The following is a 57,671-nucleotide window of genomic DNA, read 5'->3' on the forward strand; positions in this document are numbered from 1 at the left end:
AGTGGCAGATGCGGCTGGTGTACAAGACCACGAACTCCCGCGTCTTCGGCTCCAACGCGAGCTGGGACATCTGCACCGTAGCGAGCTGCATGAACTCCGTGGCCCACGCGGGAGAGTGAAAGATAATACGTAACAGATTTGCGATCATTTCCGATCGGGGTAGTTGTTGGAAGACGCTATCGTCAACCTCGCTTACGAGTGCCACAGATTTTCCTTTCCATTCAACTCATCAAAAAAAAGACATGCGTAACGGCGTCAGTCAAAGAGTCCCTGACGATGCGAAGTTCCTATCCGCCTAAGCTGCTTTTGAGGGCGGCCTGGGCGCGGCGGTTCTCTTCCGGCAGACCGATGGTGATGCGTGCCCAGTTGGTATAGGGCGGGTGGGCTCGGCCGATGTCTACGCCCTGGGCGAGCATCGCAGCCGCAAGCTTCGGCTGTGGCTGCCCTGCGTTGAAGAAGACGAAGTTCGCGCTCGTCTGGGTGTGTTCGAGCTTCAGATCGCGCAGCACCGAGAGCCATGTCTCGCGCTCGTGTGCGACGGTCTTGCGGGTGCGCTCTACTTGGGCGGTATCCCGCAGTGCGGCAGAGGCGGCGACGATGTTCATGCGGCCCAGGGACTCCGCATCGCCTGCTCCCTGCTTGCGCAAGGCATCGGCGAGGGCGCGAGGTGCGAGCACGTAGCCGATGGGCATTCCCGCAAGGGCGTGGATCTTGTCGAAGGTGCGGAAGACCATCACGTTGGCTCCATCGCGCACCAGTGAGACGGCGGAGCGGGAGGCGAAGTCCGGAGTGTACTCGAGGTACGCCTCGTCCACGATGGCGACGGCGTGCTGCGAGCTCTCCAGCAGGAAGCGCTTGAAGTCCTTGTCGTCGTTGACGGTGCCGGTGGGGTTGTGAGGATTGACGAGATAGATCGCGCGCGTTCGCTCGGTCAGCTTCGCTTTGAGCGCGGGCAGATCGTTGCAGTACTGTGCGTTCAAGGGAACGGGCACGCCTACTCCGCCTACTCGCGCTGCTGCGTCGATGAGGGCGAGATAGCCTGGCGTCGAGTAGAGGAACTCACCGCCCGGTCCGCCCTGGCTGCCAAGGTAGAGGCCCAGAAAGCCAAGGATCTCGCCGAGGACGACCTGTTCCACGGGAACACGCTCGTAGGCTGCGATCTCTTCCGCGAGGTGTTTGCCTGCCGCGTTGTCCGCGTAGCGATTGAGCCGGGTCAGCTCGCGCTGAACTGCCGCGGCGACCTGGGGTGACGGACCGTAGGGATTTTCATTGAATGAGAGCCGGATCGTTCGCTCCGGCGAAGCTTGTTGATACAAGGGTCCCCCTGAAGCAAAGGCAGACCGGGAGGCGATGACGCTTGCGCCCAGTACGGCCCCGGAGCTTTTGAGTAGAGTGCGGCGGCTTAGATCGATCGACATAGATGCATTCGCTCCTCTCGAATGGGTAACACCTGCTCAGCATACAAAGCGTCACGAGCAGAGGCGAATTGCGGAGAGTAGCACGTCGTGACTTGTGGAGTTATCTGATGCGTTAGAACCGACGAAGATCGTGTGTGGTCCTCCGATCCTCTGATCTACGGATAATCCATAGATCAATAGACCAGAGGATCGACGCGTGGTGACATCCCTGCCGCCCTTCCACAGCCATCCGAACGATATGTTGTTGTATGCCCTCTGGTTCAGCGCACGCAAGGCACAATAAGAACCGATTGCGGAATTGAGTATTTACATGGCCATGGAGAACCATTTCTTAAGAGGTTAAACTCTTTCGCTGCTAGGTTAAACACGTTCTCAAAGGACGTATTCCCGCCACCTCCGAGAACGTGTTTCCCGGCTCGGAACAGTCTCTTGTCCAATGAAAACAATGTTGATGAATGAGAGGACAACTTTTCCGTTTGTCGTTCGGTCAAAGCTAATATGTAACGATGTCGATCCTGAGCCTGCGAACTTTTCCATTTTCAGTCATGCTAAGCGGTCTGGCTGTAGCCTCCTTGGGGCAATATGCGGTCTCTCAAGCCGCTCCAACACCATCTCCTCTTAGCTCCCTGATTCGCACCAATGCTCCGGTCGTCGCACTGACTCATGTCACGTTATTCGACGGCTCAGGAGAGCCACCGAAGCATGATCAAACGGTCCTCGTCGATCATGGCAAAATCGCGGCTGTGGGGCCAACCTCCTCCATTACGATCCCGCCTACGGCCAGCGTTCTGGATGGGCATGGAAAGACGCTCCTTCCAGGACTGATCGGTATGCACGAGCACCTGTTTTATATCTCCGCCGGAGGGGGAGTAGGGCATCCGCTTCTGGCCACCGAGCAGGCCGAGTCTGCGCCGCGACTCTACCTCGCCGCAGGGATTACGACAGCACGCACCACCGGCTCGATCGAGCCAGTAGCGGACCTGGCGCTGAAGAACGCGATCGAGCAGGGAACACAGGCGGGACCCGATCTCGATGTGACCGGGCCGTACCTTGATGGCAGGCCAAACATGATCTTGCAGAACCAGTCGCTGACGAGCCCAGAGGATGCGCGGGAGACGGTGGACTATTGGAGCAAGCGCGGCGCGACCTCGTTCAAGGCGTATATGTTCATCACGCCCGCGGAGCTCAAGTCGGCGATCGATGCAGCACATGCGCATGGCGCCAAGCTGACGGGGCATCTGTGTTCTGTGGGGTTCACAGAGGCGATCGAGATGGGAATCGACAATCTCGAACATGGGCTGTCGGCCGATACGGAGTTCGATCCGCGCAAGAAACCAGGGGTCTGCCTGCCGGCGGATGCGCAGGCCGCACGTTCCGTTACGCAGCTCGATGTTCACGGGCCTGAACTACAAGGACTGATCCACACGATGATCTCGCATCATGTCGCGCTCACCTCGACGCTGGCGATCTATGAGGACTTCGAACCGGATCAGCCGCCGCTCGAGAGTCTGCAGGCGACAAAGTCGGCTTTGAGTCCGACTTCGTGGAGCGATTTCCTGAACCTGCGAGGTGTAATCCGAGAGCATCCTCGCTATCAATCTCCGGAGGCGATGGCGCAGGTCCTCAAGAAGGAGATGGAGTTCGAGCGCGAGTTCCAGCGTCAGGGTGGGTTGCTGATGGCAGGCTGTGATCCTACCGGAATTGGCGGCGTTATCGCTGGATATGGCGATCAGCGCGAGATGGAGCTGTTGGTGAACGCAGGATTTTCGCAGGCTGAGGCAGTAGCGATCTACTCCAGCCATGCGGCGAAGTATCTGGGCCGTGAGAGCATCATCGGAACGGTAGCACCAGGGATGCAGGCTGATCTACTGCTCTTGAATGGAGACTTCGAACACGAGGTCTCGACGATCCGCAAGCCGGAGATTGTCTTCAAGAAGGGCATTGGATGGGACTCGGCGAAGCTGCAAGCCTCCGTGGCGGGCGTCGCGGGACAGCGCTAACGACATCAGGCCACAGGTTAGCCCTGTGGCCTGATGTCGTTTACTACTGATGCTCGGGAACGATGAGACGTTTTAGCTGGCCGTGGTGAGGGCCTTGCGTGCGTCGTCTCCGGTAGAGCCCTTGGGATCCAGGTCGGATGCCTTCTTGAGGTGGAGCAGGGCGTTGGGTTTGTCGGAGAGCTTGAGGTAGGTCATCCCAAGGTGGTACTGGAGCGAGGCGTTGGCCGGGGTGGTCTTCAGGTTCTCTTCGAGAAGATCCCGCGCGTTGAGGTAAGAGCCCTTGTGATAGTAGGCCCAGGCGAGAGTATCGGCGGAGCTGGGTGAGTCAGGCAGAACGCGGCGGGCCGTCTGGGCGAGCGAGAGGGCGACGTCGATGTTCTGTCCGGTCTCGATCATGATGTAGGCGAGGTTGTTGGCGGCGACGGGCTGGTCGGGCTGAATCTCCAGGGCCTTCTTGTAGTAGACGGCGGCCTTATCCCGGTCGCCCTTGGACTCTATGAGCGTGCCGAGCAGCGCGTTGGCCTGTGCGTCGCGGGGATGGTCGGTGGTCCATTGCTGCCAGGAGGCGATCGCCTTGTCTACGTTGCCGCCGGTGAGCAGAGCGCGAGTGTAGACGGTGATGGCCTCGCCGTCGTTGGGGTTCAGCTTCATGGCCTTTTCGCCTGAGGCGAGCGCGCCGGGCAGATCGCCGGTGGAGCGCTGAACCTCGGAGAGCTGGTCGTAGAGCTCGCTACGCTGGGGGAACTTGGTGATCAGGTCCTGGATACGACTGATCGCCTTGGCTGGCTGCTTCTGGTAGAGATCGAGCCGGGTCAGCAGGCTCAGGGCGGGGCCGGAGGTAGGGTTGCTGGCCAGTGTCTGCTCCAGCAGGGTACGGGCCTCGGGCAGCTTGTTCTCGGAGAGCGCGATCTGCGCCAATTGAAGCGAAGCCGTCGCCTCCTTGTCGTTGAGCTTCAGGGCCTGATGGAAGTCCGCCTTGGCCTTGTCGAGCTCCTTCTGGCTCATCTCGGCCAGGCCGCGCCAGACATAGGGATTGGAGAGCTGCGGAGCGATGGCCATGGTGGACTCGGCGACCTGAATCAGCAGCGAGTAGTCCTTCTTGAGGAGCGCGGTCTGGGCCAGTCCGCTGAGCGCTTCGACGCTCTTGGGGTTGATGCGGGTGGCGTCGCGGAAGCTCTGCTCTGCCGCCGCGGTGTCTCCCTTGGCGGCGGCAGCGCGGCCGAGCCAGATCTTGACCTGGAGGTTCTGAGGATTGTTCTTGGCCGCCTTCTGCAGGATGTCGAAGGCCTCGCCGGACTTGCCATCGTTGAGCAGGAAGGTGGCGTTGATCACGGCGACGTCAGGATCGTTGGGGTCGGATTTGACCAGCTCGGCGACGACGCCCCGCGCCTTCGGAACATCCTGTCGAGCCAGCAGAACGCGGGCATATTCGAGCCGGAGCGGGACGCTCTTGGGATGCTTGGCGACCAGGGCGGCGTAGGCGGGCTCAGACTTATCGGCTTGGCCGGTCTGCGCATAGTAGCCGCGCAGCATCGCGGCTGCGTCCTTGGAGTCGTTCAGTTCATCGGCGGCCAGGCGAAGGGTCTCTTCGGCGTTGGTCTTGTCTCCCGAGCGCAGATAGAGTCCGGCGAGATTGCCGCGGGCCTGCGCGTTCTTGGGATCGGCTGCGACGGCGGCCTTCATCTGCTCCAGCGCGCCGGGACGGTCGCCCTTGCGCTCCAGCAGCGAGGCGAGAACGAAGCGGGCGGTGGCGTTCTTGGGATCGAGCTCGACGGCCTTGCGGAGCTGGTCTTCGGCGGCGTTGCCGGAGGCAGGATCGGAGCTCTGAATCAGGCCCAGCGCGGCGTGATAGCTGGCCTTGTTGGGTTCGACCAGGAGCGCCTTCTGGATCTCGGCCATCGCGGTGGGACGGTCCGCCTTGCTGGCCGCGATGCTGGAGAGGAGCGCGTGGGCCTCGGCGTTGTTGCTGTCGACCGCGAGCACGGCGTTGGCCTGCTCGGCGGCACGTTGCGGCTGGTTGCCGGCGAGAAGCATGTTGCCGAGGTCGACGCGCGCCTGGAGATTGGCGGGCTGAAGATCGACGGTGCGGGCCAGCTCGGAGTAGCCCTGCATCATGGCGTTGCTCTTGATGTAGACCTTGGCGAGCTCATAGTGAGCCTCTGCGAAGTTCTTATCGACCTTCAAGGCGTTGGCAAACTGGATGGTCGCTTCCTTGTACTTGCCTTGCGCGGCGAAGCGTTTGCCGCTCTCAAAGTACTTCTGCTTTTGAACGTTCGGATCGCGATGGCAGCCCAGGGCAGAGATCAAGACAAGTGACGCGGCCAACGTCGCCGAGAACCGGAAGGGTGCAGGAATCAGTGTTTTTTTCATCGCGTTATTTTCCTCAACTCAAGACTGCAAACCAAGATTGTAGGGGACTGTGAATTGTATTTCCCTGCCGCGGCGAACCCGGACACGGAGCAGGAAGATCTCCCGAAGATGTTCTATTCGGGGATGAAGCGAGGCAGAGATGGAGCCATCTGCCCGGTAAAGCGAATCACCCGCTCGCGTGCGTCGGCGACGGCCTCGGTCGGGAGTACGGGAGAGATGACCCGAACGATGGCGCCGTCGGTTCGATTGAGACGAATTGCATCGGCAATCATATAGAACTTGGCGGTGTATTCGTTGGCAATACTGCGGCCGTGGGCCTGGTACCAGTAGAGGACGAACTGCCGGGAGGTGCCGTCGCTGATGACGTACTCGCCCACCCGGTACACCTTGCCGTCGTCGGCAGTGAGATTGGTGTAGCGGGAGGATTCAAAGGTCCAGCCGGCGCCGGGCAGGCAGTGCTGCGGAGAGTGGATGGACTGGCCAGTCCGCTGCGTGGGGAAGTAGCCGATAAAGAGGCTGACAGGCGCTGCGCCGTCACTCTGTGCGTCGGTCGAGGAGACCCGCTTCACAAAGGTGCGAGGCCCGGTATAGATGCGGTTGAGAAAGTCGCCCTTGCCAAGGATGGCGAGAACGGCATCGTCCATGGGCAGGTCGCGGGAGGTCCAGGGTCCGATGGTCTGGGGCAGCTGGCTTAGAGGCTGGCTGTAGGGCACCTTGTCGCTGTCTCCACGGCTGTGGAGGACGAGAGCGGTACAGAAGAGAAGAAGGACGACGGTCCAGAAGCGAGGAGATTTCATATTGCCTTTTTATCCAGCATTGACGAAGGTGCGACAAGATTCATCAAGCGGTGGACGAGATAGAGGAAGCAGAGAGAGATGACGAACATGACCCAGCCGGAGAACTCGTGAAAGAAGCCCATCGCCTTGTCGGGGTTCCAGTATTGGACGCACAAGCCCGTCCCAACGATACGCGCAGCGTTGGCAGCGACCGCGATGGGAACGCTGGCGAGGGCAAGAATGACGCGCCGCCAGACGGTCTTCTCGAGAAAGTAACCGTAGAAGATGGCCAGCGTGAAGAGGCTCATCAGGGAACGGATGCCACTGCAGGCCTCCGCGACCTCGAGCTTCATGACCGGAAGCTCGATCACATTGCCCTCATGGAGCACGGGAACTCCGAAGATGGGTAGTACAGAGCTGGCGAGATCGGAGGCCAGGAGTTGGAGGGGAAAGGTGATCTTGTTGAAGACGATCTCCGGAAACGGGATCGCTAAAAGCAGTGTAAGCAGCGGGAAACGCAGGGCCTTCAGCATCTCCATGCCAAGAAAGGTCCAGATAAGGCCGGCGGTCAAGATGAGGAAGGAGATGCGGGAGAGAAAGAGGTCCGCTCCAAAGACTCCCAGGATAACGATGGCAAGTCCGAGAAGGACCAGAGGAAGCCCAGACCAGGAGGGGCGAACGGAAGTGTTACGAAGGACCTCCCGGTTTTCCCACATAATGTAGATGGAGAAGAGCGGGACCAGAAAGCCGTGCGAGTAGTCCGGTATGTCGTACCAATCAAAGACAAGTTTGCCGGCGATGCGGAAGTAGACTGCGATCAGAAGCAGAACGAGAACCGCGACAGGAAGCCAGCGACGCATGGAAAGATCGGGAGTTCGAGCTTGTTCCGGTTGGATAACGTACGGTTCGGACTCTGAAGCTTCGGCTGCGGAGATAGGGGCGGTATACTTCACAAATCACCTGTATGCAATCTATTGGCCACATTTTTAGGGCCGTCATTCGATGAATCACAGACCTTTGCACGCTGCCGTTTTGCATCTCAACTGGCGAAAGTGGTAGTTCCGGTTGCACAAAAGAGGAAAATATTTTCCCACTCTGCTGATTTTCTGCACACGGATTGACTGTACAGGTAGTTTCTAACTGCGGGATTATACGTTTACCGATAGACGGAAGGTATATCACGTCTTATGACTGTCATTCCCGGGCCCGTATCTGATTTGTAGCCAGCAAGCTATATTTGGCATTCATCGTGCTAAGAGGGTAGTAAGACGCGTCCTATGGTGGGAGAGACTTTGTCACCCACGGTGTAGAGATGGATACGCATCACCGGGCTCTTACCAGAAACCCCGGTAAATGCTCCCGCAAGACAGGATAATAGGAACTAAACGAAATGAAGAAGAATAGTGTGATCCGATTCAACGGGCTACGAGGGATCTGTATGCCGCTCCTGTTGTTGGCGATGGCTCCGCTCAGTGCAATCTCGCAGAGCACCCCTACACCACCTGCAACCGCCCCGGCGGACGCGGCGCCGACCGAACAAGCTCCTTCGATCACCCAGCCCAAGTCGCTGGTCATGGTCGACAGCTCAAGCTACATCATTGGGGCGGAGGACTCGCTCCAGGTCACAGTGTGGAAGGAACCCACGATGACCGGGACCTTTCCGGTGCGTCCTGACGGGATGATCTCCATGGTCCTGGTGGGCGATGTTCCCGCCGCAGGTCTGACGCCGATGCAGTTGGGCAAGAATATCGAAGCCAAGCTCAAGAAGTACATCCAGGATCCGAGCGTCTCGGTCGTGGTCACCGCGGTGAACAGTCAGCGGATCTTCGTGATCGGCGAGGTGGGCAAGGTCGGACCGTTGATGTTGTCGCCAGGAATGACGCCGCTTCAGGCGATCAGCGCGGCTGGCGGTGTGACCGCCTTCGCGAACTCGAAGCATATCTACATTCTTCGCGGTGGCCAGGGCAAACAGGTGAAGATTCCGTTCAACTACAAACTCGCGCTCAAGGGTGATAACAAGCAACTAATCTCGCTACAGCCTGGCGATACAATCGTGGTCCCATGATGAGGTATTCGATGAAGGTATCAATGGCTGCGTTTGTAATTTTGATGGGCACGGGCAGGCTGCTGCGCGGCCAGGCTACACCTACGGCGGCGATCGCCGAACCACGGTTCAACCCAGGGCCGAATCTGCCGGCGATCGATGGAAGCTTTCAGTACTCCCTCACTGCCTCCGAGCTGATTCAGACGGGGCTCAACAGCACCTCCGGCACGACGGCTACGACGAACCTCTCCGGGAACGCCGAGTACATCTCGCCCAGCACCGTCCATCCGACGCTGCTGCTTTACTCCGGTGGCGTATTGTTCAACAGCTTCGCAGGGCAGGGAACTCAGACGTACCAGTCCCTAACGATCTCGCAGGGCCTAGTGGGTCATGGATGGGCGTTGGGAGCCTCGGATACGATCTCGTTTCTGCCCCAGTCCCCCACCACCGGCCTCTCCGGAATTCCCGGCGTCGGCGATCTCGGCCTGGTGCCTCTGCCTGACCCAACACTTCCGGCGCAGTCGGTGCTGACGAACTACGGCAAGAGAATCAGCAACGCGGCGAACGGAACTATCGAGCGACAGATCAACGGCCGCACCTCGGTCAGCGGCTCAGCAAGCTACGGCATCCTTCGGTTCATAGGAGATACCAGCAGCGGAACCCAGTCGCTCGACAGCAATCAGGTCAGCGGCCAGGTCAGTGTGAATCGAGTCCTGAACCATCGTAGCAGTATGAGTCTCAGCGCCCAATACTCGAACTTCTCGTATGTCGATAATCCGACCACCTTCACGACGCGTGGCCTGAGCCTGCAGTACTCGAGGCAGATCTCCAAGGCGGTCAGCTTTCAAGTCTCAGCCGGACCGCAATGGGTGAATAGCTTCACCGTCATATCGCCGAACTTAACCACAGGGACACAGGTTCCAGCCTTGTTGACGGTTCAGGCCGGCGCCAGCATCTCATACGTAAGGAAGACGACCACATTCAACCTGGCCTACAGCCGAGGCGTGAACAACGGCTCGGGTGTGCAGACCGGGTCGATTTCGGATACGGTCTCAGCCTCTGCGCAGCGAACGTTCGGACGGAACTGGTCGGGATCCCTTATGGGTGCCTACACGCGCACCTCGGGTTTGGCCATCAACGGAGCTGCATCCTCTCTCTTCGCCGGGACTCAGGTGAGCCGGCGACTTACCAACTCCCTGTCAGCCTTTGGCGCCTATACCGGGATTCACCAATCGATCGACAGCTCCCTTGCCGCCCGGAACGCCTTCAGCGGCTTCTCTCAGGTCTTTTCCATTGGAATCACATTTTCGCCGAGACAGACTCGTCTCGGTCAGTTTTAAGGAGTCACCATGCTTGGACATCGGGCGCTATCGGTCGACGATTACTTTACTATCCTGAAGAAACGCTGGTGGATCGTAATCGTACCGGCCATCATCTTCGCAATTGTGGGAGTGGGGCTGACGTTTTTCGTCCAGCCGGAGTACATCTCACAGACTTTGGTCTTGATTGAGCAGCAAAAGGTTCCGGATAACTACGTAAAGCCGATCGTCTCCGAAGATCTGAATGCGCGGCTAGCGTCGATGCAGGAGCAGATCCTCAGCCGGTCGCGGCTGCAGCCGATCATCGAGCGATTCAACCTCTACGGCACAAGTGGCATGGGGATGGATGGCCGAATCGACAAGGTGCGCAAGGACATCCAGATCAAGCCGATCGAATCTCAGATCGCACGCACGGGCGGGCTGCCGGGGTTCTTCATCTCGTTCAAGGCGGGGGATGCACATACGGCTCAGCAGGTCTGCGGCGAGATTACCTCTCTGTTCATCAGCGAAAATCTTCACGCCCGCGAACAGTCCGCGCAGGGTACAACCGAATTTCTGAAGCAGCAGTTGAGTGACGCCAAGCGGAACCTCGACGAACAGGACTCCAAGCTGGCCGCCTTCCAGCGCACCTATGCAGGCCGCCTGCCCGGGGAAGAGACCACCAACATGACCATGCTCACCAGCCTGAACACCCAGTTGGAAGCAGCGACCCAGGCACTCGCCCGCATGGAGAGCGACAAGACCTACGGCGAGACCATGCTGGCCTCGCAGACCCGCGACCTTCCAGCGTCCGATCAGCAGAAGGTGCAGCCGCAGACTCAGCAGGCAGAGCTCACGCAGCTCATCGCGCAGGAGGCGGATCTAACCTCGCGCTACACGGAAGACTATCCGGACGTCGTCTCGACACGCCGCAAGATCAGAGAGCTCCGCGCCCAGATGGCCAAGGCGCCCGCTCCCTCTTCCTCTCCAGCGCCCGTATCCAGCGCGCCGAAGGGACCGGAGCCAGCCAACATCGTCTCGATGCGAGCGCAGTTGCACTCGCTGGACATGGGAATCGCGCAGAAGAAGCGCGACCAGATGAACATTCAATCGCAACTTCGGCAGTATCAGGACAGGATCTCCTCCAGCCCGACCGTCCAGGCGGAGTACAAGCAGCTCACACGCGACTATCAGACGGCTCAGGGCTTCTACGACGATCTGTTGCAGAAGATGAACCAGTCCAAGATGGCGACCGATCTTGAACGCAGACAGCAAGGCGAGCAGTTCAAGCTAATGGATGAGCCGAACCTGCCTGAGGGACCCTCCTTTCCGAAGCGCGGCGCATTCCTTGGCGGCGGACTGGGAGCTGGGATGATGCTTGGCTTGCTCATCGTGGCCTGGATCGAGTATCGCGACACTGCGATCCGCAGCGAACGCGATCTCTGGGCCTTTACCAAGCTGCCCACGCTCGGCATGATCTCTCTTACAGCCGATGCCGCCCCGCAGGAGACGAAGAGTCGATTCAATCTACGCGGACGAAGAAACAAGGCCATACCAGCGAACACTCCGCTGATGAACGCAGGTAGATAGCCATGTATAAGTCCTTTTTCAAACTGCAAAGCAGTCCCTTCGGAACCAGCCCGGACCCGCGTTTTCTCTACATGATGCCCCACACCCGCGAGGCGCTGGCCTGCCTGGAGTACGGCATCTCCGCACGCAAGGGATTCACCGTCCTCACCGGGGAGGTAGGCACCGGCAAGACGACGCTGCTGCGACGGGCGCTCAGCTCGTTCAGCAACCGGCGCGTCTCCACCGCATTCGTCTTCAATCCACGTCTCGACGTGCTGGACTTCCTGGAGTTTGTCCTGACGGACTTCGGCCTCGTGCCGACTACCCGGACCAAGTCCGGAATGCTGCTTCAACTGAACCGCTGGTTGATCGAGCGATTCCGCATGGAAGAGACCTGCGTCGTCGTCGTCGACGAGGCGCAGAACCTCTCCTGGGACCTGCTGGAAGAGATCCGCCTCCTCACAAACTTGGAGACCTCCTCGGAGAAGCTGTTGCAGATCGTTCTCTCCGGCCAGCCCGAGCTCGAAGAGAAGCTGCGGCACCCCAGCGTCCGCCAGCTACGACAGCGCGTGTCGCTATGGTGCAGAACGCAGTCGCTAACCGAGGTTCAGACACAGGCCTACGTAGCCGAGCGGCTCAGAATCGCCGGCGCCTCCTGGCAGATCTTTCCGCCTGAGACCCTCGAGCTGATCCATCGTTACAGCCGCGGAATTCCGCGCATCATCAACCTCATATGCGAGCACGCGTTGATCAACGCCTACGTCGAACAGATTCAGCAGGTGACAGTACCCATCATCGAAAGCGTGGCAGCCGAGTTAGAGTTGGAGACCCAGCCCTTTCTACTCTCTACCGCGGGTCTAGGGGCAGGCGGGCACGGAACCCGCAATGCATCGAGAGACTCATCAGGCTTTATGCCTGCTTTCAATGACGAACAGAACGGGAGACAGGACCGATGAGCCGGATCTACGAAGCGCTACAAAAAGCCGAGTCGGAACGAAAGGCAACCCAAGGCAGCCAGCAGACCATACCCAACGGTCTGCGCTCCGAGGCCGCCGTTGCGGAGTACGAGATTCCCGTAGGACAGCGCCCTGACCTGACCCGCGAACGCGAGTTTGAGGTAGAGGCGCCCGAGATTCTATCCCCGTATGCCGCGCCCGCGCTGGATCTCAACAACGTCCCGAGGCACACCTGGACCCCCAACTACACGCAGCTTCCATCACTGCAGGAACGTGGTCCGGCGGTGGAGCAGTTCCGCAGCCTGCGCTCCCGCATCCACGAGCTGCGCGACATCCATCCCCTCAAGTCGATCCTCGTCAGCAGTGGACTTCCGCAGGAGGGAAAGAGCTTCGTCGCAGCCAATCTGGCGGTCAGCCTGGCGCGGCACAAGAACAGCAAGGTTCTGCTCATCGATGGTGATATGCGCCGCTACACCTTGCATCAGTTGCTCGGCTGTCAGCCGCATCCAGGATTGGCCGATTATCTCGCGGGTAAAGCAGAGATGATAGAAGTGATGCAGCGAGCGGAGGACGCTCCCGCGCTGGGCAAGCAGGGAGCAGCCATTCTGCCGAACCTGACCTTTATCGCTGGAGGCAACGGAGGCGACAAGGCTGCCGATCTTTCTGGCAATCCAAGATTTGGAGAACTCATACGAGCCGCCTCTCCGTACTTCGACTGGATCATCGTGGACTCGTCGCCGGTGCTTCCCGTCTCGGACGCGGTCAACCTGGCGAGGTCGTGCGATGGAGTGCTGCTGGTTGCGCGTGGAGGAGTCACGAAGTTCCCCGTGGCGCAGAGAGCGCAGAGTGAGCTTAAGGCCTCGAACATCCTCGGCTTTGTACTGAATGCGATCGAACAGGCGCCCCAGGTCGGAACCTACTACGGCTACGACGCGGAAAAAGAAGAGTAACAACAGGATGGAGCACGCGACACAATGATACGGCTGTTCAATGTGTACTACCCAACCCGCACCATTGTTCTTCTGCTTTGCGAAACCCTGATCGTAACTGGCTCCTTTCTGCTGGCGACGGTGCTGCTGACAGGGCCGGATACCTATCTGGTGCTGAACTACGAGTACGGTGGCCTCAAGATTCTGGGTCTCACCGTGCTCACGCTGCTGGCATCGTACTACTTCGATCTGTACGAGCCACAACGCATCTCGGCGCGTTGGGAGATCTACTTCCGACTGTTGCTCGTGCTGGGCTTCCTCTCCTTTCTTCTGTCGGCCATTACGTACTTCTTTCCGGCCATGGATATCGCCCGCTACGTCCTGGTACTGGGCCTCACCTTCCTCACCATAGCCCTGGTGGCCTGGCGCAGCGCCTATCAATGGATCATCGGACACAAGGTCTTTCGCGAACGGGTCTATGTGCTGGGTTCGGGTGAGCGGGCGCAGACCGTCATCGAAACCCTGCGCACAAGAAAAGACGCAGGCATGGAGATCGTCGGATCGGACGAAGTCACGCCCGACAAGGACCGCCGCAAAGAGGCGTTCGAAGCCGCCATGGAGAAGTTCCTGGGCCCCAATCCTCCCGTCGACCGCGTCATCATCGCGCTCGAAGAGCGCCGCGGAGAGCTTCCGGTGCGAGAGCTCATCAAGCTACGCTTCAACGGAATTGTGGTGGAGGATTCGGCCGCGCTCCTGGAGCGTCTCACCGGAAAGCTGCACCTCAACAGCATCAGCCCCAGCAGCTTTATCTTCAGCGAAGGATTTCGCATCAAGCCGTCGCAGCAGATCTCGCGGCGCATCGTCTCCACCTTGACGGCGGCCGTCGGCCTGCTCCTCGTTCTCCCGTTCCTTCCTCTAATTGTTCTGCTGGTGCGCTTGTCGTCCCCCGGCCCCATCTTCTTTCACCAGGTTCGGGTTGGAATGAACGGGCGGACCTTCAAGGTCCACAAGTTCCGCACCATGCGGATCGACGCCGAGGTAAGCGGAGCAAAATGGGCGACCAAGAACGATCCGCGCGTCACCAGGGTCGGGATGTTCATGCGCAAGACCCGCCTGGACGAGCTGCCCCAGCTTTGGAACGTCCTGTGCGGCGATATGGGCTTTGTCGGCCCGCGCCCCGAACGGCCGGAGTTTGTTCCCATGCTGGTCGAAAAGATTCCCTACTTCGAGCTGCGGCATATGATCCGCCCCGGTCTCACCGGCTGGGCGCAGGTCCGCTACGGCTACGGCGCAACCCTGGCTGAGGCTCGGGAAAAACTGGAGTTCGATCTGTACTACATCAAGCACATGACGCTTGGCCTGGACCTGCTGATCATGTTCGAGACCGTCAAGACCATCATTCGACGGCAAGGCGCCCAGTAGGGTCTGGGCGCGGCATCCGCACTTTCGGCATCTGCCTGCTCATTCCCATCTAGCTCTACTCATTTCGTTCCGTTAGTAGACCCGGTTCCGGGAGGAGAGCGCCGTCTTGAGGGTGCGTTCGTCGGGTGTCTTCTTCATCAGTTGAGGCACACGGATCGGGCGGGGTGGAACCTCCGGCATGCCGGCCTCGCTCAGCTTGTAGAGTAGCGAGCGATAGCTGATCTGGAGCCACTTCGCCGTCTTCTGCCGATTCCAGCTATTTGCCTGCAACACTTTGAGGATGATCTGCCGTTCCAGATCCTGGGTCGCCTGCTTCGTAATGCGCTTCAGCGACACCGGCTCGCTCAGGTCGATCTCCGTCGTGATTCCGCCGTTGCGGGGGGTATCCGGCATCAGCTCCGCGACCAGGGCCTCTTCGCTTCCGATCAGGACGTAACTTCGGATGAGGTTCTCCAACTGGCGGATGTTGCCCGGCCAGTGGTAGTTCTGCATCAGGCGCACGGCGCTCTTGGAGAGCAGCTCCGGGGTGCTCTGGAAGGCCTTGGCGTAGTGCTCGATGAAATGATCGATCAAAATGGGCAAATCGGCAATTCTTTGCCGCAAAGGTGGAAGATTAATCGTCACTGCATTAATGCGGAAGAGGAAATCCAGCCGGAAGGTTCCCTCTTCGACCTGGCTGCGAAGATCGCCGTTCGAGGCGGAGACCAGGCGAGTCGCGATGGAGCGGGGCTCGTGTCCGCCGACCCGGACGAAAGTACCATCCTGCAACACTTGCAGCAGCTTCGACTGAACCGCCAGGTCTAAACTTCCGACCTCATCGAGAAAAAGAGTTCCATTGTGGGCCTGTTCGACGCGTCCCAATTTGGTGCTCATCGCCCCCGTAAAAGCTCCCTTTTCATAGCCGAATAACTCAGTCTCCAGCAGGGAGTTCGGAATCGCGGGACAACTCACCTTCACCAGAGAGCCCCGGGCGCGCATCGAGAAAGCATGCAGAAGGCGCACGGCAATCTCTTTCCCAGTGCCGCTCTCGCCTTGTATCAAAACGGGAACGTCCGTCTCCGCGACCCGCTCTAGCTTATTCCGGACCGCCTGCATCGCAGGAGTCTTCCCGAAGATAATGTCGAGAGGGGGCAGATCAAGTAACGTCGCGGACTCATTGTTGTGCACCAAGGTCATTTTTTCCTATCAAGGTCGGCAGTCCGGAAAGACTGGTACATACGTCAACAAGCACGTTGATAGCCATTTCCGAGTCATTCAGGGGCCAATTTAAGGTCAATCTATGGTCAATAGAGCGCGTATATGAAAAACCGGAAAAAGTTGTCTTGGTGGAAGCTTGTTGTTCAACATTGGAGCGGTTACTTGTAAATTTATTACTAAGGTAACAATAGGAAAAAAGAACTTTTTAATTTCTCCAACCTACCTACAACCATGTAAGCTTGCAGTACTCTAAGAGAGAAAGGGAAAACCTTTATCTCTTTTGTCAGCAAGATTAGTAACACTGTCTGCTAACGTTCTTTGATTTCCCAAGGAACTTGAGAATGGTTTTGCGAAGTACTACGCAACGCCTCATCAATTTCTAACACGGAGACGATTTAAAGATCATATCTGGGGCTGGTTAGTAAGGGACTTGATGGGCCAGAGCTTCAAGTTCACGAGTTTGGCCGAAGTGGGCACTAATCCCATGCTGGCCGAAACAGGGGTTTTTCTATGTCGGCATCGTTGTCTTATTCAATGTCTGTCCTAAAATCAAACGCTAAAGCCCGTGCCCAGGTCCTTATCCTGGAACCAGATCTTGCAGTTCTGGACTATCTACGCTCTACGCTCGGCGACCAGTACTCCCTCAGCCTCTTCTCCGAGGAGCAGACGCTTCTGGACCGCCTGGAGCAGACCGGCGACCCGGATCTCCTTTTGCTCGCATTACATGCGAACCGCGATCCCATGCCGCTGCTGACCCACATCCGCTGCACCAAGCCGAACCTGCCGGTCATCGTCCTCTCCTGCTCTGCCGAGCTCGGCGATCTGGAGATGGTGATCCGCCTGGGTGTTCGCGCCATTGTGATGAAGCCCTTCCTGGGAAGCGACGTACAGCAGGCGATCGAAGAGCACCTCGCCGCGGTCACCGCAGACAAAGACAAAAAAGCGGCCATCGCCGACACCATGCGCGAGATCCCGCTGAACGAGACGCACTCGTTCGTGCGGTCCAGCAAGCGTATGCGCGACCTCGAGGCTCAGGCCGTGCTGGTAGCACGCGCCGATATCCCATTGCTCATCTTGGGTGAGAGCGGAACCGGCAAGGAAATCCTCGCTCTCTATACCCACAAGATGTCCTCGCGAAGCTCGAAGATCTTCCTCAAGGTTAACTGCGCCGCAGTTCCGGCCGACCTGTTGGAGAGCGAGCTGTTTGGCTACGAGCAGGGCGCCTTCACCGGCGCGATCAAGACCAAGCCGGGCAAGTTCGAGACTTGCACCGGAGGAACTATCTTCCTGGACGAGATCGGCGAGATGCCCGCGATCCTGCAAGCCAAACTCCTGCAGGTCCTGCAGGACGGAACCTTCTCGCGCTTAGGCAGCCGCTCCCCGATGAAGGTCGACGTCCGTGTCATCGCCGCGACCAACATCAATATGAAGGAAGCGATGGCGAACAAGAGCTTTCGTGAAGATCTCTACTACCGCCTGAACGGCTTCACCTTGAGCATCCCCCCGCTGCGCGAGCGCAAGGAAGAGATTCCTGTGCTCTCCGAGTACTTCATGCGCAAGGGCTCCAAGCGATACGGCCGCGAAGTCCTGCCGTTCTCGAAGAACCTGATCGACGCCTTGGTGGCTCACCACTGGCCCGGCAATCTCCGCGAGTTGGAGAACGTAGTAAACCGTTATCTCGTCTTGGGCGACGAACGAGCGATCCTCGACGAGCTGGCCCCACCCGAAAGCGTGGAGACAGCATCCTTGGGATCGTCTTCGGAGGCTCCCAACGGCGCAGGACTTAAGGCTCTCGTACGAAGCCTTAAGGGCGAGGCTGAATCCACGGCCATCGCGCAGGTACTGGAGGGGGTTGGATGGAATCGGAAGGCAGCGGCAAACGACCTTCAAATCAGCTACAAGGCTCTGCTGTACAAGATCAAGCAGTACGATCTGTCGCCGCAGAATCGCGCATAGCCGGGAGTCGAGTGGAATCAGAGTCTTCTACAACCTATCGCATCGTCATCCGCTACGAAGATCATGCCGTCCGAGGTCTGGCTGAAGCCAGCGACCTCGGTTCCATCGATCAACTGCTGCGGAATGAACCCACATCCTCGTTCGAATCCATCCGGCTGAAGCTGGTGGACTCAAACATCTCCGAGGAAGTCTCCACCAAGAACGCCAAGGCCGTCTTCTTTGTGAAGACCTTCGACGGCGACCTCCGCCACCGCGCCCTCCACTTCCACGAGAACGCCCCAATCGTTCAAGGCCTTTGGGTGCGCATCGCCTTCCACGACGGCGAGACCATTGAGGGGATCATCAGCAACACCCGCGACTACGTCCTCGAGCAGGGCTTCTTCATGATGCCCACCGATCCCAACGGCAACAACCGTCTGATCTACGTCTTGAAGGACCGCCTCAAGGACTTCAACGTCCTCGGAATGCGCAACGCTCCCAAGATGTTCAAGACGAACTAAAGAAAATCCAACGAATCGCATCCCTTTCCCGAGACATCGGAAGGGGATGCGATTCATCGCACACACCTCCCCTGTTTGTGCAAAAAACAGTCTGCTCCGGTATCCAACCGGCCTCGCTTCCTGAGCGTCGAATACCCCTATAGAGCGCTGTAAATCTTCATCAAGATCAGCTCCCATGAACCGCTGAAGCATCCCACTAAAGTGGCAGCGTAAGTACCTTTGGGGGTACCTATACTAAAGCGGTGACTGTGTTCTATCAACGCGCAAACAGGTCAACTCCTCAAAATGTCAGCCCCTCCCATCTACGCCCTGATTCCGAAGCAGATCGAGCGCCTGTCGCTGCATCGATTCGAGTGGCTCCGATTTCCTGAGCCCCTCGAAGAGCGGTTTGAGCAGGACATCTCCACCTACAGAACGCAGCGCCTATGGATCGAGACCCTGATCGCGATTGCGTTCTTCAATTTGTTCCTGTTTGCGAATCATTTTCTCCTCCACACCATCTCCTGGAAGACCTTGCTGGTCCGATCCTGCCTCATCACTCCCGTCGCGCTCATGGTGAACGTCACCATGCGTGTGAAGCCAGTCCCCGTCTACCGCGAGCTGAGCATCGCCCTCGCCGCCTGCTGGATGTGCTACACGCACCTCTATCTGGAGCTCGGCCCCTACGCGATGGGTCCGACCTACGCGCAGGTCGGCGTAATCATCGTGGTGCTGTTCACCAACGTCGTCATGCGGCTGCAGTTCCCCTACGCGCTCGCTGCCTCGGTCGCGATGATGGCCGGCGACCTGATATTTCTCTATCGCAACAACTTCGAAGGCTCCGCAGAGAAGATCTTCGCTGCAATGCTGACGCTATGCGCCATCTCCATGACCGTGATGGCCAACTACACCCTCGGCCGCGACGAGCGCATGGGCTACCTGCAACGCCTACGCGGCGAGATCCAGAGCGCGCAGCTCACAGTGAGCAACGAGGAGTTGATGCGCATCTCTACCCTCGACTCGCTAACCGGCCTGGCGAACCGCCACTCCTTCACCAACCAGTACATGGTTCTGTGGAAGCAGGCGCTCACCTCGCGCGCACCGCTCTCGGCGGTAGTCATCGACATCGACAACTTCAAAGCGGTCAACGATCTCTGCGGACACCTCTACGGCGATCAGGTCATCAAGCGTGTGGCCTTGCTGCTGCAACAGGCGCTGCGAGGCAAGCAGGACTTCGCAGCACGCTTCGGCGGGGAGGAGTTCGTGGTGCTGCTCCCAGGCGCAAGTCCCGAAGTCGGCATGCTCGTAGCCGAGCGCATCCGCAAGCTGATCGAGGTAGCCGGAACTCCAGCCCTGGAAGAGGTCCCCGAGCTGCCTTCGGTCTGGGCGACGGTAAGCTGCGGCGTAGCGACCTGCTGGCCCACCCACACCGATAAGCCCGATGGCCTGCTGGAGGCCGCGGACAAAGCCCTGTACGAGGCCAAGGACAGCGGCCGCAACTGTGTCTGCTACGGCGAAGCCGTCATGACCTATACCCGCCCGCACCTCGTCCCGACGCCTCCCAGCATAGGCCAGGCTCCGGGCGTCGGACATCAACCCTTCGCCTGACCCTCCTGGAATCTCTAGGAGATCTTCTCTGCGGTAAAGACCAGAAAATTCCCATCCGGATCGGTCACAATCACGGTATGCTTCCCATGCTTGAAGTCGACTCCGCGGCTCTTAAGCTCGTGCTCGGTCTTCTTCAGATCTGGAACGAAGAGAAAGATCCGCGAAGCAGTGCCATTCAGAGGCTGCAGCAAAATCTGCTGCGCCTGGATCCTTCCGCTCGCTCCCGGATCTTCACTATCCGGAATGAGCAGCACCGTCTTGCTATGCGGCGCTAAAGAGAAGCCCAGCTTGACCGTATAAAAATTGATGGCTGCAGGGATATCCTTCATGCTTAGCCCTACCGCGAAGAAGCTGTCCGCGATCCGGTTCGGCCCCAGATGTTTGCCTCGGTCCTCAAAGTGGAGCGAGCCGGGCATGTACTGGGTGTACTCGATATTCTGGTTCTCCGGCCCGCGCAGCGTGAACAGCAGATTGCCCGCCCCGGCCTTGCGTACGGCGTTAGGCGTAAGACCTTGCGCGACATCGTAGTCATGCAGAGCCGTAAGATCGTCCCCATCGAAGCAGAGGTGAAGAAACCCATACGCAGGCTGATTATCTGGCTGCGCCGGCTTCGGGTACAGCTCGATAAACTGCCTGTCGTTGACCTTGAGGAAAGCTTGCGTGACGACCCCGTTCTTATCGAACGCGAACGACTGCTGGTAGCCGAGCTTCTCGTAGAACGCCCGTGACAACCCAACATCGTTGACCCGGATAGCGATGTGAGCCAACCCGTGGATCGGAGGCGAAGGAGCGCCAATCTGGCCGGAGGCGAAGGGAGCCAGCAGCAGCGCGGCTGCTAGGCTCAAGGTACGCGGGATAGGGTTGGACATGAACATACGTTGTGGCTCTCTCTCCAAATTGGTGTTGCATCGGTGAAAAATATCGCAGACCACCATGCCGGAATCGGCAGCCTGCGGCGACATAGCGGGACCGATCCGCTTGGGTCAGGTGTTGATCGCTTCAGTTGCGAATGCTAACTCTTTACTAACAAAAATGGAAACCAAGGCGATAACCGCCCGCCCGTCCTTCTCTCGCCGCATCCGGCCCTCTGCCGGAATCATCTAGCACTCATCGTGTTTACCCCCTAGCGTCTTTTGCCAGGAGCTCGAATCGTTCGAGCACAGAAGATATCAGTTACACCGGCTGCGAAAAATAAAAGGTTAGGAAACAACATGTTCAATCAGACAGTCCAGCAGTTTTTCACGAACTACGCCCTCATTCAGGAGAGCGGCTTTGAGGTCTTCGCCCGCGAACAGTCCAAGCTGTTTACGCCGGATCTGGTGACGATCTCCCGGGATTACCGTGGCACGCTGACCTATCACGGCATCGACGCCTACTTCGACTCCCTGAAGGATTGGTTCCAGTACTTCACGACAGGCAGCAATTTTTACCTCGAATTCGAAGAAGCGACGTCCACCCATGCGCTCGTGAGGATGCACGGCAACGTCCAGTTGGTGCAGCCCGTGGACGGCAAAACCGTCAGCGAAGAGGGCCACCACGACTGGACCGAAGAGTTCGAGCTGGTCGACGGCCTCATCAAAAAACTCGACGTCAAGCTGACCCTCTTGTAAGGCCGATCTTGCAGGGGCTGGAGGGCGCGGAGCTGCGGGTGCCCGGTATGGATGTACATGATCTACGCTGAGTGGCTGGTAAGGACTGCTTCGATCTGGTCCAAAGCCCAGGCCAGGTCCGGCTCTTCGATCACGAGCGGCGGAGCCAGCCGGATCACAGTGTCGTGCGTCTCTTTGCACAGCAGCCCGCGATCCTTCAGCTCTTCGCACAGAGGCCGAGCAGGTACGTTGAGTTCCACCGCCAGCCACAGACCCTTGCCGCGAACCGCTTGGATCAGCGGACTGTCGATCTGCTGGAGGCGAGCCAGCGTATATTCGCCAAGCGTAGCCGAGCGGGCCGAGAGATCCTCGTCCACGATCACCTTGAGCGCGGCCCTGGCTACGGCACAGGCCAGGGGATTACCGCCAAAGGTGCTGCCATGGTCCCCGGGCGTAAAGACCCCCAGAACATCACGCCGGCTCAGCACAGCCGAGACCGGATAGTAGCCCCCGGAGAGCGCCTTGCCGATGATGACCACGTCAGGCGTGATGCCGTCATGCTCATAGGCAAAGAGCTTGCCCGTGCGTCCCAGCCCCGACTGAATCTCATCCAGCACCAAAAGGACGTTGTTCTCCCGGCAAACGGCAGCAGCGGCGGCAAGGTAGCCAGCAGGCGGGATCAGCACGCCAGCCTCCCCCTGGATCGGTTCGAGCAGGAAGGCGCATGTATTGGGCGTAATGGCGGCACGTAGCGCCTCGATATCCCCCAGCGGCACGTGCCGGAAGCCCGGCGTAAACGGACCGAAGCCCTCCCGGTACTGCTGCTCCGACGAGAAGCCCACGACGGTAGTCGTGCGGCCATGAAAGTTGTTGGAGAGCACGATGATCTCAGCCTGGTCGGCAGGGATGCCCTTCACCGTATAGCCCCACTTGCGTGCTGCCTTGATGGCCGTCTCCACCGCCTCGACGCCGGAGTTCATCGGCAGCGCCATGTCGAATCCGGTCAGGTCGTGAAGCTCCTTCAGCAGCAGCGGCAACTGGTCGTTGCGGAAGGCGCGGGAGGTCAGGGTGACCTTGTGCACCTGCTCGTAGAACGCCTTGAGAATCGCGGGATGGCAGTGGCCCTGGTTGACCGCCGAGTAGGCCGCCAGGAAGTCGAGATACTTGCGGCCGTTGACGTCCCACACCCAGGCGCCAGCGGCGCGCTCGATGACCACGTCGAGGGGATGATAGTTATGGGCTCCGTACTGCTCTTCGTAGGCGATAAGCTCTGCGGCCTGGCTGGAGTCATGCCGTGTGGCTGATTGAAATATTGACTGGGAGGCTGGCACGGGGAGTCCGTCTCTCTCTTTTGAGCGACTGATACTGCCGATGTCCCCCATGCGGATAGGCCGCGCTGCCGGAGTTTGCTTGCAGCACAATGCGCCGTCCGATGTCGGAAGCACAGTCAAAATGCAGGAAGCTTGGGGACTGATCCTCCCTCTATGCTACATGGACCAGAGCCACGAGAGAAGATTCGCCCCCGAAATGGATGTTTATGTGAGTCCGCTGTATGTTTATGCGGCAAGACAGGCGCTCGAAAACCCTCATCGTCAATGACTTGCAGATTTAATCCGCATTTTGCCGGGAAAACCATTGTCAAGTCCCAAAGTTACCTAACTCCATGTCAACCAACGACTTCAAAGTGGCACTTTAGTTTCGGTCCATCTCGTAAAATAGAAACAGAGTCGAAACCAAAACAACGAGCTCCAGCCAATTGGCAGGAGCTCGTTGAAGTTAACCGGGAGAGGGATTGCTGTAAGTGACGCTGGCAGACGGTTTTGGCCGTAAGCCTTTTGTTTAGAATATTTTGGCAAAGGGAGACGCCGTCATCTCGCTCAATCGAAACAGCTTACGCCCCGGCAAGGGGGGAGGGGTGGTGCCTGGGGCTCCACATGGGCGACGATCCATCACCGGTACGCCCCCTGCGGCATCATCCGGAGCGGTGTATCGACGTCGCCAGGCACGGTCTTGGCCTCTGCCTCGGTCAATTGTTTCGCACGGATAGCCGCTCCGACCAGAAGCCATAGAAGCGCGGTGATCTCGATATACGTCCACCGGTCGCCAAAGAAGTTAGCGACCGCACACGAAACCACGGCCAGCAGCAGGCCCAGACCGAGTCCTTGGTAGAGCGGATCAGTCGCTGTCTTGAAGAGCTTGTATCCAACCGAAAACATCTGTTGGATCAGCAAAGCGGCGAAGATGATTCCGATGACCCCGGTCTCGACCAGCACCTTGATGTACCAGTTGTGCGTGTCTTTCAGGTCGTCGGTGTGCTTGCCCATCTGAAACGTCGCGTATCCAGTTCCGAAGATCGGGCTGTGTATGATCGAGTCCTTCGCAGCCGTCCAGAGATCCACGCGTTCCTGGGCAGAAGCCTCCAGCCGGCCATTGGAGTTCGAAGTCATATTCACCCGCTGTTGCACGGCCGTCGGCACAATGAACTGCCATGTGAACAAGAACACCGCCAGGATCACCAAAAGCTTGCGGTCCTTCAAAATCGCAAGGACAAAGACGCTCGCCAGCAACGCCAGGTAAGAACCGCGGGAGAACGTGTACATCGTCGCCAGGATCGTCGCACCCACTAGCGCGTAGCACAGCAGCTTGACCTTGATACGCTTCATGAACTGCCCGAATCCCCAGAAGAACATGCCAAACTGGGCCAGAAACGCGGCGGTCTGGTTCGACCCGTAACCCAGCGGACCACCGCTTCGTTTGTTCTCGTCAAAGTTGGCCCAGCTATGCGACAAACTCTCCATCAGGCAACTTCGGTCGATGGCGAAGAGAGAAAATCCGGTCAGGAGAATGACGGTCCGCACCGCCTTCCGATCGTTCACCACCAACCCAGCCGCTAGAAATACCAGCGGAATCAGCATGTAATCTTTCCAGGTTACAAAATTGATGTCGGAAAGCCACAGTGGAGCTGGCGCATTTCCCAGCGCGGTACCGAACCACATGGAGACGTATAAATACACGGCAAAAGCGAACCAGATCCCGTATAGCTTCGACTTGGGCCGCTCTGTGCAATGGATAAAGCCGCCAATCACCACCGCGAGCACCAGGATCGAAAGCACATTGCTGCCCAGAGGATAGTCTAGAAAGTGATCCCGCATCGTGCGATATGGCAGAAATGGGATCATGTAGTACAGACCGTACAAGGGCTTACCGCCCAGTGATACCAGGGACATAACCCAGAACCCCAGGTACGCTAAAAGCGGAATATAGTGCCCAATTCCAATTCCCAAGGGATGGTCCTCTCAGTTGCCCGTCGATGCCGGTCGCGTCGTCATCTCATCTCCGCTACCTACACCCAAACCTTTTTACGGCCTGCAACAAAATTGTAGAACGCGAACGCTGCGGCTGCATTCAGCATTACAAACGTATTGGCGATAGCGACAGGCTGAATGCGCTTAGCTCCGGGATTCAAGGCGCCCAGCAACGCCAGCAAATAGAATCCCATCTGGAGCCAGAAGATCACCAGGTAGAAAGTCCCCTGACAGGCTGCCGAACTCACAACCATGACGACCAGCAGAAGCGGCACCAATAGCCGCAGAAGCTTGTGACTTATCAGGCGAAACAGAAGCGGATTTGCAGGAGAGATCAACCACGGCTCCTGTTTCAACAACTGATAGTTTCCAGTGAGAGTACGAACTTTACGGGAAAATTCTTTGCCCTTTTCTGCAAAGATTCGGTCTCGAGCGATCGCAAGCGGTTCGAAGACCACTCGTTTCCCTTGCCGAGCGACCATCATCGGAACATGAACGTCATCTAAGATCGTTCCCGGTGGAATCTCTCGATAGAACTCTCGCCGGATCGCATAAATCGCTCCAGTTACTCCAACTACGGATCCAGTCGCGGACTCCAGCTTTCGTACGATCTTCTCGATCTTCCAGTACAGCCCAAGCGCATCCTCTGGCTTTCCCGCGGCATTCTCAAGGAGAAGCTCTCCGCTTGCCGCGCCTATCTCTGGATCCGCTAGACAACTAACTAATTCCGATAACGCATTCACATCCACGTTCTGACGAGTATCCAGGAAACATAAAATTTCTCCTGTCGTATGTCGCACCGCCTCGTTCAACGCGTTGGCTTTACCGTGAGAATCATCCAAGATGACCGCTACAATCTGCGGTTCGCAGCTTTGCAGAAATGCCGCAGTTCCGTCGGTAGAACCGTCCGATACAACGACGATCTGGATCAGTTCCTGTGGATACTGCAGTAAACGCAGATTCTGCAACTTTTGAGGTAGATTCTTCTCTTCGTTACGAGCTGCAATCACAATCGAGACGGTCGGCGTTATGTACGCTTTATGAACAGACCGCTGCCGCAACCGGACCAACACTGACAGCAAAGCCGCATAACCCACATACGCATAACCAACCAGCAGAAAAGATATCCAGAAGATCAGTTTCACTCGGTCCCCCAGAACAGACTATTGAAGATTCCCTTTATCTTCTGAGCTTTCTGTAACCTCTTCGAGGACATTGTTGATGTAGCCTCCAGATCCCGAACTCGACACCACCTTGCCGGGGTTGCCGAGCACCACGGAACCACTAGGCACATCGAAATTGACATAAGCCCCAGGTGCGATCAGGGCTTCACGTCCGATTGTAATTCTGCCTACAATCACAGCGTTTGCCCCAACCCAGACTCGGTCCTCCAACGTCGGTGCACCGATATGAGATCCTCGACTCGTGGCTCCAATTGTAACCCCCTGAGAGAGGTTGACGTTCGATCCTAGTACTGCGTATGGACTAACTACCACGCCACCGAAGTGTCCGATGAATAGTCCTGGACCAATCTTTGTCGTCGGTGAGATATCGAAACCATACTTGAATCGATAGTGGTGCAGATGAAACCGGTTGTATAAGTAGGCAACAGCACCGGTCGATTTTTTACTATCTGCATAGTGAGCCACCTTTCGCAGATAGTAAGTAAAGCGGAACCCCGGATGGTTGATATAAGCCGCAAACAAAGCGCGTCTGCTTGTCCCGCCACCGTAGCGGTACAGATCGGCCCGAAGCGTCTGCCATAGTTTGGAGTTCATTTCATTCCTTACTGCTGGGAACTAGTCTCACGTTGTCGCTCAATTTGTCGTATGTCTTTTAGCGTGGGTCAAGTCATTTGAAATTCACACGTTGATCTCAGTCAAGATACATGATCGTTCAGGCTGTTCCTCTTTTTACAGAGAAATCAACAATGCGTTTTCTTCCCTCTGTGTATTATGAGTAACAGTGCTTGGCACTTCTTCTGAAGCGCCGAGCCGTATGAACACTGTGCTTCTGATCTTTCCCCTGCCTTAGACCCCCTTACAATTGACATGTTTTCCCGCCAAGTATTCGAGGTCCTGTGCCCATACAAAGCGGGGGCCAGCGCACCTGTGTCTCCTCTGAAGTACTTAGCCTTATGAACACTGTGTTTCTGATCTTTCCTCTGCCTTAGGCCCATCTCCCAATTGGCACGTCCCCTCAGCTCAATACTGCGGTTCTGTGCCTATTGCAACGTAGTCTTTTCGGCAGTTCCAACGACATATTCCTACGACCTCCGTGGTACTCCCCAGACCCCTCTGTGTGAGTGCCCTAGGCCGTTCTTTGGCGTGTACTCAGGGAAGAAAGAAACGAAAGATTTTTCAGAGGTGCCTTTTGAATAGTCTCTTAAAGATGGTTTTAGCAGCAGTAGTGGTTAGTGGTGGATGCTTCGCTTCGATCGGCTGTGGAAGCAGTGTCACTGCGGCAGGTGCGACAATCGTGTCCGCTCCCCGCATCAGCCAAGTTCAGCCTGCGTTGATTCCAGTAGGTTCGCCCACCCAGACCATCCATGTCGCTGGAACCTCCTTCGGAGACGAAGCAGTCATTCTCTGGAACGGAAACGCCCTCAAAACCACTAAGGTAGATGCCAGCACGCTCGCGGGCAGTGTAGACAGCAGTGTTCTCGTAAATCCTTCTACGGCTCAACTGCAAGTCCAAAATACCAGCGATGGTCAGCAGTCGGTGCCTGTGGCAGTCACTGTAGCCGCAACCGACGTTGCATCTCCCGCTCCCCTCTCTATCGCGCCCGTCTCGCTTCCAGGCGGAATTCAGGGTGCTCCTTACCTGCAGCCACTGCAGGCCAATGGCGGAACCCCGGGCTATAGCTGGTCTGTATCGGCTGGCAGCCTTCCTGCGGGCCTTACCCTCTCACCGGCTGGAGTGATATCCGGTACGCCTACGACCACGGTGACCTTTAACAAGTTCACTGCCACTTTGACTGACACCAGCAAGCCGGTGCAATCCAAGTCGATTACTACCTCGATTCTTGTAGCGCCTCCCGCTTCAGCGGGGCCCTCCGCCTTGACGATCACATCTTCCAGTCTGGTTGCTGGAAACCAGGGCACACCTTATTCCCAGGCACTACAAGCCAATGGTGGAACCCCCGGCTATAGCTGGTCTGTATCGGCTGGCAGCCTTCCCGCAGGCCTTGCACTGGCACCAACCGGCATCATCTCCGGTACTCCTACGGCCGCAGCAAGCTTCAACAAGTTCACTGCCACTGTGACGGACAGCAGCAGCCCGGCGCAGTCCAAGTCGATTACCACCTCGATCGTCGTGTCTGCCTCGGCCCTGACCATCACCTCCTCAAACCTGGCTGCCGGCACTCGCGGCACGGCATACTCGCAGTCTTTGCAAGCAGCAGGCGGCACTTCGGCCTATAGCTGGTCTGTATCGGCTGGTAGCCTTCCCGCTGGCCTTACGCTGGCATCGACTGGCGTAGTCTCCGGTACCCCGACTGCTTCCGGTACCTCCGCCTTCACCGCTACTGTGACGGACAGCAGCAAGCCGGCGCAGTCCAAGTCGATCGCTACCTCGATCGTCGTGTCTGCCTCGGCCCTGACCATCACCTCCTCAAACCTGGCTGCCGGCACTCGCGGCACGGCATACTCGCAGTCTTTGCAAGCAGCAGGCGGCACTTCGGCCTATAGCTGGTCTGTATCGGCTGGTAGCCTTCCCGCTGGCCTTACGCTGGCATCGACTGGCGTAGTCTCCGGTACCCCGACTGCTTCCGGTACCTCCGCCTTCACCGCTACTGTGACGGACAGCAGCAAGCCGGCGCAGTCCAAGTCGATCGCTACCTCGATCGTCGTGTCTGCCTCGGCCCTGACCATCACCTCCTCAAACCTGGCTGCCGGCACTCGCGGCACGGCATACTCGCAGTCTTTGCAAGCAGCAGGCGGCACTTCGGCCTATAGCTGGTCTGTATCGGCTGGTAGCCTTCCCGCTGGCCTTACGCTGGCATCGACTGGCGTAGTCTCCGGTACCCCGACTGCTTCCGGTACCTCCGCCTTCACCGCTACTGTGACGGACAGCAGCAAGCCGGCGCAGTCCAAGTCCGCGACGAGCTCCATAACAATTGCGTCTACTGCACTCTCGATCACGTCGTCTAGCTTTGTCTCTGGAACGGATGGAACCAACTTCGCCCAGTCCCTCTCCGCCTCTGGAGGTACTCCTGGCTACGTGTGGACCATCAGTGCCGGCTCCTTGCCACCAGGTCTCACTCTTGCTGCAACCACTGGGGTAGTCTCAGGCACCCCTAACGTCGCCGGTACTTTCAACTTCACCGCTTCCGTCGCCGACAGCAGTTCGCCCGCCCAGTCGAAGTCGGCAGCATCCTCCATCGTCATCGCAGCCGCGACCGCCAGCGGTCCGGGTACCACATGGTATATCCGTCCGGATGGCGGCACGCGCTACTCTGCCAGGCAGACCAACGGCCAATGTGACGGCAAAGCCGACGCACCTTACGGCGGAGTCGGCACCAACCAACACTGCGCATACAGCGACTATCGTTACCTGTGGGATGACCAAAGCTACAACAACCGTGCCTGGGTTATCTCGGGCGGCGACACTGTCATCCTTCGCGGCGGCCCATGGCGTGTAGGGTGGGATGCCAACACTGGCCCGGGTGCAGGCGGCACATGGTGCTACGGCGCAGATAACATCGGCTGTGTCAATCCGGCTATTCCCGCCGGTACCGCCTCGCAGCACACGCGCATCCTTGGCGAGAACTATGCGTCTTGCGGTGAATCCAACAAAACCCAGATCTTTGGCGGCTTCGGAGTTATCACCGCGGTCAATCTTTCCGGAGCACAGTACGTCGATGTTCAATGCTTAGACATTACGCGCCACTCTAATTGCATGTCCTTCGGATCCCCAGTTTATCCTTCGTCTTGCAGCAGCAGCGCACCAGTGGACGACTTCGACTCCGACGGAATACATACTGACATTGCAACTCATGACCTCCTAATGCAGGATCTCTATATCCACGGCCACGTAGGCCGCGGTATCAAGGGGCCTATCGGCGGACTCGTTACCTGTCTCCGATGTGTCATCTCATATAACGGCGCTGCTGGCTGGGACTTCGATGATGGCAGTGCAACCCCATTCCCAGCCGGAGCTATCTGGAAGTTCAACTATTCCACAATTGAGTGGAGTGGATGCAACCAGGAGTACCCGGTCGTCAGCACCTTCCCCGCCATGTCCTGCTACGGTCAGAGTACTGGTGGCTACGGAGACGGCGTGGGAACGGCTGCAGGCACCGGTCTGGATGTAAGTATCGATCACTCTACCTTCCGCTATAACACTCAGGACGGTTTGGACCTAGGCCACGTCGATAGCGGATCACACACCTTGAATATCACCAACTCGACCGCATATGGTAACTCGGGTGGTACGTTCAAGTGGGGCGCGAACTTCACCACTGCAACCGTCCTCAATAACGAGGTGATTGGCAATTGCCTCCGGATGTCGGCTCCGATTCCCGGCGCTCCCAGCACCTATAACGCAAACTTGGCCGACTTCTGCCGAGCTCAAGATGCCGTGTCCTTCAATCTGCGCCAAGGCGGTACCGCTCTGCTAGCCAATAACACGATCGTCAGCTATGCTCCTACTACGTTTGACATTGCCTGCTGGGATACAAGCTGCTCTGCCAGTACGTTGACGTTCAAGAACAATATCGTCCTCGGATATAACAATCCCACCACTCTTGACATGGGTGGGCAGGCTGGAGGGCCTGGTAATTTCTACTTCCAAGCCGTCATCGGAAATATAGTTCGCAGTAACAACATTTTCTACGGGGTCCGGAACACCGACTGCCCAACAGGAAACCCGGGAGAAATGTGCTTGAGCCCACTCCTCGAAAATCAACCCACATGGGTCGATGAAACCTCGCTCGATCACTTCAACTTCAACCTGACTTCAGGCAGCCCTGCTCGAGGAGCCGGAGTCACTCTACCCTCAGTCCCACTTGACTATAATGGTGTGCGGCGGGCAAGCCCGCCCTCTATTGGGGCAATTGAATAGACGTAGTTGGACAGAAATAGGAGCGTTCGCATAATGAAATGGCTGCGAGACAATATACTCCGTGTTCTATTTGGGTCGTGTCTTGTACTCGCAGCTGTAGCTCCTTTACTGGCAGAAACGTGGTATGTACGTCCGGATGGTGGAACCCGATACTCTACTCGGGTCCGCACAGGACAATGCGATGGCAAGGCGGATGTTCCATACCGTGGCAAAGGTTCCAATCAGCATTGCGCGTTCAAAGACTATCGTTACCTCTGGGATGACCAAAGCTATAACAATGATGCGTGGGTCATCTCAGGGGGAGACACAGTAATTATCCGTGGCGGACCGTGGCGCGTAGGTTGGGACGCTAACTCCGGTCCGGGTGCAGGTTACACATGGTGTCTGGGTGGAGGTACTACCGGCTGCAGCAATGCAACCATTCCCTCCGGAACCCCCGCACAGCATACCCGGATTTTGGGAGAGAACTACGCGAACTGCTCCAACGGGGATGTACCAGATCGGTCGAAGCTTACACAGATCTTCGGCGGCTTCGGCATCATCACTCCCGTAAATCTATCCGGAGCCCAGTATGTCGACGTTGAGTGCTTGGAGATTACCCGCCACTCTCAATGTGTGGTCTTCGGACTGCCACCTTATCCCTCTACATGCAACCGAAGTACACCGTTCGACGACTTCGATTCGGATGGAATCCATACCGATACTAAAACCCACCATCTCTACATGCAGGACCTATGGATCCATGGCCATACCGGGCGCGGCATCAAAGGCCCTATTGGCGGTGAAGTAAGCTGTCTCCGTTGTAACATCGCGTACAACGGAGCTGCTGGCTGGGACTTTGATGATGGCAGTAACAGCGCCAGTGTTCATGGCCTTTGGAAGTTCAGCTACTCAAGTATTGAATGGAGCGGCTGCAATCAGGCCTACCCTGGCAACAACGCAATCTCCTGTTCTGGCCAGAGCAATGGAGGCTATGGCGACGGCGTTGGAACGCCAAGCGGCATGTGCCTGGCTGCTGTCATCGATCACTCCAGTTTTAGCTATAACACCCAGGACGGATTTGACCTCGGCCATTCAGATACTGGAACCGATTGCCCCCTTACCATTACGAACTCCATCGCCACCGGCAACGGCGGCGCTACATTCAAGTGGGGAGGGAACGAGAATCCGGTGATATTCACCAATAATGTGGTCATCGCAAATTGTCTCCGCATGTCCGCGCCTATTATGGGACAGCCAGTGACCTTTAATGCGCATTTAGGAGATTTTTGCCGTGCGCAGGATGCCCTGTCCTTCGACCTGCGTCAGGGAGGGACGGTATTTATGGCTAACAACACAATTGTTACCTACGCACCGACGACCTTCGACATCGATTGTTGGGAGGATCACGGTTGTTCTAACAGTACCCTGACTTATAAGAACAATATTATTCTTGCCTACGACAATCCTGCTACCTATAACCTGGGAGGAAAGGGAGGCGGTCCGGGAGGATTTTTCTTCCAAAAGCCGATCGGACACGTCGTTCGTTCCAACAACCTCTACTATGGAATTCGCGGATTCCGCTGCGGGGTAGGTCTTCAGAGCGAAAAATGTGAGAGTCCAAAATTTGTCTCTCAGCCCCAATTCTCCAAGGAACAAGACTTGGACAAGTTTGATTTTCATCTCTCCCCATCCAGTCCCGCCCGAGATTCAGGAGCTAACCTTCCTGAGGTCCGGATCGACTATACGGGAAAGCCCAGGCCATCTTCAGGAAACTACGACATGGGAGCGATCCAGCACTAATCGCCGCCTGGAGCAATACCGGGCAACGACAGTAGTCCCATTCCTAAAACTCGTGATTCCCGGCCTAAGTTTGGTAAGTATCACTCAGCGGTGCGGGCGTCGAAGACCAAGAAGACGCATCAGCAGGGAACCGGCGGTTCGGAGAGTATTTACTCCGAGCGGATAATACCAGAGCGCCCATAGTGAACTCTGGAAAGCAGTAGGAACCCGCCCCCGAAGCGCAAATGCTTCCGCCCGCTGCCGATAAATCCCGCTCATCGCCTGTCGTCGTGCGAACCACCCACAGCCCTTCGATCCATAATGCTTCTCGATAAATTGCAGTTGCGCCTGCAACATCCGCTCTGGATCAGTCGTCATGGAATCCGGAGAGGTACGGTACAGAGCGATTAAATGTGGCACCAATGCGACCTGATAGCGTTGCGAGATCCGCAGCCAAAGATCCCTATCTTCCGTCGCACGTAACGTCTCATCGAAGGTGCCCACCTCGTCCACGCATCGCCTGCGAAACGTAATCGTAGGACAGGGAAGGTAGACCGCCCGTGTATAAATCGACGACGCAATCCACCCCTCGCCGTTCTTCTGCGGTTCGGCAAAGGTGTCGATCACTTTGCCATCCGGTCCCACGCGTGAGATGTATCCGTAACTCAGGCCAACCTGGGAACGTCCTTCAAAGCTCTTCAACGACTGCTCGAGCCGCGTCGGGAGCCAGATATCGTCGGCGTCCAGCAGAGCCAGAAACTCTGCCGACGAGTTTCGAATCGCTGTATTCCGCGCCGCCGGCAACCCACGGTTCGGCTGTTGAATATACGCTAACTTTGGTCCCAGTCGTTGCATATACGGCCTGACGACTTCAGTCGTATTATCTGTACTCCCATCGTCGATTAGGAGAATGCGCCAGTCCTCGAACGTCTGCGCCTCCACACTATCCAACGCGATGGGCAGATACTTAGCGGCGTTATAAGCCGGTATAATTACATCAACCGTCGGCATTCTTGGTCCGCCTTTTGTACCCTTCTACAGTGATTGTCCCATCATAAATTGTGAACCGCTCAGCTTTGTATTTCTCTACCTGGTGGAAGGCCAAATTGACCACTTAGTATGATGATAAGTAACACGGTTAGCGTAGCAGCATGTGTTAAAAGCATCAGTAAAGTTACGAATAGAGGTTCACCGGAGCCCTCATGTTCTTTCGCGCCAGACGAGCCCTGCAACGCGCTCGGTTCAACTTCCAATGCCGCGCTCTGCTCGATACTCCGCCGCTCCACGCCGACACTGGGGTTCCGCGAGTGGCCCTCGTCTCTATGATCTGTCACGGCGAGGTCATTATGTACCTCCTGGCGGTCAAAACTTTTTGCCGCAAGCTCGGACGTAACCCTAGCATTGTGCTCCTTGACGACGGTTCCCTTACCAAGGATGACTACGCTGCAATCGCTCATCATCTTCCCGAAGCGACGATCGTCCACATCTCCAAGATCGCCAAAGCTGACTGTCCTACAGGAAGCTGCTGGGAGCGCCTTCTGCTCATCAGCGACTTAGTTCAGGATTCCTACGTCATCCAGATAGACTCCGACACCCTTACCCTCAACTCCATCCCCGAGATCAACGATTGCATCAGCTCCAATCGCAGCTTTACCTTGATGGGAGACCGCTCTTTCCCGGAGATCGAGTCCATGACGAGTGCTTCCGCCCGTTCTAAGGGAAACACCAATCACATGGTCCAAGCCGTCTGCGAGCGCTCCTTCGATCAGCTCCCGGAGAGCGTCTCGCTCAACTACGTCCGAGGAAACGCCGGCTTCGCGGGTTTTGCGAGCGGTTCCTTCGATCGCCAAAGAGTCGAATTCTTCTCAAATCTCATGCGCCGCATCGCAAAGGAAAAGTGGGACGAGTGGGGTAGCGAGCAGGTCACTTCCAGTCTTCTCATCGCCAATACCAAAGGTGCATACGCACTCAGCTTCCCCAAGTACCTCTCCTACTGGGCTCATCCAGACGTCGACTACACCCAGGCCTCCTTCATCCACTTCATCGGACCACATCGCTACGACAATGGCTTCTATCTCAAGAGCGCAAAGAAGATGATCGCGCTCTTGAAGGGCTGATAGAAGAAAGAGGGAACGGGACAGTCACAAGCGCAATCGTTCTGTTCTACTGCTCTGCCAACACATCTTCATACACCGCCATATAGTCCGACGTCATCCGCTTCGCTGAGAACTCCCGTGCTATCAGATTATGTCCCGCGTTTCCGAGCTCGCGCCGGCGTGGGGCGTCTTGCAACAGAGAGACGATGGCACTCGACAGCGCCGCAACGTTCTCCGGCGGAACCAGCACCCCTGTAACCCTGTTCTCGATCACGCTGGGCACTGCTCCTACCGCAGTCGCGATCACCGCCCGTCCGCTGGCCAATCCTTCCAGCAAAGACATCGGCAGGCCCTCCTGCCGGGAAGACGACACCATCAGATCCAGCGACGCGTATACGGCGGGCATATCGGCACGCTCACCTGCCAACCAGACCTCGTTCTCCACCTCGAGCGAGACAATCAACGCTTCCAGACTTGCCCGGTCCGGTCCTTCGCCCACTACGACAAATCGTGCTTCGGGTACTTCCTTGAGCGCACTCGCTGCGGCTTGGAGAAAGAGATCGACTCCTTTCTCCCGTGCGAGCCGGCCCACCAAACCGACCAGCAGATTGCCAGCCGCCACGCGTTTACTTGCCTCGCGAAACGTCGGCGCTGCTCCCTCAAACGGCTCGAGGTTGATGCCGTTCCGAATCAGATGACTCTTCTTCGCATCGACCTTCGCCCGCAGTAGCTGGCTCTTTACCTCGTCTGAGACGGCTACCACGCCCGCAAACGCACGCAGTACGAGCCGATCGATCTTGCCATACAGCGTCACCATCCAGTCGTTGTCGTACCACGTATGGCAGGTGGAGACCATCGGAACGCCGCGGCCTCGTAGCGCCAGATAGACATAGATGTCCGCTTTATATCCATGCGCATGCACCACATCCGCCTGCGTCTCCGATACTAACGCGCGAATCTTCTGCAGAACCGTTCGGTCGAACTGCCCGGAGCAGGGAATCAGATGCGATTCGATCCCATTTTGCACCGCTACATCGTGTAGCTGTACGTTCACCTTTGCTGAGTTCTGAAATACGCCCAAGATGGAGCTATGTCCACTTCCGTTCAGTGTGTGTGAGAGGTTCAGAATGACCGCCTCCGCCCCATACATTCCACCGCTGCTGATGATGTGTAATACCTTCATGCGGGTTCGTCACTCTGAGGCTCGCTCCGGTTTACCAGAGCCCACAGCCGCGCGTACAGCACATCTCCCAGCACGCTCTTCGCCACGCCCTTCACTTTGTCCTTGCGCGCCAATCCATTCAACAATCCGCTCGCCGGATCGAGCACCCTCTCCATCCACTCCAGGCTCATCCCACCTACTACATTCAGTCGTCCGACCAACTCTTCATCCGAGCTTCTCTGCAGTTGCGGAATAGAGGTAAAGATCTGCTTGTATCCAGCCTCCCGGCAGGCTTCCAGCACACGCTTGTTATACCGTCCACCCGGCAGCGACATGGTAGGCACTGGCGCTCCCAACTCATCTTCCAACTTGAGTCTTGCGTCTTTTAGTTCCGTCTGAAGCTGTGTCGCGTTGCAGTGTGTCAGCAGAGTATGCGTCCAGCCATGCGCTCCGATCTCTTGTTGCGCGGCCTGTAACTCGCGCAGATCTGTCCATCCCATGTAACCGTCTCGTCTGCCCGTCCATCCGACGGTGATAAAAAAGCGTGCCCGCACGGCTTGCTCCTGCAAGATTGGTAGAGCGAGGTGGAGGTTCGAGATATGTCCATCGTCGAAGGTCACCTCCGGCACTACTTCCGACTGGGTGGCTCGCTGCATCTCTCCAAACAACTTCATCTGGCGGCTAAACTCGGAGCTCTTCACGACGTACGAGTACGAACTGTCCTCCGTGCGCAGCTCGTGGTAGAGAAAATGAAGTCGCTGCATGTGCTTATTCTGCTCCCGCCAAATCATAATCGTAGCTACGTTCCATCGTATCGCCAATGACACGAACGTCTGACGACGCACTAACAGGTTATTCGCCATCTGCATGCTATCCTGAGTCGCGCATTGCTCGTAGTTACAATTCGCCGTTGCTTCTGTGCTTCGGGCGAGTTTTATCGCACTTACAACCTGGCCCATCCAATTCGCGTAACTATTTTCTTTATGCCTTCCAACTGCACAACTAAGCCATTCCAAGCCAGCCGGTCCACCCCACAGGTCTGCCAATGAGCGCCGTTGTCCTCCTGCGTTCGGGGCCGAGCGATCTCACCGTGGATCTCTCGATCCCTCATGTTCTGCTCGTTGTCGACCAGTTTCCCAAGGCTCTTGGGGGTGGGGAGCGCATTGTGCTCAAGCTTGCGGCGCTTCTGCCTCGGTATGGGTTTCGGGTCTCGATCCTTACCTTTGCGGCGCATCCGGAGAGCTCGGCGCTGGTTGCGCCTCCTTGTCCTATCTATGTGCTGCCGCTTACGCGGACCTATGACCTTACTGCCTTCAAGGCTGCTTTTGCGTTGCGACGGTTTATCCGGGAGCAGAGGATTGTCATTGTTCAGACCTTCTTTGAGAGCTCCGATATCTGGGCGGGATTCGTCACACGCAGCCTTACCAGCGCTAAGCTCATCTGGAGCCGCAGGGATATGGGCATCCTGAGGACCGGAAAGCACCACCGGGCTTACAGGCTCATGGCAGGGTTGCCTCATGCGGTCTTCGCTGTCTCCAATTTGGTGCGGCAGCATGGCATCGAGGTGGATGGCATCGAGGCCAGCCGGGTCCAGACCATCTACAACGGACTCGACCTGGCCGACTGGATGGCTGGCAGCGGGACGCGTCTCCCGGGTGAGTGCCTCATCACGACTGCCGGTAATATTCGTCATGTCAAAGGGCATGACGTCTTCGTTCGGGCCGCGGCGCTGGTGGTGCAGCAGTTTCCTGACGCTACCTTCAGCATCGCTGGAGAGGTGCTGGAGCCTGCCTACTACGAGGAGCTGCAGGCGCTGGTCCAGAAGCTTGGGCTTTCTGGGCGCTTTCGCTTTGCCGGCGGAGTCTCCGATCTTCGCGGGCATCTTTCGCGTGCCGATGTGTTCGTGCTCCCGTCGAGGAGCGAAGGGTTCTCCAACGCCATCGTCGAGGCTATGGCCGCCGGGCTTCCCGTCGTCGCCACCGATGTGGGTGGAAACGCGGAGGCGGTGTCGGATGGGGTGACGGGGTTCATCGTCCCATCCGAGGATCCGGCGGCGCTGGCGGCGGCGATCCTCTCGTTGACGGTCGATCCGGAGCGGGCCAAGGCCATGGGGGCGGCGGGGCGGGAGCTGGCTGCTCTGCAGTTCACCACGGAGGCGATGATGTCCCGGACTACCCAGGCTTACCGGAATCTCCTGGAGGGGCGGCCCCCTTTCCCTGCCGGGTGACCCCCACCCCCCTTGCCCGGGTGTAACCTGATTTATTGCAACGAGATACGGGCTAGTGCCTGTTGCAAATTATTCTAAATACAAGGCTTATGGCCAAATAGGTGCAGTGGCTTGGGTTACGGCTTCTTCTGCTACAAGCGAAACCCTCGCGTGGGCGAGGGTTTTGCTTTTTTTCTCTATTTCTATTTTATCAAGTGGTCATAACTAACGTGCCACTTTGCTTTATTTATTATCTATTTTAGTTTGTGTGGGTTAGCGATTTTTTTGGGTTTGGTGAGGGTTGACAGATTTGGCGAAGAAAAGCAAAAGTGAGGGCGATCGATCTGTCATTTCGGCTTCGTCTGTACTCCGGCGTTACACCCTAGGCTATGACTGCAACTCCCAGAGCTGATCGCCGTTCGGAAAGCGCTGCGCGAGCTTATAGTGCGACTCTATCCAGGCGTAGAAGGAATCCAGGATATGGCTCTGCGCGGTATCGAAGGTGATGTCGGAGGCGGGCCGAAGGACGACGTAGCGGACGCGATTATCACTTAGTGCATTAATGGCGTTGGTGAGGAACTCGGGCCTCGTTACGTTGGATTGGCGGAGATAGTCCATGTAGACGGGACTGCGGAGGCCGAGGGGAAGGTAGAGATCGACGCTGAAGGCCTGAAAGAATAGATCGCCGGGGCGCGTGAGCTGGGCGAGGGTGCGGAACTCCTCTTCCTCCTGGAGGCTGAGCGCTATCCGCCCGGTCGGCAATGACGCGATGCTGCTATGTGTTGCGTGGTTGAATATGGTCTGCCGTATCCCCGAGACCACCGCCACGGACCAGAGCGCTGCGATGACGAGGCGGGAGAGATGTGGCCGACTCTGCAGAAAGTATGCCAATGCCGCGAAGAAGAGGATCATGGCAGGCAGGAAGTCTGCGTAGAGCCGTATCCAGGTAGGCCGGGTGACGACCTCTGCCATGAGCAACAGACCGGAGGATGCGAGCAGAACGGCAGGCATTCGCTGGTCCCAAGGACTCGTCTTTTTTCGCAGGCGCGACGCCCACAGAAAGCAGACTGCGGCCGGTGGGACGCACACCAGAATCAGATAGAAGATGACATTCTCCAACTGGATAAGGGAGAGGCCGTGGGGGATGACATGCTTCAAGGCTACGAGGGGATTGGTGTCAACCCGGCGCTCGTAGAGCTGGGGAAATACGATCTGAAAGTACCAGAGGGTGCGCCAGCCGACGCGCATAAGAGTGGATGCGCTAAGAAGAAGCCAGATGAGAATAGCGGACCCTAGCAGGCTTGCTTGTTTGCGAAGCATGGCCGCCTGCGAGGACAGTGATGTGCGCTCGTAAGAGAGCGAGACCGCGAAGGCGAGCCATGCCGCAGCTCCCGCGGTCTGCGTAAAGAAAGTGGCTATGCCGATCAAGCCGCCTGCGATGGCTGCACGCGAGGTCGAACGCTCCGGGATAACGACAACGATGGCCAGAAGAATGGCCAGAAGGCTGAACCAGTGATGGGTGGCGTCGAGCCATCGGCCGTAGATGAAGACGACGAAGAGGACGGCGGTCAGATTGGCCCATTGCCGGGGCATGATGCGACGGCAGAGGTGAAGGGCCAAGTACGACAGCGAGGTGCCGAGCAGCAGGTTCACCAGTGCGGGAACCCAAGTGTGTACGCCGAACAGGCGGAAGGCGAGAAAGAAGATGTAGTCGATGCCTGGGGCGTTGAACTGGAAGAAGTCGCGGTAGATGCTCAGCCCTTCGCCCATGCGTAAGCCATCGAGAACGAAGAGCCCGTCGTCGCTGACGATCAGGTGTGGGACGCCGTGTAAGGTGAAGAGATTGAGGAACAGATAGGCTGGGATCGCGAGTAGTAGAAAGGCGTCAAGCAACTGCTGCGCCTTGGAACGATCGCGGAGGGTAACGCTGTATTCCGAATTAGCTGACGTAGTACTGGGCATAGGACATCGCGTTTTTTATGGATGAAGAGAGCATGTTAGAGCCATGAAACGGAGGCGCTTCGCCTCTCCTTTTATACCTGATACGAAGGCTTGGCTCGGTTACATTAGCCTGATTGGCGTTGGCTGCTATCGCACGTATGGGATCTCATGCCGGGAGCTGGCGGAGATGATGAAGGAATGCGGGTGTAAGTCGACTCGTCCACAGGGAGTCCGTTTTTGGGAACCGGCTCTTCCAGCTTGCGGCATCATGTCAGATCGATATGGGACGAGCATTTCATTCTCGGTTAATGCGACAGAGCTGATGCGTATCGTTGCTTATCTATGGGATAAAGGACGTTAACATATGTAAATTACGGAGGAGGAGGAGCCATGCACCTGGTCTGCCGGCAGTGCGCCACGCGATTCACCCCAGAACTGCAGTTGGTGCCGTTCGAGACGCGAAACGAGACCATAGAGGAGGACTTCCTCCCCCCTGGAGGCCTGATGCAGTCGGAGAGTTCCTTTTATTTCGACGACAACGTCGGAAACTTCATCGCTAATATAGCCGACACGCAAAACATGAAGCTGACCTCAGACATCACCCGCCTATATGGTTGCTGCGGCCCCGGCGGCGGCCACGGACCCAACCTGCAATGTGAGATCTGCGGCACCTATGTGGCGACCAAGGTGGAAGATTGCTGCACGCCACACTACATCTTCTTCGATCCGAGCACGACCCAAGCAGCCATGAGCGAGGGCGAATGAGCACTTTTCTTGTTGGCAGAGAGAATTCGCTCCTAGTGCTCTTTCAGAGCCTGCCCGAGGGTAGCCGACGTTTCTGGGAGTTCTTCACCGTCAATATCCGCAACCCGAACACCCGTCGCGCCTACTTCAAAGCCGTCTAGAAGTTTTCCTCCTGGTGTGAAGAGAAAAATGCATAGCGGATTTCTCCGGGGTGACACCGATGTACGTTGCGGCGCGCGTCGAAGAGTTCGGCGGCACGCCTCGAAGCCTAACCGTCAAACAGCACCTGGCGGGCTGTGTTGCATCGACATCTAGCGGTGGTGGCAGGTGTAGCTTTTGCTAGATGTCGATGCCTGGTCCTTATGACGACTTAGCAGCGAACTACCTTTGGAGACTTGATTCCTTTGGTTGCGTTGCGGGTGTCTACGACCAGTTGCGACTCGTCTACGATTCGCTGGTAGTCGTAGTCGGTGTGGTCGGTGAGGATCATGACGCAGTCGTACTGGCCCAGGTTCTCGAGGGGGGTAGAGGTCATGTTGAGGTTGTAATGGCGTCCGCGGCCTACGGTGGGGAAGTAGGGGTCGTTGTAGAGGACTTCGGCACCCTCTGCACGCAGGAGCTCAATGACGGTCAAGGAAGGGGATTCGCGGAGGTCGTCGATGTCCTTCTTGTACGCCATGCCGAGCATGAGGATTTTGGAGCCGTTCATCGCCTTCTTGTGCTGGTTGAGGGCTCGTACGACGGCCTGGACGGCGTGCTCCGGCATGGACTCGTTGACCTCGCCGGCGAGCTCGATGAAGCGGGTGTTGAAGTCGTACTCTTTCGCCTTCCAACTGAGGTAGAAGGGGTCGATGGGAATGCAGTGACCGCCTAGTCCGGGGCCGGGGTAGAAGGCGTGGAAGCCGAAGGGCTTGGTGGAGGCCGCGTCGATGACTTCCCAGATGTCTACGCCCATGCGGAGGGAGAGGAGCTTCAGCTCGTTGACCAGTGCGATGTTGACGCAGCGGTAGATGTTTTCGAGCAGCTTGGTCATTTCGGCTACGCGGGTGGAGGAGACTCGTACGGAGCGGGTGAAGATGCCCTCGTAGAGGACGGCGGCGAGCTCGGTGGCGATCTCTTCGTGTCCGCCGACCACTTTGGGAATGTTGTGCCGCGCGACGGTGGTGTTGCCGGGGTCTTCGCGCTCGGGGGAGAAGGCCACGTAGAAGACGCCCTTCTCGGCGGCTTCGCCCTTGGACTGGACCTTCAGGCCCTGGGTGTTTCCGGCTTCGAGGACGGGGATCAGCAGCTCCTCGGTGGTTCCGGGATAGGTGGTGCTCTCGAGGATGACGAGCTGGCCTTCGCGGATCCAGGGGGCGGCGGCCTTGGCGGTGTTCTCGACGTAGCTCAGGTCGGGTTCGCGGTGCTCAGTCAAGGGAGTTGGAACGCAGAGGATGATGGCGTCCATCTCGGTGAGGCGCGAGAAGTCGGTGGTCGCTTGCAGACCCTTCTTGCGTGCCTCTTCGATCTCGGTGTGTTCGATGCGGAAGATGTAGGAGCGACCTGCTTCGAGGTCGGTTACCTTCTTCTCATCGATGTCGAAGCCGGTGACCTTGAAGCCGGCTCCGGAGAGGAGAAGCGACAACGGCAATCCAACGTATCCGAGGCCGATGACACCAATTTTTGCGGTGCGGCTTTCCAGGCGCTGCATGCGTTCCTGGGCTATAAGCGGAAGGACAACTTCACTGGTCAACATATCCACGATTATCGCATTCCTCTTTCGTAACTTGGATTTTTATGCAGAAGATAACTCAGCTTTCGCGATCCTCGCTCCATTCGGGGCTTTGATGCGGTTCTTCGGGATAGCTATAAATATTTCGATCTACAAGAATTCATGAATTGAAGTTGCCGGAGTCAGATATAGTGTTGTGCAGTGCTGACTTACAGCCGACTATTGAATCGCGTTCTGATTTGGTGTCTCCCAACTGCACCAAAGTTGCATGGACGCAAACGAATGTCCTTGCCAGACTAAGTTCTTGCTGTGCACCGGCTCCCCGATCTCTACGCCGCCACAGGAAGACTCGGCTTGCTTCACCAGAACCCAGGAACTATACCGCTGGGCGGAGGATTCATGGCACGTTACCTCATCACCGGAATTGCCGGTTTTATCGGCTCGTCTCTTGCCCATGCTCTTGTCGAGCAGGGACACACCGTCCAAGGCGTCGATAACCTGTCGACGGGAAACCTGGATAACCTGGCCGACATTCGCGATCAGATCTCTTTCCAGAAGATGGACATTCAGGATGTCCAGGGCATGAAGGAGGCTTGTCAGGGAGTCGAGGTTATCCTTCACCAGGCTGCGCTTGCCTCGGTGCCGCGATCGGTCAAAGATCCAGTTACCTCGCACGAATCGAACATCAACGGCACACTGAACACGCTTGTGGCTGCCCGCGACGCTGGCGTTCGCCGTATCGTGTATGCGGCGTCTTCGTCGGCGTATGGAGATCAGCCGACCCAGCCTAAGCACGAAGAGATGTTGCCCATGCCGCTCTCGCCCTATGCGGTGCAGAAGCTGACCTGTGAGTACTACATTCAGTCCTTCCATCGGGCGTATGGGCTGGAGGGTGTTTGTCTGCGCTACTTCAACATCTTTGGGCCTCGTCAGGCAGCGGACTCGCCTTATTCGGGCGTTATCGCGCAGTTCACCTACAAGATGATGGAAGGTGTTACTCCTACGATCTTTGGCGATGGCCTTACGAGCCGCGACTTCACCTACATCGATAATGCCGTCAGCGCGAATCTGCTGGCCGCGGTTGCGCCGCGTGAGGTGGCTACGGGACGCGTCTTCAATATCGGAACGGGCAATAGCCATACCTTGAACGAGGTCTATGAGGTGATTGCGGAGCAGGTGGGCTTCAAGGAGAAGCCGCACTACGGTCCTCCGCGGGCCGGCGATATTCAGCACTCGCTTGCGAGCATCGAGCGGGCGAAGCGGGATCTTGGATATGAGCCCAAGGCTCACTTCCACGAGGGTCTGCGCAAGACTGTTGCGTGGTATCTCGAAGGGAAAGAGAAGAAGGACAGGGAGCTTGCGACTCTGTAGTTCAGAGTGCGCGTAGTAAGAGAGAGAGGCCGGACCTTTGTGGTCCGGCCTTTTTGTGGGCTTTACTTGCCGGCTTCCGTTCCCTGGATGAATGCTGCGACGTCGGCGTGGAACTGCTTCAGGACTTCATCGTTTACGTAGACCATGTGTCCGCTGGGGTAGTACTTGTAGCTAATGTTCTTCTGCAGCGCCAAGGGAATGGGGAGATGATGCATCTCGAACTTGCCCTCGAAGTAAGGCGTGGCCAGATCGTAGTATCCACCTGCGAGTAGGACCTTCATCTTCGGGTTCGACTTCATGGTGAGGGCGAGGTCCGGCATTACATTGACGCCGCCTTCTCCCTGGCCGACGGGAGGTCCGCCGGGAACCTGATGGCGCAGGTCCCAGGTGAAGCCGGCGTCCATGTATGCTCCCGGCTTGTAGGTCTGATCGGAGCCGTACTTCAGCTCGGTGCGCATGTACTGGTTGATGGCGGTGGTGTATGCGGAGCTGATGGCGTTGCTTTGCGGATCGTACTCGGCCTCTTCGCTGGTGGGGTTGAAGTCGGGTCCCTTGTAGCGGGTGTCGAGACGTCCGGTGGTGAGGCCGTCGGCGTCCTGCAGGTTCTTGCTGAAGGCTCCGCCGCTTACACGGAGGTTGGCCTTCAGCAGATAGGCAACGGGTAGGCCGGTGTAGTTGTGGAGCTTCTCGGCGATGGCTTGTCTGCGTGCGTCGGGGAGGTCACTGCCCTGGAGGAGCGCGGCCATGTAGTCGCCCAAGGCGAACTGCTCTACCTCGGCGAGGAAGGGCTCGAGCGCGGCGGGAGGATTGGAGAGCTTCTTGTGGTAGAAGGCGCTAGCGGCGTAGGTCGGGAGAGCGAGGGCGTAGGCCTGGTCGACTCCGGGGTTCCATTTTGGGCCGTCGGCGCTGTTGTCGAAGCTGAGGATCGCCGAGAGGAGCACGATTCCGTTGAGGTCGACGTTCTGCAGGTCAGCGGATAGGACCGCGGAGCGCGGGGTTCCGTAGCTCTCGCCGAAGAGGTATTTGGGGGAGTTCCAACGCTCGTACTTGGTGAGGAAGCGGCGGATGAAGCGCTCGAAGGCGTGGGCGTCGGGGTCGGTGCCCCAGAAGGCTTTCTCTTTGTCCTTGCCCATGATGCGGCTGAAGCCGGTTCCGGGAGCGTCGATGAAGACGACGTCGCTGACGTCGAGGAGGCTGTAGTCGTTGTTCACGATCTTGTAGGGAGCGGCCTCATCGTGCTGGGTGTCGGTGGTGAGGACGCGTCTGGGGCCGAAGCTGCCCATGTGCAGCCACATCGTCGCGGAGCCGGGGCCGCCGTTGTAGAGGAAGGTGACGGGGCGGGTCTCTGATGGGGCGCCTTTTTTGAAGTAGGCGGCGTAGAACATGCGGGCCGTGGGTGGAGCGTCCTCGGGCTTGGCGGCGTCGGGGACGTTGACGCCGGTGTCGGGGAGCATCTTTCCGTCGAGGCCGATGAGGGCGTCCTGCGCGTCGGTGGCGCCTACGGTGATGGTTCCGGCTACGGCTTTGTAGGCGATCGTCTGGCCGCCGACGGTTACGGAGCCTTCGGTTGTGGAGTCTGCCGGGGCAGCGGTTGGAGGGGTTACGGGGGTTCCGCTTACGACCAGCTTGTCCTGTTTCTTCGCGGATTCCTGTTTGGCGGCATCACTTTTTTGTGCTGTTGCGATGCTGGTTATCCCCAACGTCAGAGTTAAACTGACGACTCCACAGACCTGACCAATCTTCATATTGCGATCTCACTTTCAAATTCTCGACTGGCCTTAAAAATACAATGAGATTTCGATAACAGTAAAGCCCCGGCTATCGCCGGGGCTTTGGGTTTAGGAGGGCTGTGAGTTTTAGAGGATCGCCCGTTTGTACGCTACTGCGATGCCGAGGCTCATCAGGCCGGTGGCTAAGAGCAGCACACTGGAGGGTTCGGGGACCTGGCTCGCTTCGGGGACGTTGACGTTGAAGTTTACCGTCGCCAGGATGTCCTGCGCCGATGCGTCCGCGCCTCCGAGGATGACGAAAGAGCCGGTGTAGAGGCCGGCAGCGGTCTCAGGGGGAAGGGAGATGGTGAAGAGCAGTCCGCTGAAGAAATCGCCTGCATCCAGGCTCAGAGGAAAGTTTGTGAGGAAGCCGGTGTCGTCCAGGGTGAGCGGCGAGTCGAGCGTGAGGCTATCGCCGTTCAGGAAGACGGTTCCGAGATTGGCGTTGCTGGCGTTTACGGTGGCGTCGAACGACAGGGTCGAACCAGCGCTCGCCGTCTGCACTGCGTTGCTCAGGTTCAGGGTGATGGTGTCGGCGAACGCGGATGTGGAGAGCAGGGAGGCTACTGCCAGCACCAGCATTGAGAGCGAGAGTGCCATTTTCTTGTTCTGCTTGTTGAACTTCGTCATTATCTTCATCATCGTTTCTTGTCCTAGGTCCCTAGATTTTTTGCTTCTTTGGTTTTGCGGATTCGGCGAATCTTTACTGCGGCAGTGTTGCCCGGATGCTGCCCGAGAAGGTGCCGCCTGTATAGGTGCCCGAATACTTCTCTACTGAGGTGGCTCCGGCTGCGGGGAAGGTTACGGTTCCCGTTGCCGATGCGCCTGGTGCGATGTTGCCGAGTGGTTGAGGAATAGGCATGCCTGATGCGCTGCCCAGGGTTGCGCTGGTTAGCTGTACGTTTTGCGCTGTGCCGGTGCCGCTGTTCTTGACTGTGAAGACTGCCTGATAGCCGCCGGAGACCTTGGTCAGCGAGGCGGTCGTGGATAGGGAGACGCTTCCTGCGACTGCTGCGGGAGGGATCGAGAGGTAGACGACAGCGGGGTCATGATCGCTGACGCGCTCGGGGCGGGTTGCATCGTTGAGGTAGACGAGCGGGAAGTCCGAGTCCATGTGGGCGTAGACCAGGCGCGTCTCGGATGGGACGAGGTCGCTGGTTACAACTACGTGGTCCAGGACTTGCGCGCTTCCGACTTCGACGTAGCTTTGGCGCTGCTCGGCGGGGAGCAGGGTTACGAGGTCCACAAGCACAGGGTTCGCCAAGCCGGAGACCGGCGGGGTGATGACCTGCGATGCCGGAACCGGGTTGCCCTTGATGACGCCGAGGGCGTCTACGAAGCCGTCGGAGAACTCGAAGGCGTTGTAGTCGCCGACTGTGACGACGTGCTCTCCTGAGGATTGATAGCCCTGTATGAGATTAGCTACAAACTCTGCCTGGGCCTCGCGCTTCAGGCGTACGGTCGCGCCGGTGTTGGTTGGGTCGTCCACGTTGATCAAGGAGCGCTGGTGGATTGCGATTACGGTGACGGGGTAGTCCGTGCCGCCGACGCGCTTGACGCCTGCGTGCAGGACCAGTGGAGGACGATCGTTGAGGATTGCCTGCGCTCCGCCAGCGTTGGTGAAGGTGGTGTCCTTGCCGAACTGCTCGCAGCGCAGCGTGTTGACTCGCGTGCTCTTGACCAGGAAGGCGACGTTGATGCCGCCGATGTCGTTGCCCTGGATGAGACAAGGAACGTAGGCGGGATCGGGCTGCGACGCGGCCGAAGCATCGGAGCTGATCCTCGCTGTCAGGTCGTTGAGTACGGCGAGGTTCTCGATCTCCTCCGCTCCGATGATGTCGGGGGAGTTGAGGATGTTGCGTACTGCGAGGGAGGCCTTCGCCAGGCGACGCTGATAGGCTGCCGTTGTCACGACGACTGCGGAGGAGGCTGAGGTTCCTGCCGAGTCTGCCTTGTCGTTGTAGAAGCGCTCCATGTTGAAGCTGGCGATGGTGAGCTCAGCGGGTGTCTGTGCGGGAACCGGCTGCGCGGTCATCAGTGGGGAGACGGACGGGTGGGAGGTCTTGTCCAAGAGGATCTCGGGGGTTCCGAAGGAGAAGTCCATCACGCCGACCAGACCGGTGAGCGTTGTGTTGCTGGTCAGGTCGATTGCGCCACCGCCAAAGGCGAAGCTGTCGATGTAGAGGATCTCGGGGTTGGAGTCCCAGACCGGAACGGTGGCTGGGATCGGCCCGAAGAGCGTATCCATGACGGAGACGCCGGGCTCGCGGAAGGGGCGTGGAATACCGGTTACGACACCGTAGAAGCGCCCGTTCGAGGTGTTGGTCTCGGTGGTCTCGGTCAGGTTGGCGTCGGTTCCGCTGGTGGTCGTAAAGGAGTCGATCGCGACGCGCATGCCCTCATACTTCGAGAACTGCTTTACGCCGCCCGAGGGTGAGTCCATCGCGGCTGTGATCTTGATGGGGGTGGGCAGCGGGTTTCCGGAGGTCAGCAGGGTGAAGGTCTGCGGTCCATCGATCTCTGTACCGGGGGTGAGGCCGGTGGTTGGGTAGGTGGCAACGAGGCCTGTTACTTGTACCTCTGCGCCTACCTGGATGAAGGAGGGTAGCGCGGTCGATCCTGTATAGACGAGGATTCCTTCCGGCGTTACAGGATTGGTGTCCGCGTCCTTTGCTTCCAGGTAGAAGCCGTTCGACTTCACGCCGATGACCAAGCCGCTTGTGGTTACGGTCTGGGTTGCGTAGGTGGAGGGCTTGTTGGCTTGAATCGTGCGAATGGATACGAATGAGGGGGCCGCCGTCGTCGTCAATGCGATGGATGCGGAGGCGGATCGCAGTTGCGTGTCCGATACCGTTATTGGGAGGCTGAAGGTGCCTGCCGTGGTCGGGATGAAGCTGTACGAGAAGACGTTGTCTCCTGAGGTCGCATCTCCGTGGGTGCCGTCGTCGTAGAAGGGCTGCGAAGCGGAGCCGCCTGCGGCGCTGAGATCTGCCGATACCTGGATTCCGGTGCTTGCGGGGGAGGTTGCTGGAGTTACAGAGGCTGTGAGAAGCGTAGCCGCGCCGGTCAGTGTGGAGGACGGGGTGGCCAGGGCTGTGGCTGCCAGCGTGCCGTTGCCGGGATTGCCTCCACACGGAGCCAATGTCGACGCTGAGTTATGCGGTACTGGCGCGCCTGTCGCGAAGTCGGATGCGTTGTTGTTCGTGGGCGTGCAGACGTTGGTCCGGATCGCCGCCGTCGAATTCGTCAGCGCCGGCGCGGGCGAACCCAGCGAGCAGTTCGCTGCGGTTGCCGTTCCTCCGTAGCCGATGTAGTCCAGTACGGTTGCGGCACTCGTCGGGCAGCCGCTTGTCCCGCTCAGCGCTGTCGTACTGCTGACGAGTGCCACCTTGCCCGCCGTCGCACTCATGGCGATGGACGCTGATGCGTCTGGGGTCGGCAGATTGGTGGTGCCGTTGGCACCGACTGCTTCCTGGATGAGGAAGTACTGTCCAGGCTGCAAGGTGAAGGACGGTAGCGCCGTCACCTGGTACGAGGTCCCTGTCCCGCTGGCGTATTGCACGCTGTATCCGGCCAGCGATACAGGCGCGGCGGTGGGATTGAAGAGCTCGATGAAGTCGTTCTTATACGTCGCTCCCGAGTTTCCTCCACCGCCATAGACCTGGGAGATCACTACGGATGTCTCTGTTGCGGCGCTGGCTGTTCCACTTAGGAGACCAAGAGCAGAGAAGAGCGCGAGAAGGAATGCGTAGGGACGAAACGAAAGACGATGGGGAGTCATGGCGGGATAGTACCCCACGAAATCATCAAAACCTTTGACAGTTGCATGAATCTTTTTCGTTGATCTATCAAGACTTACGGCGCACTTAATTGCAGAGATGAAGGAAGCGAATTCGACTTGGCGCAAGCTGCGAACTGGTTGGAGTTCCTGTTCTTTCCGGGCTTGCATACCGCTGTGGAGGGAAAAAGTCTTCCTTCCGTGTGCTCGGGAATTAATGTGGCCCTGAAAAAGAAGAAGCCCTGCTTTTGGGGCAGGGCCTCTGGTTATGCGTGGTGATGCTTAGGCGTTGGAGCGGCTGAAGCGGTTGGAGCGCAGGGCGAGGCCTGCGGCCAAAATGATGAAGCCCAGGATGCCGAAGAGAGGCAGGTGGGTTCCGGCGACGGGGAGGCTGGACTCGCCTGCGGTGGCGGAGATGAGGAGTGCTCCGGACTGGGGCGGTGTCTGGGGCGGAGTGGTGCCGGAGGCGTCCTCGGTGTCCAGGGTGGTCACCATGGTGGCTTCGACGAGAGTGCCCTTCTGGAGCTGGGCGATGGTGACGCTCTTTCCGTCCTGGGTGAAGGTGGTTCCGGCGGGGACGGTCAGTTCTTTAATGCCCTCGGTGAGTGAGAGGGTGACCTTATCGGGTGGGGAGACGAGGTAGACCTTGCCCTTGACGACGGAGACGTCTGAGACGACCTTGGGGGACGGCGCTGTGATGGGCTCGGTGAGTTGAGTGCCGGGCTTGAGGCCGTCGAGGCCGAGCTGCTTGCCCGCTACGGTGAAGCGGTAGGAGGCGGGGATGGTGTAGTTGAAGATCTTGCTGTCGGCGCGTTTGACGACGAGAGCGTCGCCGGAGACGTAGACGACGGTGGAGGCAGCGGTCTGTGCGGCTGCGGGGAGCACGGAGGCGAGGCCCAGGGTGGCCATGAGAAGCGGGGTGTTGGTGAAGCGGAGGATCGGCATGGTGTCGTCTCTTTCGTTTCGGGGTCAGGGGGTTGGTGGGGTCGGAAGGAGCGAGGCCTGCACGATGTAGCGCTGCGGGGCCGCTCCGACGAAGTAGAAGGGGTAACAGGTGACCAGGGTCAAGGTTGAGTCTGTTGTTTTGTTAAGGACGGATGTATCCGAAGGAAAGACTATTTTTATCTGGCGGACGAGATAACGGTCGGTCTGGCCGTGGCGGACGATCTCGATGGTGTCCCCGGGAACGATGTCCTTAAGGGGGCGGAAGAAGCCGTCGCGGTGGCCGGTGACGCCGATGTTGCCGGATTCGCCGAGACGTGCGGTGCCGGGGATGTGGCCGGCTCCGCGGTTGAGGGTGATGTCGTCGTCGCCGTCGAGGATGGGGACCTCGAGGCCGAGCCGGTGAACGCGGAGGATGGCTTCGGCTGGATGGAAGGAGAGGCCGAGCGTGTGCTGATAGGCGCGGATGCGGGCGCTGTCCCAGAGGCTATTGGAGGCGCTTTGGGCGCGAAACTGAGAGATGGCGAGACGGGAGAGGACGGTTCCGGTGACGGTCGGGACGAGGTACAAGAGCAGCAGCAGGGTGCCTGCTCCAATCAACATGGAGCCCATGGACGCTCGGGATACGGTCCGAAGATGGCGGGGCCAGTTCATGCTGTCCTTGTCGATACGGGTGTGTCTCTGAGTTTACCTTTGAGGGGTGCGGTTTATGGAGTTATTAAAACGGAGATGGCTGCCTGGAGAGGCAGCCATCTCGTTTTGGGCTGGTTTGAGGGTTAGAAGGTGAATTTTCCGGCGAGCTGGAAGATGCGTGGGTCGGCTGCGGCGGTAGCGTTACCGAAGGTGCCAGAGTTCAGGGCGGTTGTGAAGGTCGTCAGGTTGGGGTGGTTGAGGACGTTGAAGGCCTCGAGGCGAAGGTTGAAGGCGAGGCGCTCACGCAGCGGGAAGGCACGACTGAGGGCTGCGTCCAGGTTGTAGTAGTTAGGCCCACGGAAGGCGTTGCGACCGAGATTTCCGTAGGTGCCAGGAGCGTTCTGGGTGAAGGCTGCCTTATTGATATAAGCGAGGTTTCCAGCGGCCTTCTGGGTAATCTTGGTGCCGCTGTAGACGGCGTTGGGACTGGCCAGATTCGGACGGTCTAGGCCGATGCCAGTGAGAGAGTTGTCGATGCCTGATGTGACGTTTAGCGGGGTGCCGCTGAGGATGCGGATGATGGGTGCGATCTGCCAGTTGTTGGCCAGTGCTCCGGCGACGCCGTGCAGGCTGCTGAAGTGGGTGGACGCCACGAAGGTGGTGTTGAAGATATGACGGACGTCGTAGCCGCAGTTGGCGCGGTCGAGACGGGGGTTGGCGGAGTTCTCGTAGGTCGGAGCAGCTACGTCGCCGGGTGAGTCGCCGGTGCTGATGCAATGCGACCAGGTGTAGTTGGCGAGGAAGCTGAAGTTGTTCGACATGCGGTGCTGGATGAGTGCGAGCAGACCGTTGTAGCTGGAGTTGGCTCCGTCGTCGATCTGAGTCATGGTCGGGCTGTAGCCAATGCCTTGGGCATGATTGATGAGCGAGAGGACGGTGCGGTCGTTGGAGTTGGCGACAGAGGAGCAGGGGTTTCCGACTCCCGTTAGGTTGGTTGCGGTGGTTGGAGCGACGGCCAACGCGCCGCAAGTGCCAGGGCCGCGCCAGGTTCCGGGGATATAGACCGCGGGGTTGATGGCTTTACCCAGCCAGAGATGGCTGTTCTTGTTGCCGAGGTAGGTGATGGACATGTTCCAGCCGCGGCCTAGATCCTGCTGGACGCTCGCGGTCCATTGGTTGACCGTGGGAGTCTGGATGTGACGCGGGATGAGGACGTAAAGGGTGTTGGTTGGGAATGGAGAGGTCGACTGAGGAGGATTGGCGATGGGGAAGGGGTTTCCGCCGGTGTAGGTCGACCATGGATTCGCCAGCGAGGTTACGCCTGTGACATCGATCTCGTTGGTGTAAGGCGGATTGGAGCTGGTTCGCTGGGATGTGTAGAGCGCAGGATTGTCGTACATCATCGCGCCGCCGAGACGGAAGACGGTCTTGCCGTTGCCGAAGGGATCAATGGTAACTGCGCCACGGGGCGATAGGTTCGCGAGCCGATTGTCTGTAAAGGACTTCGGCACACCGGGGTCACCGAAGTAGGTGGAGCCCGCAGGAGCGTTGAGATAGACGCTGCTGCGCTGGCCAGCGATGAAGGCGGCTTGGCTGAAGGAACTGCCGCGATGGAAGTTGTCGACAGGGTAGAGCTCCGGCTCCCAGCGAAGACCGAGGTTGATGGTGACCTTCTGGCTCAGGTGATAGGTGTCCTGTGCGTAGAGGCCGAAGGAGGTCTGGCGATAGGCGGTCTGCTGCGCCTTGCTTTGGCTGAAGCCAGTCGAGGTTCCGATGGTGCTCATTCTGCCCGCGATGAAGTCGACCATGGGTTCACCGGCGGCACCATTGACGCCGCTAGCGAGGCCACCGAAGTTGAAGCTGCCGTTCTGAAGATAGCCAGCCTGGGTGTTGTCGCCAGTGCGGAGGATTTCGCCTCCGAAGGCGATCTGGTGCTTGCCGCGGATGTAGTCGATGTCGTCGGCGAAGTGCTCGGTGTTGGTGTTGAAGAAGCCGGGAGAGCAGGTTCCGCAGCCTACGGAGAAGCCGTTGGTGATGGTGAGACGGAGGTCATTCGGCACGTAGGTGAACATATTGACGCCGATGGTGTTGGCGTTGATGCCGCCGGCGGTTGGGCCACGGTTGTTGCGGCGGCGGGCATAAGTTCCGTGGAAGGTGTTCACGAGCTTGGGGGTAATGAGGTAGGTGTCGCCCAAGGTGAAGGTCTGAACACGCTCGTCGTTTCCGGCGACGGTGGTGAGAAGAAGATTGGTCGGCGAGAAGTATGCGGGCGCGTTGTAGTTGGTAAGGAAGTAGCGGCCGAAGATGGTGTGCTTCTGGCTGACGGTGTAGTCGATACGGCCGATGTACTGGTCTTCCTTGTTGTTGGCGGGCAAGGCGACGTTGACGCGGCCGAACTGATCGGCCTGGGAGAGGGGGAGCATCTTGGCGAGTGCAATGGCCTGGGGGCTGATGCTGCTGGCGGGGAGTTTGCGGGTGGCAGAGATGTCTGCTCCGGTTACGGGATCGACGATGTTGGTCGCGTTGGGAGCGCAGTTGCTGGTTGCCTTGGTGCCCATCTGGCTGAAGTCTCCGTTGAGCTCCGCCGCGGTGGGGATGCAATAGCCGGTAGCGCTGCTGGTCTTGTGCTCACGCGTGCCCTGATAGCCGCCGAAGAAGAAGAGTTTGTCGGTGATGAGCTTGCCACCGAATGTGCCGCCGAACTGGTTGCGCTTGACGGTGTCCTTGGAGGTGGAGAAGAAGTTGGTGGCGTTTACGACGTTGTTGCGGACGAAGTCAAAGACGGTGCCGTGCCACTGGTTGGTGCCGGAGTTGGTGACGACGTTGACGAGAGAGCCGGGGTGCAGGCCGTTGCGGGCTGGCAGGGAGTTCGATTCGACGGAGAACTCACGGAGGGCATCGGGGAAGGGGTAGGGAAGGTTGACGTTGGTGAAGGTGTCGGTGTGGCTGGCGCCATCGAGGACGTAGTTGTTGTAGATGCCCTGGCTGCCGGCGACGGCGATGACGGGAGTGTTGGCGTAGGTCTTGCTGCCGATGATGTCGTTGGCCGGTGCGTTGACGGAGCCGCCTGAGACGAGGATGAGCTGTGTAGCCTGGCGTCCGTTGAGGGGAAGCTCGGTGATGCGTCGCTGGTCAATGACCTGTTTGAAGGTGCTGTTTTCGGTATCGAGAGCGGTTCCGGTGGCCTGGACCTCGATCTGCTGGTCGGTCGCGCTGCCCACGGTGAGGCTGGCGTTGATCTCGATGCTGTTACCGACCTCGAGTTGACCGCGCTGGGTGTAACCTCTGAATCCCGCAGCGGTGACGGTAAGGGAGTAGGGACCGACGGAGACGTTTGGAAGGCTATACAGGCCCGATCCATCGGTGACGATGATACGGGTGGCGCCGGTGGCGGTATTGGTGAACGTGACCGTGGCATTGGGCAGAAGCGCACCGGTGGCGTCGGTGACAGAGCCTTGGACGCTGGCGGTTCCGGCGGACTGGGCGAAGGCCTGGGTCAGCGTGCTGGGGAACAGAGAGAGAGTAAGAAGCGCCAGGGTTGAAAGCGTCTTGCGGAACAGGCCACCTGAAAGTTTATGCATCAACATAAGTCATTCCTCGATATCGTTTGGGGTGCATCGGCTAGTACTTTCCCGACGGAGAAAGTGGCATGACCAATGCGGCGAGGACTATATGGATGCGGTGTTTGAAATGTCAAACGAAAAATCGGTTCTCTTAAGGAATGAATAGGCTAAGTAACCGGTTACGTATGTATTTTTCGGAGATATTTCTGAAGCAACGATTCAAAGCGCTTGTCAGCTCATTGATTTGCGAGCGAGCACGGTGCGCGGAATCTGCTGGAGATCGTTGTAGATCAAGAGGTCCTTCCATTGCGCCAGAAGCTGACGGATGGATTCGGCCTGGCCGTGGCCGATTTCCAAGGCCAGGAGACCGCCCGGTCTCAGGGAACGATGAGCTTGAGGGATGAGGCGGGTGTAGATGTCGAGGCCGCCGGAGCCGGCGAAGAGGGCGGTGTGGGGCTCGTGTTCGCGGACCTGCGGATGGAGGGAGGCGAGATCGGTGGTGGGGATGTAGGGCGGGTTGGAGAGGATGGCGTCGAAGGGGGCTTCGCCGGCTACTTCTTGAAGTAGGTCGGATTGGACGAAGCGGATGCGGTCGGTCAGGTGGTGGGTCTCGGCGTTTTGGCGAGCGATGGCCAGGGCCTGGGGAGAGAGATCGAGAGCCGTGATGTGGGACTGGGGAAGGTGGTGGGCGATGGCTATCGCGATCGCTCCGGAGCCGGTGCCTACGTCCGCTATACGGAGGTACTGGCCGGAGGGGAGGTGCTGGAGCACGGTTTCGACGAGGAGTTCGGTCTCGGGGCGGGGGATGAGGACGTCGGGGGTGACGTGGAGGGCGAGGCCGTAGAACTCTTGCGTACCGGTGATGTACTGGATGGGCTCGAGGGCTAGACGGCGAGCGATGGCTGCTTCGTAGGCTGCGAGTTGAGTGGGTGCGACTTCGCGGGCAGGGTAGGCGAGGAGGATGGTGCGGGGAAGTTGCAAGGTGTGGAGGAGGAGGAGTTCGGCGTCGCGCGAGGCTGTGTCGCGGAGGTGCTCGTTTTGGGAGAGATGTGTGGTGGCGGCGGTGAGGGCTTCGCGGAGGGTCATGGTGTGTGGGTCTCCGAAGCTCCTTCCCGCTGGATGGTGAGGTGCTGGCCGGGGGCAAACCGCAGGTCCTTCGACTGCGCCACTCGCGGTGAGACTGCGAGTGGCTTCGCTCAGGATGACAAAATTGTGTCACTGCTTCGGCTTCTCTGCCATGTCGATGCTGAGGGAGCCACTACGTTTCTGCCTTGGGCATTGTCGAAGCAGAGGGTAGCTTAGGCCGCTACCGTCTCTGCTTTGAGCTTCTCCGCGGTGTAGTGGGCGACCAGGGCGTCGATGGTGGGTTGGAGCTGACCTTCCATGACCATGGCGAGCTGGTGGTTGGTCAGGCCGATGCGGTGATCGGTGAGGCGGTTCTGGGGGAAGTTGTAGGTACGGATCTTTTCGCTGCGGTCGCCGGAGCCTACCTGCTGTTTGCGCTCCTTCGCCTGAATCTGGTGGACGCGCTCGGCTTCTACTTCGTAGAGGCGGGAGCGGAGGACGCGCATGGCCTTCTCGCGGTTCTTGATTTGAGATTTTTCGTCCTGGCAAGAGACTACGGTCTGCGTGGGTAGATGGGTGATGCGGATAGCCGAGTAGGTTGTATTGACTGACTGGCCGCCGGGTCCAGAGGAGCAGAAGGTATCGATGCGGAGGTCCTTGGCTTCGATCTTGATGTCGACCTCTTCGACCTCTGGAAGGACGGCGACCGTAATGGCGGAGGTGTGGACCCGGCCCTGGGTCTCGGTGGCGGGGACGCGCTGGACGCGATGGACGCCGGACTCGTACTTGAGTTGGGAGTAGACGTGGTCGCCTTCGATGATGGCGGTGACGTCCTTGAGGCCGTGGCCGATGCCGGACTCGGTCTGGGAGAGGATTTCGACCTTCCACTTATGCTGCTCGGCGAAGCGGAGGTACATGCGGAAGACCTCGGCTACGAAGAGAGCGGCCTCGTCGCCGCCGGTGCCGGCGCGGAGCTCGAGGATGACGTTCTTCTCGTCGTTGGGGTCCTTGGGGAGGAGCAGGACCTTGAGAGCCTCTTCGACGGGCTCGAGGCGAGGCTCGAGTGTAGCGAGCTCTTCCTGCGCCATGGCTTTGATGTCGGGATCGGTCTCGGCGAGCATGGCTTTGGCTTCGGCGATGCCTTCCTTGATCTTGCGGTATTCGCGGAACTTCTCCACGGTAGGTTCCATGTCGCGATGCTGCTTGGCGATCGATTGGAACTTCTTCTGGTCGTTGACCAGGGTTGGGTCGGACATCTGCTGGCCGAGGTCTTCGTAGCGAGCTTCGAGTTGATCGAGGCGGTCAAACATGGGGTGTCTCCTCCTGCGGGTGCAGGCTTTGAATCAGAAATTTTGAGAGGGGCGAAGCGGGTGAGACGCAGCTAGGCAAAGTCGTGACGGTGTGGCTTCACGAAGCGCTGGACGGTCGAGGCGGGAGGGTTCACCGGGTTTTGGGCCGCGTTCATCACTCTTTAGATGTTACTCCCAGTGGGGAAGATGCGGGAGGTATTGTTGTGATTCCTGGGGATTAGGGGGTTTGACGCAGACTTTGTAGTTCACGATAGTGTGATCTTCCTGTTTCATGATTTCCAAAGAATCTAAATGTCAAAAGGTCGAATCTGATCCTGAAAGAGGGAAATTATGAGCAAGATATTGATGGTTCTTACGTCGCACAGCGAATTGGGAGATACAGGGAAGAAGACTGGAGTCTGGCTTGAGGAGTTCGCCGCACCCTACTATGTCTTCCGCGATGCTGGAGCGGATATTGTGATGGCGTCTCCTGCAGGCGGACAGCCTCCGGTCGATCCTAAGAGCAACGAGCCTGAATGGCAGACTCCGGCTACGGAGCGTTTCAATCAGGATGTTGAGGCTAAGAGAGCTTTTGCGAGCACGGTGAAGTTATCGACGGTGACGCCCGGCGACTTCGATGCCGTGTTCTATCCAGGTGGTC

General features: G+C 58.2%; 43 protein-coding genes (2 of these 43 cut by a window edge). 19 read left to right on the forward strand and 24 right to left on the reverse strand.

Annotated elements, in window-relative coordinates; genetic code table 11:
* Window positions 1-205, reverse strand: partial view of a carboxymuconolactone decarboxylase family protein gene (locus HB393_RS04155; protein WP_213803890.1) — the start only. Its footprint begins 299 nt before the window's first position; the window shows 205 of its 504 coding nt (coding positions 1-205); it begins with the start codon at window positions 203-205; the stop codon falls past the left edge of the window.
* Window positions 206-287: 82 nt separating this feature from the next.
* Window positions 288-1,418 carry a histidinol-phosphate transaminase gene (locus HB393_RS04160; protein ID WP_213803891.1) on the reverse strand — a complete coding sequence of 377 codons (1,131 nt, stop codon included), beginning with the start codon at window positions 1,416-1,418 and terminating at the stop codon, window positions 288-290.
* A gap of 506 nt (window positions 1,419-1,924) precedes the next feature.
* Between HB393_RS04160 and HB393_RS04165 the strand changes: the two genes are divergently transcribed.
* The gene (locus tag HB393_RS04165; RefSeq protein WP_255550779.1) at window positions 1,925-3,418 is read left to right on the forward strand and encodes an amidohydrolase family protein; all 1,494 of its coding nucleotides are present in this window, start codon (window positions 1,925-1,927) and stop codon (window positions 3,416-3,418) included.
* Between the two features lie 72 nt (window positions 3,419-3,490).
* On the opposite strand, the gene HB393_RS04170 is transcribed toward HB393_RS04165, so the two are convergent.
* The 3 genes from HB393_RS04170 to HB393_RS04180 all read right to left on the reverse strand — a co-directional run bounded on the left by HB393_RS04170 (window position 3,491) and on the right by HB393_RS04180 (window position 7,517).
* The gene (locus tag HB393_RS04170; protein WP_213803892.1) at window positions 3,491-5,788 is read right to left on the reverse strand and encodes a tetratricopeptide repeat protein; all 2,298 of its coding nucleotides are present in this window, start codon (window positions 5,786-5,788) and stop codon (window positions 3,491-3,493) included.
* Between the two features lie 113 nt (window positions 5,789-5,901).
* Window positions 5,902-6,585, reverse strand: a complete 684-nt coding sequence (locus tag HB393_RS04175) for an exosortase C-terminal domain/associated protein EpsI (RefSeq protein ID WP_213803893.1) — start codon at window positions 6,583-6,585, stop codon at window positions 5,902-5,904.
* Window positions 6,582-7,517 (reverse strand): exosortase/archaeosortase family protein, encoded by a 936-nt coding sequence (locus HB393_RS04180; RefSeq protein ID WP_345945020.1) that lies wholly within the window; start codon window positions 7,515-7,517, stop codon window positions 6,582-6,584. The genes HB393_RS04175 and HB393_RS04180 overlap by 4 nt, the downstream gene beginning before the upstream one ends.
* Before the next feature lie 437 nt (window positions 7,518-7,954).
* On the opposite strand from HB393_RS04180, the gene HB393_RS04185 reads away from it, so the two are divergent.
* From HB393_RS04185 to HB393_RS04210, 6 genes are read left to right on the forward strand one after another with little or no spacing between them, the layout of a single operon-like run.
* Window positions 7,955-8,629 carry a polysaccharide biosynthesis/export family protein gene (locus HB393_RS04185; RefSeq protein WP_255550780.1) on the forward strand — a complete coding sequence of 225 codons (675 nt, stop codon included), beginning with the start codon at window positions 7,955-7,957 and terminating at the stop codon, window positions 8,627-8,629.
* An 11-nt stretch (window positions 8,630-8,640) separates the two neighbouring features.
* Entirely contained in the window at window positions 8,641-9,948 is a 1,308-nt protein-coding gene (locus HB393_RS04190; RefSeq protein ID WP_213803894.1) for a hypothetical protein, read from the forward strand.
* Window positions 9,949-9,957: 9 nt separating this feature from the next.
* The gene (locus tag HB393_RS04195) at window positions 9,958-11,496 is read left to right on the forward strand and encodes a Wzz/FepE/Etk N-terminal domain-containing protein (protein WP_213803895.1); all 1,539 of its coding nucleotides are present in this window, start codon (window positions 9,958-9,960) and stop codon (window positions 11,494-11,496) included.
* 2 nt (window positions 11,497-11,498) lie between these two features.
* Window positions 11,499-12,431 carry an AAA family ATPase gene (locus HB393_RS04200; protein WP_213803896.1) on the forward strand — a complete coding sequence of 311 codons (933 nt, stop codon included), beginning with the start codon at window positions 11,499-11,501 and terminating at the stop codon, window positions 12,429-12,431.
* Complete coding sequence (locus HB393_RS04205; RefSeq protein ID WP_213803897.1) at window positions 12,428-13,381, forward strand: CpsD/CapB family tyrosine-protein kinase; 954 nt, start codon at window positions 12,428-12,430, stop codon at window positions 13,379-13,381. Before HB393_RS04200 ends, HB393_RS04205 begins: the two co-directional genes overlap by 4 nt.
* A gap of 24 nt (window positions 13,382-13,405) precedes the next feature.
* Window positions 13,406-14,782, forward strand: coding sequence for a TIGR03013 family XrtA/PEP-CTERM system glycosyltransferase (locus tag HB393_RS04210; protein WP_213803898.1), 1,377 nt, complete (start codon window positions 13,406-13,408; stop codon window positions 14,780-14,782).
* A 72-nt stretch (window positions 14,783-14,854) separates the two neighbouring features.
* Here the strand turns inward: HB393_RS04210 and HB393_RS04215 are convergent, their stop codons facing one another.
* Window positions 14,855-15,958 carry a sigma-54 dependent transcriptional regulator gene (locus tag HB393_RS04215; protein WP_213803899.1) on the reverse strand — a complete coding sequence of 368 codons (1,104 nt, stop codon included), beginning with the start codon at window positions 15,956-15,958 and terminating at the stop codon, window positions 14,855-14,857.
* A 531-nt stretch (window positions 15,959-16,489) separates the two neighbouring features.
* Between HB393_RS04215 and HB393_RS04220 the strand changes: the two genes are divergently transcribed.
* The 3 genes from HB393_RS04220 (at window position 16,490) to HB393_RS04230 (ending at window position 20,022) form a co-directional block, all read left to right on the forward strand.
* Entirely contained in the window at window positions 16,490-17,935 is a 1,446-nt protein-coding gene (locus HB393_RS04220) for a sigma-54 dependent transcriptional regulator (protein WP_213803900.1), read from the forward strand.
* 11 nt (window positions 17,936-17,946) lie between these two features.
* Window positions 17,947-18,435 carry a hypothetical protein gene (locus HB393_RS04225; protein WP_213803901.1) on the forward strand — a complete coding sequence of 163 codons (489 nt, stop codon included), beginning with the start codon at window positions 17,947-17,949 and terminating at the stop codon, window positions 18,433-18,435.
* Window positions 18,436-18,720: 285 nt separating this feature from the next.
* Window positions 18,721-20,022 carry a GGDEF domain-containing protein gene (locus tag HB393_RS04230; RefSeq protein WP_213803902.1) on the forward strand — a complete coding sequence of 434 codons (1,302 nt, stop codon included), beginning with the start codon at window positions 18,721-18,723 and terminating at the stop codon, window positions 20,020-20,022.
* Between the two features lie 14 nt (window positions 20,023-20,036).
* Here the strand turns inward: HB393_RS04230 and HB393_RS04235 are convergent, their stop codons facing one another.
* Window positions 20,037-20,897 (reverse strand): VOC family protein, encoded by an 861-nt coding sequence (locus tag HB393_RS04235; protein WP_255550781.1) that lies wholly within the window; start codon window positions 20,895-20,897, stop codon window positions 20,037-20,039.
* Between the two features lie 336 nt (window positions 20,898-21,233).
* Here HB393_RS04235 and HB393_RS04240 point away from each other — a divergent pair, with 336 nt between their 5' ends.
* A complete protein-coding gene (locus HB393_RS04240; protein ID WP_213803903.1) occupies window positions 21,234-21,632 on the forward strand; it encodes a hypothetical protein in 399 nt (132 codons plus the stop codon).
* A 62-nt stretch (window positions 21,633-21,694) separates the two neighbouring features.
* On the opposite strand, the gene rocD is transcribed toward HB393_RS04240, so the two are convergent.
* The 4 genes from rocD to HB393_RS04260 all read right to left on the reverse strand — a co-directional run bounded on the left by rocD (window position 21,695) and on the right by HB393_RS04260 (window position 26,694).
* Window positions 21,695-23,032: an ornithine--oxo-acid transaminase gene (gene rocD, locus HB393_RS04245; RefSeq protein ID WP_255550782.1), complete on the reverse strand. Its 1,338-nt coding sequence runs from the start codon at window positions 23,030-23,032 to the stop codon at window positions 21,695-21,697.
* A 528-nt stretch (window positions 23,033-23,560) separates the two neighbouring features.
* Window positions 23,561-24,838: an O-antigen ligase family protein gene (locus tag HB393_RS04250; RefSeq protein ID WP_213803904.1), complete on the reverse strand. Its 1,278-nt coding sequence runs from the start codon at window positions 24,836-24,838 to the stop codon at window positions 23,561-23,563.
* Window positions 24,839-24,954: 116 nt separating this feature from the next.
* Window positions 24,955-26,061: a glycosyltransferase family 2 protein gene (locus HB393_RS04255; RefSeq protein ID WP_213803905.1), complete on the reverse strand. Its 1,107-nt coding sequence runs from the start codon at window positions 26,059-26,061 to the stop codon at window positions 24,955-24,957.
* Between the two features lie 18 nt (window positions 26,062-26,079).
* Complete coding sequence (locus HB393_RS04260) at window positions 26,080-26,694, reverse strand: serine acetyltransferase (RefSeq protein ID WP_213803906.1); 615 nt, start codon at window positions 26,692-26,694, stop codon at window positions 26,080-26,082.
* 700 nt (window positions 26,695-27,394) lie between these two features.
* Between HB393_RS04260 and HB393_RS04265 the strand changes: the two genes are divergently transcribed.
* Both HB393_RS04265 and HB393_RS04270 read left to right on the forward strand, forming a co-directional pair.
* Window positions 27,395-30,979 (forward strand): putative Ig domain-containing protein, encoded by a 3,585-nt coding sequence (locus HB393_RS04265; protein WP_213803907.1) that lies wholly within the window; start codon window positions 27,395-27,397, stop codon window positions 30,977-30,979.
* A gap of 33 nt (window positions 30,980-31,012) precedes the next feature.
* On the forward strand, window positions 31,013-32,761 hold the full coding sequence (locus HB393_RS04270) for a choice-of-anchor Q domain-containing protein (RefSeq protein ID WP_213803908.1): 1,749 nt from the start codon (window positions 31,013-31,015) through the stop codon (window positions 32,759-32,761).
* 84 nt (window positions 32,762-32,845) lie between these two features.
* On the opposite strand, the gene HB393_RS04275 is transcribed toward HB393_RS04270, so the two are convergent.
* A complete protein-coding gene (locus tag HB393_RS04275; protein ID WP_213803909.1) occupies window positions 32,846-33,751 on the reverse strand; it encodes a glycosyltransferase family 2 protein in 906 nt (301 codons plus the stop codon).
* A gap of 191 nt (window positions 33,752-33,942) precedes the next feature.
* On the opposite strand from HB393_RS04275, the gene HB393_RS04280 reads away from it, so the two are divergent.
* On the forward strand, window positions 33,943-34,857 hold the full coding sequence (locus HB393_RS04280; RefSeq protein WP_213803910.1) for a hypothetical protein: 915 nt from the start codon (window positions 33,943-33,945) through the stop codon (window positions 34,855-34,857).
* A 46-nt stretch (window positions 34,858-34,903) separates the two neighbouring features.
* On the opposite strand, the gene HB393_RS04285 is transcribed toward HB393_RS04280, so the two are convergent.
* Window positions 34,904-36,019 (reverse strand): glycosyltransferase, encoded by a 1,116-nt coding sequence (locus HB393_RS04285; protein ID WP_213803911.1) that lies wholly within the window; start codon window positions 36,017-36,019, stop codon window positions 34,904-34,906.
* Window positions 36,016-36,762, reverse strand: coding sequence for a polysaccharide deacetylase family protein (locus tag HB393_RS04290; protein ID WP_213803912.1), 747 nt, complete (start codon window positions 36,760-36,762; stop codon window positions 36,016-36,018). The genes HB393_RS04285 and HB393_RS04290 overlap by 4 nt, the downstream gene beginning before the upstream one ends.
* Window positions 36,763-37,043: 281 nt before the next feature.
* Here HB393_RS04290 and HB393_RS04295 point away from each other — a divergent pair, with 281 nt between their 5' ends.
* On the forward strand, window positions 37,044-38,225 hold the full coding sequence (locus HB393_RS04295; RefSeq protein WP_213803913.1) for a glycosyltransferase: 1,182 nt from the start codon (window positions 37,044-37,046) through the stop codon (window positions 38,223-38,225).
* Window positions 38,226-38,591: 366 nt separating this feature from the next.
* Here the strand turns inward: HB393_RS04295 and HB393_RS04300 are convergent, their stop codons facing one another.
* Window positions 38,592-40,166 (reverse strand): hypothetical protein, encoded by a 1,575-nt coding sequence (locus tag HB393_RS04300; protein WP_213803914.1) that lies wholly within the window; start codon window positions 40,164-40,166, stop codon window positions 38,592-38,594.
* A 369-nt stretch (window positions 40,167-40,535) separates the two neighbouring features.
* Here HB393_RS04300 and HB393_RS04305 point away from each other — a divergent pair, with 369 nt between their 5' ends.
* A complete protein-coding gene (locus tag HB393_RS04305) occupies window positions 40,536-40,910 on the forward strand; it encodes a hypothetical protein (protein ID WP_213803915.1) in 375 nt (124 codons plus the stop codon).
* Entirely contained in the window at window positions 40,907-41,050 is a 144-nt protein-coding gene (locus HB393_RS04310) for a hypothetical protein (protein WP_213803916.1), read from the forward strand. The genes HB393_RS04305 and HB393_RS04310 overlap by 4 nt, the downstream gene beginning before the upstream one ends.
* A 209-nt stretch (window positions 41,051-41,259) precedes the next feature.
* Here HB393_RS04310 and HB393_RS04315 read toward each other — a convergent pair whose 3' ends face one another.
* Window positions 41,260-42,579: a nucleotide sugar dehydrogenase gene (locus tag HB393_RS04315; protein ID WP_213803917.1), complete on the reverse strand. Its 1,320-nt coding sequence runs from the start codon at window positions 42,577-42,579 to the stop codon at window positions 41,260-41,262.
* A 420-nt stretch (window positions 42,580-42,999) separates the two neighbouring features.
* Here HB393_RS04315 and HB393_RS04320 point away from each other — a divergent pair, with 420 nt between their 5' ends.
* On the forward strand, window positions 43,000-43,971 hold the full coding sequence (locus tag HB393_RS04320; RefSeq protein WP_213803918.1) for an SDR family oxidoreductase: 972 nt from the start codon (window positions 43,000-43,002) through the stop codon (window positions 43,969-43,971).
* Between the two features lie 62 nt (window positions 43,972-44,033).
* Here HB393_RS04320 and HB393_RS04325 read toward each other — a convergent pair whose 3' ends face one another.
* The 8 genes from HB393_RS04325 to prfA all read right to left on the reverse strand — a co-directional run bounded on the left by HB393_RS04325 (window position 44,034) and on the right by prfA (window position 57,031).
* Window positions 44,034-45,716 (reverse strand): peptidase S10, encoded by a 1,683-nt coding sequence (locus HB393_RS04325; protein ID WP_255550784.1) that lies wholly within the window; start codon window positions 45,714-45,716, stop codon window positions 44,034-44,036.
* A 111-nt stretch (window positions 45,717-45,827) separates the two neighbouring features.
* Window positions 45,828-46,382: a PEP-CTERM sorting domain-containing protein gene (locus HB393_RS04330; RefSeq protein WP_213803919.1), complete on the reverse strand. Its 555-nt coding sequence runs from the start codon at window positions 46,380-46,382 to the stop codon at window positions 45,828-45,830.
* Window positions 46,383-46,443: 61 nt separating this feature from the next.
* On the reverse strand, window positions 46,444-49,521 hold the full coding sequence (locus tag HB393_RS04335; RefSeq protein ID WP_213803920.1) for a lamin tail domain-containing protein: 3,078 nt from the start codon (window positions 49,519-49,521) through the stop codon (window positions 46,444-46,446).
* Window positions 49,522-49,800: 279 nt separating this feature from the next.
* Complete coding sequence (locus HB393_RS04340; RefSeq protein WP_213803921.1) at window positions 49,801-50,463, reverse strand: hypothetical protein; 663 nt, start codon at window positions 50,461-50,463, stop codon at window positions 49,801-49,803.
* Between the two features lie 24 nt (window positions 50,464-50,487).
* Window positions 50,488-51,072 (reverse strand): class D sortase, encoded by a 585-nt coding sequence (locus HB393_RS04345; protein WP_213803922.1) that lies wholly within the window; start codon window positions 51,070-51,072, stop codon window positions 50,488-50,490.
* A gap of 164 nt (window positions 51,073-51,236) precedes the next feature.
* Window positions 51,237-54,674 carry a TonB-dependent receptor gene (locus HB393_RS04350; RefSeq protein ID WP_213803923.1) on the reverse strand — a complete coding sequence of 1,146 codons (3,438 nt, stop codon included), beginning with the start codon at window positions 54,672-54,674 and terminating at the stop codon, window positions 51,237-51,239.
* A 213-nt stretch (window positions 54,675-54,887) separates the two neighbouring features.
* A complete protein-coding gene (gene prmC / locus HB393_RS04355; protein ID WP_213803924.1) occupies window positions 54,888-55,742 on the reverse strand; it encodes a peptide chain release factor N(5)-glutamine methyltransferase in 855 nt (284 codons plus the stop codon).
* A 212-nt stretch (window positions 55,743-55,954) separates the two neighbouring features.
* Entirely contained in the window at window positions 55,955-57,031 is a 1,077-nt protein-coding gene (gene prfA, locus HB393_RS04360) for a peptide chain release factor 1 (protein ID WP_213803925.1), read from the reverse strand.
* A gap of 330 nt (window positions 57,032-57,361) precedes the next feature.
* Between prfA and HB393_RS04365 the strand changes: the two genes are divergently transcribed.
* A protein-coding gene (locus HB393_RS04365) for a type 1 glutamine amidotransferase domain-containing protein (protein ID WP_213803926.1) crosses the window boundary here: on the forward strand, window positions 57,362-57,671 show its 5' portion. The gene runs 377 nt beyond the window's last position; the window shows 310 of its 687 coding nt (coding positions 1-310); it begins with the start codon at window positions 57,362-57,364; its stop codon lies beyond the right edge, outside the window.

Origin of the sequence: Granulicella sp. dw_53 (assembly GCF_018449545.1) — a bacterium.
Lineage (GTDB): Bacteria > Acidobacteriota > Terriglobia > Terriglobales > Acidobacteriaceae > Edaphobacter.

Excerpts from the sequence above, each read along its gene's own strand:
- HB393_RS04220 (WP_213803900.1), top strand. The coding sequence starts at position 16,490 with ATGTCGGCATCGTTGTCTTATTCAATGTCTGTCCTAAAATCAAACGCT.
- HB393_RS04295 (WP_213803913.1), top strand. The coding sequence starts at position 37,044 with ATGAGCGCCGTTGTCCTCCTGCGTTCGGGGCCGAGCGATCTCACCGTG.
- HB393_RS04250 (WP_213803904.1), bottom strand. The coding sequence starts at position 24,838 with ATGTCCCTGGTATCACTGGGCGGTAAGCCCTTGTACGGTCTGTACTAC.
- prfA (WP_213803925.1), bottom strand. The coding sequence starts at position 57,031 with ATGTTTGACCGCCTCGATCAACTCGAAGCTCGCTACGAAGACCTCGGC.
- prmC (WP_213803924.1), bottom strand. The coding sequence starts at position 55,742 with ATGACCCTCCGCGAAGCCCTCACCGCCGCCACCACACATCTCTCCCAA.
- HB393_RS04310 (WP_213803916.1), top strand. The coding sequence starts at position 40,907 with ATGAGCACTTTTCTTGTTGGCAGAGAGAATTCGCTCCTAGTGCTCTTT.
- HB393_RS04210 (WP_213803898.1), top strand. The coding sequence starts at position 13,406 with ATGATACGGCTGTTCAATGTGTACTACCCAACCCGCACCATTGTTCTT.
- HB393_RS04160 (WP_213803891.1), bottom strand. The coding sequence starts at position 1,418 with ATGTCGATCGATCTAAGCCGCCGCACTCTACTCAAAAGCTCCGGGGCC.
- HB393_RS04240 (WP_213803903.1), top strand. The coding sequence starts at position 21,234 with ATGTTCAATCAGACAGTCCAGCAGTTTTTCACGAACTACGCCCTCATT.
- HB393_RS04335 (WP_213803920.1), bottom strand. The coding sequence starts at position 49,521 with ATGACTCCCCATCGTCTTTCGTTTCGTCCCTACGCATTCCTTCTCGCG.
- HB393_RS04305 (WP_213803915.1), top strand. The coding sequence starts at position 40,536 with ATGCACCTGGTCTGCCGGCAGTGCGCCACGCGATTCACCCCAGAACTG.
- HB393_RS04195 (WP_213803895.1), top strand. The coding sequence starts at position 9,958 with ATGCTTGGACATCGGGCGCTATCGGTCGACGATTACTTTACTATCCTG.
- HB393_RS04270 (WP_213803908.1), top strand. The coding sequence starts at position 31,013 with ATGAAATGGCTGCGAGACAATATACTCCGTGTTCTATTTGGGTCGTGT.
- HB393_RS04315 (WP_213803917.1), bottom strand. The coding sequence starts at position 42,579 with ATGCAGCGCCTGGAAAGCCGCACCGCAAAAATTGGTGTCATCGGCCTC.
- HB393_RS04300 (WP_213803914.1), bottom strand. The coding sequence starts at position 40,166 with ATGCCCAGTACTACGTCAGCTAATTCGGAATACAGCGTTACCCTCCGC.
- HB393_RS04170 (WP_213803892.1), bottom strand. The coding sequence starts at position 5,788 with ATGAAAAAAACACTGATTCCTGCACCCTTCCGGTTCTCGGCGACGTTG.
- HB393_RS04350 (WP_213803923.1), bottom strand. The coding sequence starts at position 54,674 with ATGCATAAACTTTCAGGTGGCCTGTTCCGCAAGACGCTTTCAACCCTG.
- HB393_RS04325 (WP_255550784.1), bottom strand. The coding sequence starts at position 45,716 with ATGAAGATTGGTCAGGTCTGTGGAGTCGTCAGTTTAACTCTGACGTTG.
- HB393_RS04230 (WP_213803902.1), top strand. The coding sequence starts at position 18,721 with ATGTCAGCCCCTCCCATCTACGCCCTGATTCCGAAGCAGATCGAGCGC.
- HB393_RS04330 (WP_213803919.1), bottom strand. The coding sequence starts at position 46,382 with ATGATGAAGATAATGACGAAGTTCAACAAGCAGAACAAGAAAATGGCA.
- HB393_RS04340 (WP_213803921.1), bottom strand. The coding sequence starts at position 50,463 with ATGCCGATCCTCCGCTTCACCAACACCCCGCTTCTCATGGCCACCCTG.
- HB393_RS04200 (WP_213803896.1), top strand. The coding sequence starts at position 11,499 with ATGTATAAGTCCTTTTTCAAACTGCAAAGCAGTCCCTTCGGAACCAGC.
- HB393_RS04285 (WP_213803911.1), bottom strand. The coding sequence starts at position 36,019 with ATGAAGGTATTACACATCATCAGCAGCGGTGGAATGTATGGGGCGGAG.
- HB393_RS04260 (WP_213803906.1), bottom strand. The coding sequence starts at position 26,694 with ATGAACTCCAAACTATGGCAGACGCTTCGGGCCGATCTGTACCGCTAC.
- HB393_RS04185 (WP_255550780.1), top strand. The coding sequence starts at position 7,955 with ATGAAGAAGAATAGTGTGATCCGATTCAACGGGCTACGAGGGATCTGT.
- HB393_RS04165 (WP_255550779.1), top strand. The coding sequence starts at position 1,925 with ATGTCGATCCTGAGCCTGCGAACTTTTCCATTTTCAGTCATGCTAAGC.
- HB393_RS04345 (WP_213803922.1), bottom strand. The coding sequence starts at position 51,072 with ATGGGCTCCATGTTGATTGGAGCAGGCACCCTGCTGCTGCTCTTGTAC.
- HB393_RS04280 (WP_213803910.1), top strand. The coding sequence starts at position 33,943 with ATGTTCTTTCGCGCCAGACGAGCCCTGCAACGCGCTCGGTTCAACTTC.
- HB393_RS04290 (WP_213803912.1), bottom strand. The coding sequence starts at position 36,762 with ATGCAGCGACTTCATTTTCTCTACCACGAGCTGCGCACGGAGGACAGT.
- HB393_RS04190 (WP_213803894.1), top strand. The coding sequence starts at position 8,641 with ATGAAGGTATCAATGGCTGCGTTTGTAATTTTGATGGGCACGGGCAGG.
- HB393_RS04275 (WP_213803909.1), bottom strand. The coding sequence starts at position 33,751 with ATGCCGACGGTTGATGTAATTATACCGGCTTATAACGCCGCTAAGTAT.
- HB393_RS04175 (WP_213803893.1), bottom strand. The coding sequence starts at position 6,585 with ATGAAATCTCCTCGCTTCTGGACCGTCGTCCTTCTTCTCTTCTGTACC.
- HB393_RS04215 (WP_213803899.1), bottom strand. The coding sequence starts at position 15,958 with ATGACCTTGGTGCACAACAATGAGTCCGCGACGTTACTTGATCTGCCC.
- HB393_RS04235 (WP_255550781.1), bottom strand. The coding sequence starts at position 20,897 with ATGTTCATGTCCAACCCTATCCCGCGTACCTTGAGCCTAGCAGCCGCG.
- HB393_RS04205 (WP_213803897.1), top strand. The coding sequence starts at position 12,428 with ATGAGCCGGATCTACGAAGCGCTACAAAAAGCCGAGTCGGAACGAAAG.
- HB393_RS04320 (WP_213803918.1), top strand. The coding sequence starts at position 43,000 with ATGGCACGTTACCTCATCACCGGAATTGCCGGTTTTATCGGCTCGTCT.